Annotated in this window: 41 protein-coding genes (2 of these 41 cut by a window edge); 24 read left to right on the forward strand and 17 right to left on the reverse strand. The window is 61.0% G+C overall.

All coding sequences use genetic code 11. From position 1 onward, the window contains the following. Positions 1–56: the 3' end of an ABC transporter ATP-binding protein gene (locus T424_RS0111240; protein WP_027487820.1), read on the forward strand. 694 nt of this gene lie to the left of the window's left edge; only the last 56 of its 750 coding nucleotides appear in the window; its start codon lies beyond the left edge, outside the window; its stop codon occupies positions 54–56. A gap of 4 nt (positions 57–60) precedes the next feature. On the opposite strand, the gene T424_RS0111245 is transcribed toward T424_RS0111240, so the two are convergent. Next, complete coding sequence (locus T424_RS0111245; RefSeq protein ID WP_027487821.1) at positions 61–1,059, reverse strand: P1 family peptidase; 999 nt, start codon at positions 1,057–1,059, stop codon at positions 61–63. Positions 1,060–1,100: 41 nt separating this feature from the next. On the opposite strand from T424_RS0111245, the gene T424_RS0111250 reads away from it, so the two are divergent. The 3 genes from T424_RS0111250 to T424_RS0111260 are packed head-to-tail and all read left to right on the forward strand — an operon-like array spanning position 1,101 to position 6,045. After that, positions 1,101–2,168, forward strand: a complete 1,068-nt coding sequence (locus T424_RS0111250) for an HlyD family secretion protein (protein WP_245269522.1) — start codon at positions 1,101–1,103, stop codon at positions 2,166–2,168. 7 nt (positions 2,169–2,175) lie between these two features. Then, positions 2,176–4,911 (forward strand): ribosome-associated ATPase/putative transporter RbbA, encoded by a 2,736-nt coding sequence (gene rbbA / locus T424_RS20790; RefSeq protein ID WP_051558936.1) that lies wholly within the window; start codon positions 2,176–2,178, stop codon positions 4,909–4,911. 3 nt (positions 4,912–4,914) lie between these two features. After that, entirely contained in the window at positions 4,915–6,045 is a 1,131-nt protein-coding gene (locus T424_RS0111260; RefSeq protein ID WP_027487823.1) for an ABC transporter permease, read from the forward strand. A gap of 48 nt (positions 6,046–6,093) precedes the next feature. Here the strand turns inward: T424_RS0111260 and T424_RS0111265 are convergent, their stop codons facing one another. The 3 genes from T424_RS0111265 to T424_RS0111275 form a co-directional block, all read right to left on the reverse strand. After that, complete coding sequence (locus tag T424_RS0111265; protein WP_027487824.1) at positions 6,094–7,011, reverse strand: ABC transporter permease; 918 nt, start codon at positions 7,009–7,011, stop codon at positions 6,094–6,096. Further along, a complete protein-coding gene (locus tag T424_RS0111270) occupies positions 7,004–8,014 on the reverse strand; it encodes an ABC transporter permease (RefSeq protein ID WP_027487825.1) in 1,011 nt (336 codons plus the stop codon). The genes T424_RS0111265 and T424_RS0111270 overlap by 8 nt, the downstream gene beginning before the upstream one ends. Positions 8,015–8,150: 136 nt before the next feature. Continuing rightward, the gene (locus tag T424_RS0111275; RefSeq protein WP_027487826.1) at positions 8,151–9,860 is read right to left on the reverse strand and encodes a peptide ABC transporter substrate-binding protein; all 1,710 of its coding nucleotides are present in this window, start codon (positions 9,858–9,860) and stop codon (positions 8,151–8,153) included. A 303-nt stretch (positions 9,861–10,163) separates the two neighbouring features. Between T424_RS0111275 and T424_RS0111280 the strand changes: the two genes are divergently transcribed. From T424_RS0111280 to T424_RS22775, 8 genes are all read left to right on the forward strand, one after another. Continuing rightward, positions 10,164–11,327: a M20 aminoacylase family protein gene (locus T424_RS0111280; protein ID WP_027487827.1), complete on the forward strand. Its 1,164-nt coding sequence runs from the start codon at positions 10,164–10,166 to the stop codon at positions 11,325–11,327. A 78-nt stretch (positions 11,328–11,405) separates the two neighbouring features. Further along, on the forward strand, positions 11,406–13,235 hold the full coding sequence (locus T424_RS0111285; RefSeq protein ID WP_027487828.1) for an ABC transporter ATP-binding protein: 1,830 nt from the start codon (positions 11,406–11,408) through the stop codon (positions 13,233–13,235). Between the two features lie 146 nt (positions 13,236–13,381). Next, positions 13,382–14,035 (forward strand): exopolysaccharide biosynthesis protein, encoded by a 654-nt coding sequence (locus T424_RS0111290; RefSeq protein WP_084268480.1) that lies wholly within the window; start codon positions 13,382–13,384, stop codon positions 14,033–14,035. Between the two features lie 129 nt (positions 14,036–14,164). Beyond that, the gene (locus T424_RS20795; RefSeq protein ID WP_037067456.1) at positions 14,165–15,127 is read left to right on the forward strand and encodes a UDP-glucuronic acid decarboxylase family protein; all 963 of its coding nucleotides are present in this window, start codon (positions 14,165–14,167) and stop codon (positions 15,125–15,127) included. Positions 15,128–15,443: 316 nt separating this feature from the next. After that, positions 15,444–20,054: a beta strand repeat-containing protein gene (locus T424_RS0111300; RefSeq protein WP_154664885.1), complete on the forward strand. Its 4,611-nt coding sequence runs from the start codon at positions 15,444–15,446 to the stop codon at positions 20,052–20,054. A 51-nt stretch (positions 20,055–20,105) separates the two neighbouring features. Then, positions 20,106–20,501: a DUF6165 family protein gene (locus T424_RS0111305; RefSeq protein ID WP_027487831.1), complete on the forward strand. Its 396-nt coding sequence runs from the start codon at positions 20,106–20,108 to the stop codon at positions 20,499–20,501. A gap of 175 nt (positions 20,502–20,676) precedes the next feature. Then, positions 20,677–25,755, forward strand: a complete 5,079-nt coding sequence (locus T424_RS0111310; protein WP_027487832.1) for a tetratricopeptide repeat protein — start codon at positions 20,677–20,679, stop codon at positions 25,753–25,755. Then, complete coding sequence (locus T424_RS22775; protein WP_051558937.1) at positions 25,755–27,239, forward strand: tetratricopeptide repeat protein; 1,485 nt, start codon at positions 25,755–25,757, stop codon at positions 27,237–27,239. The genes T424_RS0111310 and T424_RS22775 overlap by 1 nt, the downstream gene beginning before the upstream one ends. Before the next feature lie 27 nt (positions 27,240–27,266). Here T424_RS22775 and T424_RS0111320 read toward each other — a convergent pair whose 3' ends face one another. Together T424_RS0111320 and T424_RS0111325 are read right to left on the reverse strand one after the other, a co-directional pair. Next, complete coding sequence (locus T424_RS0111320) at positions 27,267–28,148, reverse strand: methylated-DNA--[protein]-cysteine S-methyltransferase (RefSeq protein ID WP_027487833.1); 882 nt, start codon at positions 28,146–28,148, stop codon at positions 27,267–27,269. Positions 28,149–28,286: 138 nt separating this feature from the next. After that, entirely contained in the window at positions 28,287–28,769 is a 483-nt protein-coding gene (locus T424_RS0111325; RefSeq protein WP_027487834.1) for a DUF2244 domain-containing protein, read from the reverse strand. A 108-nt stretch (positions 28,770–28,877) separates the two neighbouring features. On the opposite strand from T424_RS0111325, the gene nth reads away from it, so the two are divergent. After that, positions 28,878–29,630 (forward strand): endonuclease III, encoded by a 753-nt coding sequence (gene nth / locus T424_RS0111330; RefSeq protein WP_407921393.1) that lies wholly within the window; start codon positions 28,878–28,880, stop codon positions 29,628–29,630. Here the strand turns inward: nth and T424_RS0111335 are convergent. From T424_RS0111335 to T424_RS0111350, 4 genes are all read right to left on the reverse strand, one after another. Further along, positions 29,604–30,329 (reverse strand): sulfate transporter family protein, encoded by a 726-nt coding sequence (locus T424_RS0111335; protein ID WP_027487836.1) that lies wholly within the window; start codon positions 30,327–30,329, stop codon positions 29,604–29,606. The genes nth and T424_RS0111335 overlap by 27 nt on opposite strands. 124 nt (positions 30,330–30,453) lie before the next feature. Then, positions 30,454–31,779 (reverse strand): tetratricopeptide repeat protein, encoded by a 1,326-nt coding sequence (locus tag T424_RS0111340; RefSeq protein WP_027487837.1) that lies wholly within the window; start codon positions 31,777–31,779, stop codon positions 30,454–30,456. Continuing rightward, positions 31,776–33,131 carry an HlyD family type I secretion periplasmic adaptor subunit gene (locus T424_RS0111345; protein WP_027487838.1) on the reverse strand — a complete coding sequence of 452 codons (1,356 nt, stop codon included), beginning with the start codon at positions 33,129–33,131 and terminating at the stop codon, positions 31,776–31,778. The genes T424_RS0111340 and T424_RS0111345 overlap by 4 nt, the downstream gene beginning before the upstream one ends. Next, positions 33,103–35,328 (reverse strand): peptidase domain-containing ABC transporter, encoded by a 2,226-nt coding sequence (locus T424_RS0111350; protein WP_027487839.1) that lies wholly within the window; start codon positions 35,326–35,328, stop codon positions 33,103–33,105. The genes T424_RS0111345 and T424_RS0111350 overlap by 29 nt, the downstream gene beginning before the upstream one ends. A gap of 268 nt (positions 35,329–35,596) precedes the next feature. On the opposite strand from T424_RS0111350, the gene T424_RS20805 reads away from it, so the two are divergent. Further along, positions 35,597–36,799, forward strand: coding sequence for a glycosyltransferase family 4 protein (locus T424_RS20805; RefSeq protein ID WP_161712564.1), 1,203 nt, complete (start codon positions 35,597–35,599; stop codon positions 36,797–36,799). Here the strand turns inward: T424_RS20805 and T424_RS20810 are convergent. Next, a complete protein-coding gene (locus T424_RS20810; protein ID WP_051558939.1) occupies positions 36,792–37,808 on the reverse strand; it encodes a sugar-binding transcriptional regulator in 1,017 nt (338 codons plus the stop codon). The genes T424_RS20805 and T424_RS20810 overlap by 8 nt on opposite strands. 207 nt (positions 37,809–38,015) lie before the next feature. Here T424_RS20810 and tal point away from each other — a divergent pair, with 207 nt between their 5' ends. Next, complete coding sequence (tal, locus tag T424_RS0111365; RefSeq protein ID WP_027487840.1) at positions 38,016–38,975, forward strand: transaldolase; 960 nt, start codon at positions 38,016–38,018, stop codon at positions 38,973–38,975. Between the two features lie 52 nt (positions 38,976–39,027). On the opposite strand, the gene T424_RS20815 is transcribed toward tal, so the two are convergent. Then, positions 39,028–39,639 (reverse strand): SH3 domain-containing protein, encoded by a 612-nt coding sequence (locus tag T424_RS20815; RefSeq protein WP_154664886.1) that lies wholly within the window; start codon positions 39,637–39,639, stop codon positions 39,028–39,030. A gap of 223 nt (positions 39,640–39,862) precedes the next feature. Between T424_RS20815 and T424_RS0111375 the strand changes: the two genes are divergently transcribed. Further along, positions 39,863–40,321, forward strand: coding sequence for a MarR family winged helix-turn-helix transcriptional regulator (locus T424_RS0111375; RefSeq protein WP_051558941.1), 459 nt, complete (start codon positions 39,863–39,865; stop codon positions 40,319–40,321). Between the two features lie 538 nt (positions 40,322–40,859). Next, a complete protein-coding gene (locus tag T424_RS20820) occupies positions 40,860–42,020 on the forward strand; it encodes an ICP22 family protein (protein WP_051558942.1) in 1,161 nt (386 codons plus the stop codon). Positions 42,021–42,198: 178 nt separating this feature from the next. Here the strand turns inward: T424_RS20820 and lysS are convergent, their stop codons facing one another. The 5 genes from lysS to T424_RS0111405 form a co-directional block, all read right to left on the reverse strand. After that, positions 42,199–43,695: a lysine--tRNA ligase gene (gene lysS, locus T424_RS0111385; protein WP_027487842.1), complete on the reverse strand. Its 1,497-nt coding sequence runs from the start codon at positions 43,693–43,695 to the stop codon at positions 42,199–42,201. Positions 43,696–43,717: 22 nt separating this feature from the next. Then, the gene (gene gltX / locus T424_RS0111390) at positions 43,718–45,172 is read right to left on the reverse strand and encodes a glutamate--tRNA ligase (protein WP_027487843.1); all 1,455 of its coding nucleotides are present in this window, start codon (positions 45,170–45,172) and stop codon (positions 43,718–43,720) included. Positions 45,173–45,756: 584 nt separating this feature from the next. After that, positions 45,757–47,514, reverse strand: a complete 1,758-nt coding sequence (locus tag T424_RS0111395; protein ID WP_027487844.1) for an SLC13 family permease — start codon at positions 47,512–47,514, stop codon at positions 45,757–45,759. Positions 47,515–47,600: 86 nt separating this feature from the next. Then, entirely contained in the window at positions 47,601–48,365 is a 765-nt protein-coding gene (locus T424_RS0111400) for a TerC family protein (protein ID WP_027487845.1), read from the reverse strand. Positions 48,366–48,490: 125 nt separating this feature from the next. Continuing rightward, on the reverse strand, positions 48,491–49,177 hold the full coding sequence (locus tag T424_RS0111405; protein WP_027487846.1) for a TetR/AcrR family transcriptional regulator: 687 nt from the start codon (positions 49,175–49,177) through the stop codon (positions 48,491–48,493). Positions 49,178–49,313: 136 nt separating this feature from the next. Here T424_RS0111405 and T424_RS0111410 point away from each other — a divergent pair, with 136 nt between their 5' ends. The 7 genes from T424_RS0111410 to T424_RS0111440 form a co-directional block, all read left to right on the forward strand. Continuing rightward, positions 49,314–50,540, forward strand: a complete 1,227-nt coding sequence (locus T424_RS0111410; protein ID WP_027487847.1) for an HlyD family secretion protein — start codon at positions 49,314–49,316, stop codon at positions 50,538–50,540. Between the two features lie 277 nt (positions 50,541–50,817). After that, positions 50,818–52,392 carry a DHA2 family efflux MFS transporter permease subunit gene (locus T424_RS0111415; protein ID WP_027487848.1) on the forward strand — a complete coding sequence of 525 codons (1,575 nt, stop codon included), beginning with the start codon at positions 50,818–50,820 and terminating at the stop codon, positions 52,390–52,392. 177 nt (positions 52,393–52,569) lie between these two features. Next, entirely contained in the window at positions 52,570–53,586 is a 1,017-nt protein-coding gene (locus T424_RS0111420) for a LacI family DNA-binding transcriptional regulator (protein WP_027487849.1), read from the forward strand. A gap of 19 nt (positions 53,587–53,605) precedes the next feature. After that, complete coding sequence (xylB, locus tag T424_RS0111425) at positions 53,606–55,051, forward strand: xylulokinase (RefSeq protein ID WP_027487850.1); 1,446 nt, start codon at positions 53,606–53,608, stop codon at positions 55,049–55,051. A gap of 28 nt (positions 55,052–55,079) precedes the next feature. Continuing rightward, positions 55,080–56,387, forward strand: coding sequence for a xylose isomerase (xylA, locus tag T424_RS0111430; RefSeq protein ID WP_027487851.1), 1,308 nt, complete (start codon positions 55,080–55,082; stop codon positions 56,385–56,387). A gap of 130 nt (positions 56,388–56,517) precedes the next feature. Beyond that, positions 56,518–57,570: a sugar phosphate isomerase/epimerase family protein gene (locus tag T424_RS0111435; RefSeq protein ID WP_027487852.1), complete on the forward strand. Its 1,053-nt coding sequence runs from the start codon at positions 56,518–56,520 to the stop codon at positions 57,568–57,570. A 59-nt stretch (positions 57,571–57,629) separates the two neighbouring features. Further along, a protein-coding gene (locus T424_RS0111440; protein ID WP_027487853.1) for a Gfo/Idh/MocA family protein crosses the window boundary here: on the forward strand, positions 57,630–57,671 show its start. 1,131 nt of this gene lie beyond the right edge of the window; 42 of the gene's 1,173 nt are visible here — the first part of the coding sequence; its start codon is at positions 57,630–57,632; its stop codon lies beyond the right edge, outside the window.

Consider the following 57,671-nt stretch of genomic DNA (forward strand, 5'->3'; position numbering starts at 1 on the left):
GCGCCGATTATACCCGCCAGCTCATGGTGGCAAGCGAAGGGTTCCGCAGGGCTTGATCCCTCACTGTCGCCTGAAAATATCGCGCCAGGCGGCTTGCGCATCCGCATAAGGCAAGCGCGTGGCTTCATAAACGCCGCGTGCCACGGCGCGCGCCATGGTCTGGGTGGCGAGGTGGCAAATTTCCATGAAGTCCGTGGGCTCACGCTGCGGCTTTTCGCCGGTCGCGGCCGCAAAGATCGTATCGCCATCGGCGGCAAGATGGGCCGGAAGCACGGCGCGGGCAAGCCCGTCATGGGCCAGAAGCGATAGCCGGTGCGCCTCGGCCTTGGTGAGGACGGCATCGGTGACGATGGCGCCGATCGTGGTTGCGGTGAGCGTCACGCCCTTGGCGCGCAGGGCCAGATGGCCGGAGGAGAATTTCTGCGGCAGGCCAAGCCCGCCAAATTCCGCCTGCTGCTCGAAGGGGGCCGCCCAGAAATGCGGGGTGTCACCCACCGTGGCAGACCCCATGGCATTGACGGCAACGAGGGCTGCCACGATATGGCCGTTGCGGGTCACGGCGCTGGCAGAGCCAAGCCCGCCTTTCACGGTTGCGGTGGTGGCGCCCGTGCCTGCTCCCACACTGCCCAGCGCAAAGCCGCCCTTTTCAGCGGCCGTGAAAGCCTGATAGCCCAAATCCCGATAGGGCGAATGCAGGCCCCAATCCTTGTTGCCGCCATTGAGAAGATCCATCAGGATCGCCTGTGGCACGATGGGCACGCGCGCCGCTCCCACCGCCAGTCCGCGTCCTTTTTCCCGCAATCCGGCCTGCACGCCGCCCGCGGCATCCAGCCCGAAGGCCGAACCGCCGGAAAGCACCAGCGCATCCACCCGTTGAACCGTCATGGCCGGATCGAGAAGGGCAGTATCGCGCCCGCCCGGCGCGCCGCCCAGAACGGTGCCGGAAGCAATCGCCGGTTCGTCGAAGACGATGACGGTGACGCCTGAGCCCAGCGCAAGATCGGTGGCATGGCCCACGGCAAGTCCGGCAATGTCGGTGAGCAGGTTGAGCCCGCGCATCTTTGATCCCTTTGCGTGTTGCTCGTTTGCAAGTTTGACTCATGTCAAGGCGAGAGGCGGCCTGCTGGCGGAAACTCGCCTCTGCCCATTCCTTCCACTATCTTTCAGGCCTGAATTTCATGCGCAAGATTTTCTTTATTCTTCCTGTCCTTCTTGTCGCGGCGGGTGGGGCCACTGCCTATCTCAAATTCCATAAGCGCGATGTGTTGCCGCCTGGGATTGCCATGGGCAATGGCCGCATCGAGGCAACGGAAGTGGATGTGGCGACGAAATTTGCCGGTCGGGTGCTGTCCGTCGAGGTGGGAGAGGGCGATCTGGTCAAAAAGGGGCAGATTCTGGCGCGTATCGATGCCGCCGACATCGAGAGCCAGTTGCGTGCGGCGCGCGCCAAGGTCAATGAGGCCGAACAGAGCCGGGATGCGGCGGCCTACAAGCTGGCGCAGGCTGAAAGCCAGTATGTGCTGGCCGACAAGGATCTCGAGCGCCAGCTCGTGCTTTTGGGCAAGGGCTTCGTGTCCGAGCAGACTGTCGATAGTCAGCGCATGACGCGCGATAGCGCCAGAGCGGCCATGTCGGCGGCCGAGAGCGGGCTTAACAGCGTGAAGGCAACGGTGGAAAGCGCCAGCGCCGATGCCGAGCGCATCGCCCGGACCTTGGCGGATGCCACGCTGACGGCGCCCAAGGATGGCCGGGTTCTCTATCGTCTGGCCGAACCGGGGGAAGTGTTGGCGGCGGGCGGCAAGGTGCTGACGCTGCTTGATCTTTCCGATGTCTATATGACCGTTTTCCTGCCATCGGCAGAGGCGGGGCGCACCGCGCTTGGCGCTGAGGGACGCATCGTGCTGGATATGGCGCCAGACCATACGGTGCCGGGAACCGTCTCCTTCGTCTCGCCGCAGGCGCAATATACGCCCAAGCAGGTGGAGTTGCGCAGCGAGCGCGACCGGCTGATGTTCCGCGTGAAGATTTCGGTGCCGCAGGATCTCGTGCGCAAATATCTGCCGCTGGTCAAAACCGGCGTGACGGGGGTGGGCTATATCAAGACCGATCCCGCCACGATCTGGCCGGAAAGGCTGGAATCCGATCTGACGCGCCCGGCGCAGCCATAGGTGCGCCATGGCGGTGGAAACGGGTTTCGCAGTCGAGCTGGAGAATGTCGGGCATGTTTTTGGCAAAACGGTTGCGCTGCGGCCGCTGACCCTTTCTCTGGCGGCTGGCAGGCGGCTGGCAATCGTCGGTCCGGACGGGGTGGGGAAATCGACCCTGCTGGCGCTGATTGCCGGGGTGAAAAGGCTTCAGACCGGCAGGCTTTCCGTGCTTTCGGCCAATATGGCCTTGCCGCGAAGCCGCAGTCTGGTGCAGCCGCGCATTGCCTATATGCCGCAGGGGCTGGGCAAAAACCTGTATCCCAACCTGACGGTCGCTGAAAATATCGATTTCTTCGGCAGGCTGTTCGGGCACGGCGCTGCGGAGCGGGCGCGGCGCAGCGCCGTGCTGATGCAGGCAACGGGACTTTCTCCCTTCGCGGACAGGCTGATGGGCAAGCTTTCCGGCGGCATGAAGCAGAAGCTCGGCCTTTGCTGCGCGCTGGTGCATGACCCGGACCTGCTGCTGCTGGATGAGCCGACCACCGGCGTCGATCCGCTCTCGCGGCGGCAGTTCTGGGATCTGGTCGAGACAATCCATTCGGCGCGTCCGGGGTTGACCGTCATCACCGCAACCTCCGACATGCAGGAGGCGGAACGTTTCGAGCGTGTGGTGATGATCGATGACGGCGCCATTCTTGCCGATGGCACGCCGGAAATGCTGAAGGAAAGGACGGCAGCGGCAAGCCTGGAGGCGGCCTTCATCTCACTTCTGCCGGAGGAAAAGCGACAGGGCTATCAGCCGGACAGGCCGCGACCCGCTCTTTCCCCTTCGGCCGAGATTGCCATCGAGGCCCATGGGCTCACCCGGACATTCGGTGCCTTCACCGCTGTCGATCATGTCGATCTTTCCATCGCGAAGGGCGAGATTTTCGGCTTTCTCGGCTCGAATGGCAGCGGCAAATCGACAACGATGAAAATGCTGACCGGGCTTTTGCCGATGAGTGAAGGCCAGGCACGGCTCTTTGGTGCGCCGGTCGATCCCAGGGACATCGAAGCACGGCGGCGGGTGGGCTATATGTCCCAGGGCTTTTCGCTTTATGGCGAATTGACCGTCCGGCAGAATCTCGACCTTCATGCCGCTATTTTCGACCTGACGGGCGAGGTGGCGAAGGCGCGCATTGAGGATCTGGTCGCGCGTTTCGGACTTCGGCCCTATCTCGATCAGGTTTCCGAGGCTCTGCTGCTGGGGGTGCGCCAGCGGCTGCAATTGGCCGTGGCGCTCATACATGCGCCCGATATTCTGATTCTGGACGAACCCACCTCCGGCGTCGATCCCATTGCGCGGGACGTGTTCTGGAACGATCTCGTCCGGCTCTCACGCGAAAGCGGCGTGACGATCTTCATCTCCACGCATTTCATGGCCGAGGCCGAGCGCTGCGATCGCATCGCTTTCATGCATGGCGGCAGGGTAATTGCTACGGGCGCACCCGATATGCTGAAGGCGCAGACGCGAACCGGGAGCCTCGACGATGCCTTCATCACCTTCATGCACCGGGGTGGCCGGGATGTGGGTGACAGCACCGATACCGCGGGCTTTTCGCCGGAATCCGGTCCTGCCAAGACGCCATCGCCCTTGTTTACTGGCTTCTCACCGGGGCGGCTTCTTGCCTATAGCCGCCGGGAGGCCATGGAATTGATGCGGGACCGGATCCGTCTCGGTTTCGCCCTTCTCGGCACGGCCTTTCTGATGCTGATCTTCAGCTATGGGCTGACGCTCGATGTCGATCATCTGAAATTTTCTGTGCTGGACAGGGATCGCAGCACGGAAAGCCGGACCTATATCGATGCCTATGCCGCATCCTCTGCCTTTACGGCGGCAGGCCGGGTTGACGATGAGGCGCAACTCATCGCCGCATTGAGGGGCAACCACGCCATGCTGGCGCTGGACATTCCGCAAAACTTCGGCGCGGATCTTCGTGCCGGGCGAACGCCGACAGTGATGGTGACGCTGGATGGTGCCATGCCCTTTCGCGCGGAAACGGCATTGGGCTATGTTTCCGGGGTGCATCAACGCTACCTTCAGGAACAGGCGTTGCTGGCCGGGCGAGAGGTGAAGGCCGCCGCATCGGTGGAGATGCGTTATCGCTACAATCAGGCCTTTTTGTCCATAGAGGCCATGGTGCCCGCGGTGATCGGGCTGTTGCTGGTTTTCATTCCCTCGATCCTGACCGCACTTGGCGTGGTGTCGGAGAAGGAAATGGGCTCGATCAGCAATCTCTATGTCACGCCGGTGACGAAGCTGGAATTCCTGCTGGGCAAGCAATTGCCCTATGTGGCGGTGGGACTTGTCAACTTCGTCATTCTGGTCGCAATGGCGGTCTGGTTGTTCGGCGTGCCGCTCAAGGGTTCCTTCCTCGGGCTGTCGCTGGTGGCCTTTGTTTATGTTCTGGCAACCACGGCCATTGGCATTTTCAGTTCCACCTTCACGTCAACACAGGTGGCCGCCCTTTTCGTCACGGCCATTGGCGTGATGATGCCGGCCACGCAGTTTTCCGGTCTGTTGCAGCCGGTCTCTACGCTGGAAGGCGCAGGCCGCGCAATCGGCATTGTCTTTCCCACCACCTATTTCATGCGCGCCAGCGTTGGCGGTTTTACCAAGGGGCTGGGCTTTGCCGATCTTGCGGCCTTCATCTGGCCGCTTGCCCTTTGCTGGGTGGTCACGCTTTCGGCGGGCTGGCTCTTTCTTCGCAAGCAGGAGGCCTGAGACATGGCGGGTTTCGATACGCGAACCGTTTTTGCCCTGCTGAAAAAGGAACTGATCGGCCTTTTGCGCGACAGGGTGCTGATGGGCGTGGTGATCTATGCCTTTTCGCTGGCGATCTATGCGCAGGCCACCGGCCTTTCTCACGATCTCAGAAATGCAACGATTGCAGTGGTGGACCGGGACGTTTCCCAGCTTTCGACGGCCATTGTCGCGGGGCTGTTGCCGCCGCGCTTTCAATCCGCCGTGGCGATTGCGCCTCAGGATGTGGACGGCGCCATGGACCGGGGGCAATTTACCTTCGTGATGGACATTCCCGAACATTTCCAGGCGGATGTTCTGGAAGGGCGCAGCCCACGGCTTCAGCTTCTCATCGATGCCACGGCCCTGATGCAGGCGGGCATCGGCTCCGGTTACATCCAGCAGGTCGTGGCGCAGGAGGTTGCCGCCTATGGCAGGCGGGCCGGAATTTCCACCGCCCAGCCCGTCGGTGTCGTCACAAGGCTTGCCTTCAATCAGGGGCTCAATTCCGAATGGTTTACCGGAACCATGGGGCTTATCAATAATGTCACAATGCTGGCCATCCTGCTGGCTGGCGCTGCACTTGTGCGTGAGCGCGAGCATGGCACGCTGGAGCATCTGCTGGTCATGCCGGTGCGGCCGCTGGAAATCATGGTCAGCAAGCTTATTGCCAATGGTCTTGTCATTCTGCTCATGACTCTGCTTGCCATCATGCTGGTGCTGGTGAAGATTTTGGGCATGGAGATTTCCGGCTCCCTCGTTCTTTATGCAGCGGGGGTGGTGCTTTATCTGTTCTTTGCCACCTCGCTTGGCCTGTTTCTCGGCACCATCTCGCGCAGTATGCCGCAAATGGCGCTGCTGTTCATTCTGACCGCCCTGCCAATGAACATTCTCTCGGGCGGCTTCACCCCCATCGAAAGCCAGCCGCAATGGCTGCAAAATGCCATGCAGCTTTCGCCCTCCACCCATTTCGTCGGGTTTTCGCAGGCCATTCTCTATCGCGGCGCGGGCTTTGATGTGGTGTGGCCGCAATTTGCGGCCACCTTCGCCATAGGGCTCGTATTCTTCCTGTTCAGCCTTACCCGCTTCAGACGCTTTATTGCCGCCCAGCAGTAGTTCGAACCAGTTTTTGTCCAAAAATCTGTAAAAAACAGTTGGAGCGATTCATCGTTTGAGCGAGCGCGGATCGAGCGCGTCGCGAATGCCGTCGCCAATATAGTTCACGCTGAGGACGGTAAGGGAAATGGCCAGCCCCGGCCAGATCACCCGTGAAGGGGTAATTTGCAGAAAGCTTACGCCATCATAGAGCAGACGTCCCCAGGTGGGAAAATCGGAAGGAAAGCCGAGCCCGAGAAAGCTCAATGCCGATTCCGTGATGATGGCCGAGGCAATGCCGAGTGTGGCCGAAACCATGATCGAACTCAGCACATTGGGCAGGATATGCTTGAGGACGATGCGATAGTCCCGCATTCCGGAGGATTTTGCGGCGAGAATGAATTCCTGGGATTTGACCGTCAGAACGTCGCCGCGCACGATGCGGGCCGTGTGCATCCAGCTTGTGATGCCGATCACGGTGACGATCAGGATGAAGATGCCGGTTTCCGGCCCGAAGGCGGCGCGCAGCGGATCGCGGAAAAGCATGGTGATGACCAGCAGCAGCGGCAGAATGGGCAGCGCCAGGAAAAGATCCGTCAAGCGCATCAGCGGTCCGTCGATCCGGCGGAAATAGCCCGCCAGCACACCCACCAGCGTGCCGACGAAAAGCGAGATCAACATGGCGGTGATGCCGACGGCAAGCGAGATCTGCCCACCTGCCATAACCTGGGCGAACAGGTCGTGGCCCAGATTGTCGGTGCCGAAGGGATGCGCGAGAGACGGCCCTTGGTTTTTCTCGCGAATATTGATCTTGTTTGGGTCAACCGTGTGGAGCAGCGGCCCGATATAGACGGAAAGCACGATGAAAAGAAAAACGATCAAGCCTATGAGGCCGCCTGTATGGCGTCGAAACTGGCCCCAGAGCTGGCCGCGAAGGGATTGAGGGCGCGGCATTTCGCTTGCGTGGCTGAGGGCGGCGTCAGTCATAGCGGATCCTCGGGTCGAGAATGCCGTAAAGTACATCGGCAATCAGGTTGAACAGCACGATCAGCACGGCGAAAATGAAGGTCAGTGTCTGCACCAGCGGCAGGTCGCCCGCCTGAATGGCGGTGATCAGCAGTTGACCAAGCCCGTTCACCCGGAAGATCTGTTCGGTAATGATGGCACCGGAAAAAATGGTCGGCACGCCAAGCGCAATCACCGTCACCACCGGGATCAGGCTGTTGCGCAGCACATGCACGAGCAGCACGGTCTTTTCCTTCACGCCTTTGGCGCGGGCGGTGCGCACATAATCCTGATGCAGGTTGTCCAGCATCGAGGCGCGCACGAAGCGGCTGATCTGCGAGGTGTTATAAAGCGTCAGCACCAGCACCGGCAGGAACATCTGCTTCACTTGAAGCACGAAGCTGTCCCAGTCGCGCACCACGAGATTGGTATCATAGACGGACGGGAACCAGTGGAGGGTGGAGGAAAAGATAACGATCAGCACCACGCCGGTGAAGAAGGTGGGCACGGAATAACCGACCATGGAGATGAAGGTGCCGATCTGGTCGAAAATCGAATATTGCCGGTAAGCGGATATGACGCCGATGGGGATGGAGAGCAGCACGCCGAACAGATAGGCGAGCCCTACCACCCAGAGCGTCTGCGGCAGGCGCTGCACGATGAGGTCCACGACCGGGCTGCGGGTTGTCCAGGAGAGAATGCGCAGCCGGTTGGGATCGCCTATGGTGATGCCGGTCGTCTGTTGCAGGATGTTCAGCGGCTCGTTGATGCAAAACTGGTAGAGCCATTTGGAGAACTGGATCAGCAGCGGTTGGTCAAGGCCAAGGGCGGCGCGCATTTCCGCCCGCACGTCCGGCGGGATGGTCAAGGGTAACTCACCGAGCGGATTGCTGGGTGCCATGGCCAGCAGCGCGAAGATAATGAAACTGATGGCAAGCAGGGTCGGGATCGCAAACAGCAATCGCCGGAGCGTGTAGGTAAACATTGAAAACCTTTTCCGGCTTTACACCGCCTCACGTTTTTGACGCAAACAATGAGGCGGTCTGACTATCTGTTTCAAGAAGCTTTCAGGAAAAGCGGAAACCGGGTTTCCGCTTGTAAATACTGAGGCGCCGGGAGCATTATTTTTTGCGCGCCCAGTCCTGGATGTTCCACGTTTCGGCGTCCCAGCCCGTTGCCTTGATGTTGTCGAGGCTTGTGGCATAGGCGGATGGCTGGCCGCGATAGACCAGTGGAATGTGAACGAAATCCTCGGTGAGCATGTCGTTCAGCTTTTTGACCAATGCGGCGCGCTCTTCCAGCTTCACCGTTCGCGTCAGCTCCGTGGCCAGCTTGTCATAGTCGGGATTGCAGTAGCGCGGCATGTTCTCTCCCTGCCAGCCATTAGCCGGGGCAGGGATCTTGTCGCACATCCATTGCACCAGATAAGGTTCGGGATCGGTGCCGTCGAAATTGTTGGTATACATTTCCAGGTCGGCATAGAATTTCTGGAAGGTGTCGGGGCTGGCAGGGTCGCCGCCGAAGAAGACGGAAGCCGCGATATTGCGCAGTTCGACATTCACGCCGATTTGCGCCCACATGTCCTTGATCAGTGCCTGAGTGGCCTGGCGCACCGAATTTGTCGAAGTCTGGTAGAGGAAGGAAAGCTTGACGCCGCCCTTGGCGCGAATGCCATCCGCACCTTTCTTCCAGCCTGCGTCGTCCAGCAGCTTGTTGGCGCCTTCAATGTCCTGCTTCAGGCACCAGCTATCGTTTTTCGTGGAGACATAGGCATCGGGACCAGGAATGATATTACAGGTGGGCTTGCCTGCCGCGCCATAGCCGGCCTCCACGATAATGTCACGGTCGATGGCCAGCGCCAGCGCCTTGCGCACGGCAGGATCGGCAAAGGCCGGATGCGCACCGCCTTCGCGAGTGGAACGCTTTGCGCCCAGTGCCGGATCCGGGTTGGTAAAGTTGATATTGATGCGCTCCACCTGGCTGCCGAAGGCGGTGTGGATCGTGCCCTTGCCCGCTGCCAGCAGGGTTTGCAGCACTTCAGGTTCCACCTGCATGTTCCAGGCATAGTCATATTCGCCGGTTTCCAGCACGGCGCGGGCCGCAGAAAGGGCGTCGCCGCCGCCTTTGAGTGTTGCGCTGGCGAAATGCGGTTTGGACGGATCGCGGTAGTTTTCGTTGGCCACAAAGGTGATCACGTCATTCGGCTTGAACTCCTTGACCTTGAAGGGGCCGGTGCCGATGGGGGCAAAATTGGCGCTGGTGCATTCCGGCGCCTTGGGGCCGAGGCAGTCCTTGAACTGCGCCTGCTGCAATATCGGCGAAAGTACGCCGACAAAAGCCGTGTAAGGATAGGGCTTGGGTGCGGTGAAGCTGATCTTGACGGTGAGCGGGTCGGGGGCTTCGACGGTTTTTATGCCTTCGAACTTGGATTTCTGGGCGCAGCCACCGCCTTCGGCCGTGCAATATTTCCATGTGAAGACCGCGTCCTCTGCCGAAAAGGCCGTGCCGTCCGACCATTTCAGGCCCGGTTTGATCTTCCAGGTGATCGTCGTGAGGTCGGGTGAAATGCCGCCGTTTTCTACAGTGGGAATGGTCTCCGCCAGTCTTGGATAGATAGTGCCCTTTTCATCGAATCCCGCCAGCGGCTCGACGACCATCGCGGTGGCATATTGCTCCTTGGTGCCGCCGGAAAGATAGACGTTCATGGTGGAAACGGCCTGCCAGAACAGGATCTTCAAATTTCCATCCGATCCCCGTTCAGCGCTGGCTGGCGCACTGGCTGCCATGAAGGCGGCCACGGACCCTGCCAGTAATATCCCGATCTTACGCATGTCCTGCTGTTCCCCTTTTGGTGTTTTTTCAAGAACGTGACCGTGGCTGCGGCAATGCGAGCCTATCGCGCCAATACGCCACATGGTTGTATTTATTGCACGGGTGAGGAGCGGCCGACCGCAGCCGGTCGGCGAAAAATACAACCCTGAATTCCTTCTTGACTTGGTCTGTGCATAAAATTTGAGCTATGAAAGCATACGATTATTTTTCGTTCAAGATGAAAAATAACGTCTTGCAAAACTTGTCCGGAAGAGATCAGTATTGCGCAAAACCGGTATGGGGACCAGCAAAAGAGGTGTGAAATGCCCATTTTGAACCGCGCGGAAGAACTCCAGCCAGAGGTGGCGGCGTGGCGGCGCCATTTGCATGAACGGCCGGAACTCCTCTTCGACGTGCATGAAACGGCTGATTTCGTGGCGCAGAAGTTGCGGGAATTCGGTTGTGACGTTGTTACAACCGGAATTGGCCGAACGGGTGTAGTCGGCCTCATACGCGGGGCAAAGGGCGCGGGGCCTGTTCTGGGAATGCGGGCCGATATGGATGCACTGCCCATTGCCGAAATCAGCGGCCTGCCCTGGGCCTCGAAGGTTGCGGGAAAAATGCACGCCTGCGGACATGATGGCCATACCGCCATGTTGCTGGGAGCGGCCAAATACCTGTGCGAGACACGCAATTTCGCCGGTTCCGTCGCGGTGATCTTCCAGCCCGCCGAAGAGGGCGGCGGTGGAGGTCTTGCCATGGTGGAGGATGGCATGATGGAGACCTTCGGCATTGGCGAGGTCTATGGAATGCACAACGCGCCCGGCGTGCCGCTTGGCAATTTCGCCATTCGCAAGGGCTCGCTGATGGCGGCCTCCGATACGTTTGAGATCGTGGTGTCCGGCAAGGGCAGCCATGCCGCCCAGCCGCATCTTTCGGTCGATCCGGTACTGGCCGCCGCCCATGTGGTTATTGCCCTGCAATCCATCGTCTCGCGGGAAATCGACCCGTTAAAGTCGCTGGTGATCAGTGTGACCACGGCGCATGGCGGCGATGCCTACAATGTCATCCCCATGGACGTGAAGCTGACGGGAACCGTAAGGACGCTCCTGCCGGAGATCCGCGATTTCGCCGAGCGGCGGCTTGGCGAGGTGGCGCGGGCCACCGCCATGGCACATGGCGCGGTGGCCGAGGTTTCCTATCATCGCGGCTATCCCGTCACCTTCAATCACGCAGATGAAACGGATTTCGCCGCCTCCATTGCCGCAGGCGTATCGGGGCAGGGGCGGGTGGAAACCGATATGGCGCCCAAGATGGGGGCGGAGGATTTTTCCTATATGCTGGAAGCGCGGCCCGGTGCCTTTATCTTTCTGGGCGTGGGCGATACAGCCAATCTTCACCACCCCGCCTATGATTTCAATGACGAGGCCATTCCCTACGGAATCAGCTACTGGATTTCGCTGGCGGAATCGCGACTGGCCGCGTGAGCCTTTCCTCTTCGTCCGGGCAGCGCATAAGCCGCGCTGCCGATGCAGGCAATAGTGCAAAAGGGGAAATCAGGCATGATGTTCACGGGTGATGACAGCGCAGGCAAGCCGGTGCTTTCGGTCAGGAACCTGACCACGTCCTTCAAGGTCGCAAACGGATGGAAGCCGGTCGTGCGCGACCTCAATTTCGATGTCGGTGCGCGAGAAACCGTTGCGATCGTCGGGGAATCCGGCTCTGGCAAAAGCGTCACATCGCTTTCGATCATGCAATTGCTGCCAAGGGGACAAAGCCGCGTCGAGGGCTCGATTCGCCTTGAGGGGCGCGAATTGCTGGGGCTTGGGGCCGAAGACATGCGGCGGGTGCGCGGCAACGAGATCGCCATGATCTTTCAGGAGCCGATGACCAGCCTCAATCCGATCTTTCCCATTGGTCGTCAGATTGCCGAGGCCATTCTGTGCCATCGTGACATGTCGCGGTCCGAGGCGAAGGAGGAAGTGCTGCGCCTGCTCGACAAGGTCCGCATTCCCAATGCCAGGAGCCGTTTCGATGAATATCCGCATCAGTTTTCGGGTGGGATGCGCCAGCGGGTGATGATTGCCATGGCGCTTGCCTCGCGGCCCAAACTGCTGATCGCCGATGAACCGACCACCGCGCTTGACGTGACCATCCAGGGGCAGATCCTCGATCTCATCAAAACGCTTCAGGAAGAGGACGGCATGTCGGTGCTGTTCATCACCCATGACATGGGGGTGGTGGCGGAAGTATCGGATCGGACCATCGTGATGTTTCGTGGCGATATGGTGGAAGACGGCAGCACGGACGATGTGTTCAATCGCGGGCGCCATCCCTATACGCGCTCGCTGCTCTCGGCGGTTCCCCGGCTTGGTTCCATGGATGGCAGACAAAATCCCGTGCGCTTTCCCGTGATCGACATCAAGACCGGCACCGAGGTCGTGCAGGAGCGGGAAATGGATACCCCACCCGCCCGGCGGCCTATTCTGGAGGTGCGCAACCTCACCACGCGCTTCGATATTCGGTCCGGTCTGTTCGCTCGCCGGTCCGGCGCGGTCCATGCGGTGGAAAATGTGAGTTTCAGCCTCCTGCCGGGTGAAACGCTTTCGCTGGTGGGCGAATCGGGCTGCGGCAAGTCCACCACGGGCCGCTCCATCACCCGTCTCGTGCAGCCCACTTCCGGCAATATTGAAATGGATGGCTATAATGTCATGGCGCTGGATGATGCGAGCCTCAGAAAGATGCGCCTTGGCATCCAGATGGTGTTTCAGGATCCCTTTGCCAGCCTCGACCCGCGCATGACGGTGGGATCGGCGGTGATGGAGCCCTTTCTGGAACACGGCCTCGGCACGCGCGCCGCCGCCCGTGAAAAAGCTGCCGCGCTTCTCGAGCGGGTGGGCCTTGGCGCGGATATGATGGGGCGTTACCCGCATGAATTTTCCGGCGGCCAGAGGCAGCGTGTCGCGATTGCGCGTGCCTTGATGCTCGATCCCAAGGTGATCGTGGCCGACGAGGCGGTCTCGGCGCTGGACGTGTCGATAAAGGCGCAGGTCTGCAATCTTCTGCTGGATTTGCAGCAAAGCTTCAATCTTGCCTATCTGTTCATTTCCCACGATATGGCGGTGGTGGAGCGGGTCAGCCATCGTGTAGCGGTGATGTATCTGGGCGAAATCGTTGAAATCGGGCCGCGTCACGCCGTGTTCGGCAATCCGCAGCATTCCTATACGAAAAGACTTTTGTCGGCTGTTCCGGTGCCGGACCCTTCGCGGCGCAATCTCACCAGACGCATTGGCGAAGACGAGCTGAAAAGCCCCATCCGCCCCCTCGGCTACGAGCCGCCGCCCCGCCGCTATGTCGAGGTAGCGGAAGGCCATCTGGTGCAGGTCGCGGCCTGATCGTTGCCGTCACTACGGACATATGCGCACGGTCTTCTTGCGCAAGCCGATCGCGCTTCCCACTTTCGCATCGGCGCAGGACTTGGCTGCAAGGGTGCAATGGCGATCTGCGGCGTGGAATGCCGTTGGCGGGGTGTGGGGTGAGCATGGAAGAACGGGTGAGGGGGGAACGAGACGCGCCGATACGCGAACAAGGGGAAGACTCTCGTCTCTCCGGCATTTTGCGGAGGCTTGCCGGCGATGAGAGCCGCGAGCGTATTTCCATAGGCGACCTGTTCGACGCAATGGGTGACAGGGCCTTCGGGGCGCTGATCCTGATTTTTGCACTTCCCAACATTATTCCAACACCGCCGGGAACCTCTGCCGTGACCGGCGCGCCGCTGGTGTTCCTGCTGGCGCAGCTTATGCTGGGGCTGAAGCCGTGGCTGCCGCGTATCATTGCGGCGCGCTCGCTGGCGCGGGCCGATTTCGCCGCCCTCGTTCAACGCATGGTGCCTTGGCTGGAGCGCGGCGAGAGGCTTCTCAGGCCACGGCTTTCCTTTCTGGTGGAACGTCCGGCCGAACATCTGCTCGGCGCCATCGGCCTCGTCCTTGCCGTCATTCTTGCCCTGCCCATTCCGCTTGGCAATATTTTGCCCGCCATCGCGCTCACCTTGTTTGCCTTTGCCCTTCTGGAAAAGGACGGCGTCTATGCGCTTGCCGGGATGATCGTGGCAATTCTGTCGCTTGCCGTGGTCGCTGGCGTGATTTTCGCCCTGGCCAAGGCCGCCCTGCTGGTCTTTGCCGCGGCCTTTTCCTGATCCGCAAGCTTCGCGAAAGCTTGTCATCGCAATCTATGGCTGGATCGCGGTGATGAATGTGTCTGATTGCTTGTTTCATGGCAGGAAGGCACTGCGACCCGCCAGATGATTTGCCATGAGGGGCGAGCAATGGTCGATAAAAAGCGGATTTTGGTCACTGGCGGCGCTGGTTTCCTCGGATCGTTCCTGTGCGGCCGCCTTCTTGGCGAAGGCCACCACGTGCTGTGCCTGGATAATCTTTATACCGGCTCGATCGACAATGTGCGCGGCTTTCTCGATAATCCCCGCTTTCAATTGATGCAGGCTGACGTGGCGGAGCCCGTTTCGGCATCGGTCGATCAGATCTACAATCTGGCCTGTGCCGCCTCTCCCGTTCACTATCAGTCCGATCCCATCGCAACCATGCGGACAAATGTGCTGGGCGCGCTGAACCTGCTGGATCTGGCCGTCAAGTGCAATGCAAGGATCCTTCAGGCTTCGACTTCCGAGGTTTATGGCGATCCGCTCGTGCACCCGCAGCGGGAAGACTATCGCGGCAATGTGTCGATCACCGGCATCCGCGCCTGCTATGACGAAGGCAAGCGCGCGGCCGAAACCCTGTTTTACGATTATAACCGCATGTATGGCACGCAGGTGCGCATTGCCCGCATTTTCAACACCTATGGTCCCGGTATGCGGGCCGATGACGGCCGTGTCGTTTCGAATTTCGTCGTTCAGGCCCTGCGCGGTGAAGACCTTACCGTTTATGGCGATGGTCTTCAGACCCGCTCCTTCTGCTATCGCGACGATCTTGTCCGCGGCCTGATGGCGCTGATGAATTGCGAAGAGGCCAATGCCTTGCCGGTCAATCTCGGCAATCCGGGCGAGTTCACCATGCTGGAGCTGGCAAGCCTCGTGCTGGACATGACGGGTTCAACCTCGGGCCTGTGCTTCCAGCCGCTGCCGCAGGACGATCCCGTCCAGCGCCGTCCCGATATTGGCCGGGCAACCTCTCTGCTTGGCTGGCGCCCGGAAATCGGCCTGCGCGACGGCCTTTCTCCCACGATCCGCTATTTCACCGAAAAGCTTGGCCGTCTCGCGGTTGCCGCCTGACATAAAGCATTGTCCCGAGAAAAGTGTCGTCACGTTTTTCCGTTCGGAAATGCCCATAAGGCCGGGCTGAAGGTTTCATTGCCATTTCCCGCCACGCGGTTGTGCTTTGGCGCAATTTTTCCGGAATGCTTTGTTTTTCAAGGATTGTCAGAGGTTTCTTTCTAATCCTGTGGCTGCAATCACGTGTGGAAAATTGCAATCACGCAAGCCTCACAACAGCTTCATTGCCTAGTTTTGCGATGATTATGTCGCAAAAGTATTCGGCCTTTTAGCGTCGCCGGCCTTTTTATTGACGCCTTACAAACGGGGATTTGCCGTGGCTACCAGCGCAAAGACAACGACAGCATCATCGATTGCCAGCGTAAGCGGAACCTCTTCCGCCGATACCGTCATCCTGACGGCTGCCGTGAGCGGTCAATCGCTGAACCTGGGCGCGGGCTATGACCGGTTGACCCTGGGCAATTACTACAATGAATTGACCCTGCTGAACGTCGAATCGGTGCTTGGCGGCAGCAGTACGGACATCATAACCTATGATAGCGCGCTCACGTCCGGTACAATCAATCTTGGCGCGGGCAGCGACAGCGTCACCTTCTCCGATTATGGCGCGACGGCCACCATTGCCAATGTCGAAACGATCACCGGCGGCGCCACGAACGATTACATCACCTTTTCCGCACAGGCGCTTGGCACCTATATCGATATGGGTGACGGCAGTGACCGCGTTCTCCTGGGCAAATACGATAACCGGGTGACGGTTCTCAATGCCGAAACGGTGGTCGGCGCGACGAAAATCGACATTGTCTACATGGAAAACGAGGACAGTGAGACAACGCGCCGCGTCGATCTGGGAACGGGCAATGACTATGTCAATCTCGGCGACAGTGGTGGCACGGTTTACGTGTCCAATACGGAGACGATCGTGTCGGGCGATGGCGATGACAAGATCGTCATCAGCACCTCCACCTCCAATGTTTCCGTCAATGTAGGCGATGGCGATGATATCGTCTCGCTTTCCTCCTATACGAACAAATTGACGATCAGCAATGCCGAGACGATCATTGGCGGCAAAAGCGCCGATTACGTTACGCTGGGCAGTGCGTTTACGGGTGGCTATATCTCGCTCGGTACAGGCAATGATACGCTGGTGCTCGGCAATTACGCCAATACCGTAAGCCTCTATGGTACCGAAACCATCTATGGTGGCACGGGTAGCGATACGATCTATCTTCAGGAAGCGCAGTCAGGCGGCTTGATCGATCTGGGTTCGGGCGCCGATACCCTTGTGTTCAGCAACAAGGGCGGCACGGCCACGATCAAGAATATCGAAACGGTGATCGGCGGATCGTCCAAGGAATATCTCGTCTATTCGACACAGATCACTGGCGGCCTTATCGATCTCGGCGACGAGGGCGACCGGGTAACGCTGGCGAAATACAACAACACCGTCACCTTTGCCGATGTCGAAACCATCACCGGCAATGTCTCGAATGACATTGTCACCCTTTCGACGGAACTGACCAAGGGCTCCATCAACCTTTCCACGGGGCTCGACAAGCTGACATTGGCCGATGGCGACAATTCGCTGGTTCTGAGCGGTGTCGAAACGCTGATCGGCGGCGATGGCGATGAGATCATCAGCTTCACTGCGTCAAGTTCCGGCACCTATATCGATATGGGCGATGGTGACGACAAGCTTACCATCACCGGCACTGGCAAGACGATGACCATTCTCAACACGGAGACGATCCTGGGAACGTCTTCGAGCGAGATCATTCTTTACAAGTCGCAATTGACCGGGGGCCTGATTTCGCTCGGCTCCGGCAATGACAAGCTGATGCTGTCGGCCTATAGCAACACGCTCTCTTACGCTTCAATCGAGACGGTGATCGGCAATACGGGCTCGGATGAGGTCTATATCACCAGCGCCCTTGCGGGCGGTTTCGTCGATCTCGATTCCGGCAACGACACGCTCACCATCCTGAAGGGTGGAACGCTGACCGTGCGCAATACCGAGACGATCCTGGGCGACGATGCAACCGATGTCATCAAGTTCGACCGGGCGGCCCAGGGCGTCTATATCGATCTTGGCGAAGGGTCCGATAGCGTTACCTTTACCGATTACGTCAATACGGCCACCATTCTAAACGCGGAAACGATCACGGCAGGCTCGTCCAGTGACGTCATCACGCTTGGCACCGCCATTACGGCCGGAACCATCGATCTCGGCAAGGGTCTGGACAAGCTGACCATCGGGGATGACGGAGGCACGCTGACGGCCGTCAATATCGAAACCGTGATCGGCGGCTCCTCTGACGATTCCGTCACACTGTCCGGCACGGTCACGATCGGCACCGTGGATCTCAAGGATGGCGACGATATTCTGACCATGAGCGGTACGGGCACGATTTCGGTTGCCAATGTCGAGACGCTTGTGGGTGGAACTGGCACGCAGAAGATCATTCTGACGAGCGCCTTTGCTGGAGACATCGATCTTCTCGACGGCACCGACGCCATTACCATGGCCAATGTCGCCAGTGGCAGCCAGAACCTGATTACCGTGTCGAATGTCGAAACGATCACCGGCGGTACCGGCAGCGATGTCGTGGTTGTCAACTCGCTCAGCGCCGCCGCGCAGATCGACCTCGGCTCTGGCAGCGACAAGTTGCAGTTCCTGGATACGGGCGGAACCGTAACGGCGGTGAATATCGAAACCATCATCGGCGGCATCAGTTCGGAAACGATCATTTTCAACGCATCCGTAACCGGTGTCACCATCGATCTGGGTGACGGCACCGATGTCGTCACCTTCGCCAACTATGCCAATACCGCGACCATTTCGGATGTGGAAACCATCACCGGCGGCACCAATATAGACGTTGTCACGCTGGGATCCGGCACGACGGGCATGACCATCAACCTCGGCAATGGTCTGGATTCGCTGACATTGTCTTCGGAGGGCGGCACGGTCACGATTGCCAATATCGAAACGCTGACGGGTTCGGCGGTTGACGATATCGTCACGCTGTCCTCCTACATGACCGGCGGCACCATTTCGCTGGGCGACGGCAATGACCAGCTCATCATCGGCGATGTCGGCGGTACGGCGACGATTTCCGGCGTGGAGACCGTTACGGGCGGCACGTCGAAGGATCTCATTACCCTTGCCGCGGGGGCTTCCGCCTATATCGCGCTTGGCGATGGCGCCGATGGCGTGATCCTGTCCAGTTCCGGCAACTCGGTGACAGTCTCTGGTGTCGAAACCATCACCGGCGGCGCGGGCAATGATTATGTGGAATTTGCCGATGCCGTCACCGGCGGCATTCTCAACATGGGCGCGGGCACCGACAAGCTGAAGCTTGCCGCTGCCGGCGGAACGCTGACGGTCTACTCGACCGAATCCATTCTGGGCGATGTCGGCTCCGACGTCATTACGCTCGGTGAACAGATTACCGGCGGCTTCATCGACCTGAATTCGGGCAACGACGCGCTGGTCCTGTCCTCGTCGAACAATACGGTGACGGTGCAGAACCTGGAGACGGTGACGGGCGGCTCGCTGCAAGACAGCATCTATCTCTCCGGCACCTATACGGGCGGCGTCCTCGATCTTGGCAGCGGCACCGATATTCTGACCTTCGGCTCCAGCGCGGCAACCGTGACGGTTGCCAATACCGAAAGCATTACCGGCTCTACGGGCGATGACCGGCTGACCATCAGCGGCTCGCTGGGCGGTGCGAATATCGATCTGGGCAGCGGACAGGATACGCTGATCTGGAGTTCGGGTCTGACGGCAACCATTTCCAATATCGAGACCGTTTCGGGCGGTTCGAATGCCGACATGATCACGCTGGCGACCCAATGGGTCAGCGGCTACATCGATCTTGGTGACGGAACCGACAAGCTGACGCTTGCCGATGCGGCCAATACCGTGACGGTGGCCGGAGCCGAGACCATTATCGGCCAGTCCTATGCCGATTACATCGCCATAAACAGCGATACCTATTCCGGTTATCTTTCGCTTGGTTCCGGCACCGATGAGGTCAAGCTCGCCAGCTCGTCCAGCACGGTGACGATCCTGGGGGTCGAGACGATCACCGGCGGTTCGGGTGCCGACCGCGTGACGATCGGCGAGGCCGCGACGGGCATGGAACTCAACCTTGGCGACGGGACGGATGTGGTGGTGCTGGGCAACTACACCAATACGATCAGCATCTACAACACCGAGTCCGTGACCGGCGGCACCAATTCCGATACGGTCTATGTCAAGGATACCGAGATCTCCAACGGCCAGTTCTTCATGGGCACCGGTTCGGATTATCTGAGTTTCGAAAAGGCCGCGACCGCAACCGTGTCCAGCGTGGAAACGCTGGTGGGATCGTCTTATGACGACGCCATCACCATTTCGGGCCAGTATACCGGCGTCGCCATCGACCTTGGCAGCGGCGAAGACCACCTGACGCTGGGATCGGCCTCCACCCTGACCACGGTGAATATCGAATATGTGACGGGCAGCACCGGCGCCGATTATATCGTGCTTTCCGGCAGCACCAACACAACCGTCGATCTGGGGACTGGCAACGATACGCTGTTCATGTCCACCGGCTCGGATACGGTGACGGGCGGATCGGGTTCGGACCTCTTCACCTTCACCTCCACCAGCCAGTCCAGCACGTCGAGCCCGGACAAGATCACCGATTTCGTGAACGGCGAGGACAAGCTTGTCTTCTCCGGTCTGCTGAGCGGCACCTTCACCTATCTGGGCACGTCCACGACGCTTTCGGCCACCGGCAATTCGCAGGCCTATTTCGTCAACGATACCGCAACCCTCTATGTGGACACCAATGGCGACGGCACGGTGGACATGCAGATGACATTGTCGGGGAAAACCGCCGACAACATGTCCGCAAGTGACTTCCGCTGGAGTTGATGGCGCGCTTGCGGCCATCTACTTTCAGTCCAGACGAATCGGAGAACTGCAATGATTGAGGTTCCGGTCTCTTGGGGTGAGTTGATCGACAAGATCACCATCCTTCAGATCAAGGCGGATCGTATTGCCGATGCGGGCAAGCGCGCCAATGTTGAGCGCGAGCTTGCGCTGCTTACCGAGAAACTTCAGCCTGTGGCCACCCACGAAGCGGTGGGCGCGGTGATGAAGGACCTGCGGGAGGTGAATACGGCCCTGTGGGTTATCGAGGATGACATCCGCGATTGCGAACGCGAGGGCGATTTCGGCAGCCGCTTCATCGAGCTTGCGCGCTCGGTCTACATCACCAACGACCGGCGCGCCGAGCTGAAGCGGGACATCAACGTGGCGCTCGGCTCTGGCATCATCGAGGAAAAGTCCTACAAGCCCTATGCCGCGACGGGCACTTGAGGGCTGACGCGAGAGGCTCTCGACCTTTTTGCGGCGGTTGCAAGCATTGGCACCGCCGCGCATAAAGATCAGGGGTGCCTGGGAACAGGCGCCGGGAAAGCAAACCAAGGCTTTGCCGGTGAACATGCGGCGGCAGGATGATCCGGTGCCGCCATGGGTTTGGGGGTAAGGCGTTATGACGACGCAAATGGTTTCGCACTGCCGCTCGCTGATGGCCGAGGGGCGGGTGGACGAGGCCCTGAAGGCGCTTTTGCAGCTTCACGCGGCAGCCTCCGGCGACCCGGAGATCAGCCATCTCACGGGGCTTGCCCTGCATTTGGCCGGACGCTCGGGCGAGGCGCTGGCATTTTTCGAACAATCGCTGGAAGCCGATCCCGCGCGGGCGGGCGTGCATCAGAATTTCGCTCTGGCGCTTCTGGCGGCAGGCGAGGCGCAAAGGGCCGAGGCCCATGCCCGCAAAGCCATCGATCTCGATCCGGACAGCCTTGGCGGGCGCTCCAATCTCGTGCTGGCGCTTGTCGCGCTTGGCCGTTGGGCGGAGGCGGAAGCGGTTTGCGCGGAAATTCTTTCGGCACGGGCTGACGATCCGGTTGCACTCGCCCAGATGGGGGTAATCCGTCTGGAACTTGGCGATGCCGCCGCCGCCGAGATGCTGCTGGAGCGTTCGCTTGCCCTGCGGCCGGATGCCGAGGCCTTCTACAATCTCGGCGTCGTCCACCATCAGAGCGCCCGTCTGGAGGCGGCCATTGCCGCCTACCGGCAGGCCTTGCAGCTTGACCCGCAGCATGAGCGCGCCGCCAATAACCTTGCCGCCTGCTATCGGCTGGAAGGCGACCTGATGCGGGCCGCCAAGGTTCAGGATGCGCTCGTCAGCCTCAATCCTTCGCCCTTGCACCGCTTCAACCGAGCCTGCCTGAAATTGCTTGCCGGAGATTGGGCGGCAAGCTGGGAGGATTATGAGTTGCGCAGTCTTGCCGCGCCCGATACCTTTCCCGCCTCGCTGGCTGAAAAGCCCCGCTGGCAGGGTGAGGAGCTGGGCGAGGCGGATTTGCTGGTCGTGTGCGAGCAGGGGCTTGGCGACAGTCTGCAATTCATCCGGTTTCTGCCGCGTCTGGCCGGGCGGGCGGGCCGCATCGTTCTGGCCTGCCAGCCGCAGCTTTTCCGGTTGCTTTCCAGCTTTGCGCCGTTTCGGGAGGAGGGTGGCCGCTTCCGGCTGCATCCGCCGCAGGAGCCCTTTCCCGAATGCGCCGCCTGGGTGCCGCTCCTGTCCCTGCCGCTTATCCTTGGCCTTCAGCCGGATCAGGTGGGTGTTCGCGTTCCCTATCTGGCAGCCGAGCCGGAAAAATCTGCGCAATGGCGTGACTGGCTTGCAGGACGTGAAGCGTCGGATGGCCGCAAGGCACTGACGATCGGCCTCAACTGGCAGGGCAATCCGAAAGCCTATGGCGAGCCGGGCCGCTCGCTGCCGCTTGCCGCCTTCGCGCCCTTGGCGCAAACGGCCGGGCCGCTGCGTTTCGTGGCCTTGCAAAAGGGCGAAGCGCTTCAGGAAAATCCGCCCGAAGGGTTGGAGCTTCTCGTGCCGGAAGGGCTGGATAGCAGTGACGACGCTTTCCTTGATACGGCTGCGTTGATTATATCACTCGATCTCGTCATCACCTCCGATACGGCGGTGGCGCATCTGGCGGGCGCGCTTGGCAAGCCGGTCTGGCTGCTGCTGAAAAAGGGGCCGGACTGGCGCTGGGGCATGGAGGGGATGCTGACCGACTGGTATCCCACCATGCGGCTGTTCCGGCAGCGGCAGGCGGGCGACTGGGATGGCGTGATGCGCGAGGTGCAGCAGGAGTTGAAGCTGCTGCTGACTGCGCCGCGCGCGCTGGATGAGGGCCGCCCGGAGCCCGTGACGCTCGATCAGGCCATTCAGTGCCATCAGCAACGGGATTTTGCCCGCGCCGTCCGCCTTTACCGGCATCTTTTGGCGCAGGGCGTGGAACCGGCACGGGTGCTGAACCTTCTCGGCATGGCGTTGATGGAAGCGGGTCAGCGGGGTGCAGCTGCGGCACGTCAGGGCCTGCCTTACTCGGCCCGCTCCGTTGCCCTGCAACCGAATATTCCCGATTTCTGGAGCAATTTTGCCATTGCGCTCGATGCCTGCGGCCAGCCTGCCGATGGCTTGCGGGCCTTGCGCCATGCCCTGACCTTCAATCCCGATCACGTCACCTCGCATCTGGCGCTGGCGCGGCGGGAAACCGCGCAAGGGCGTCCGGAGGCGGCGCTTGCCAGGGCGGGGCGTGTCGTCAAGGCTTACCCCAATCTCACCCACGGCCTTGCCGCCTATGCTGCCGCCGCCCTTGCGGCCGGCCATCTCGACGAGGCGGAAGAGGCCATGCGCCGCGCCTGCCGGCTTGAGCCGAAGGTGGCTTCGCATCTGGTGCAGCTTGGCGCGATCCTCCTGAAGAAGAACCAGCCGAGGGATGCTGCCCGTGCCTGGGAGCGGGCGCTGGCGGCCCAACCGGACAATGCCGATGCCTGGAGCAATCTCGGCGTGGCCGAGCGCAACCATGGCTCAGCCGAAATTGCCGCATGGTTCCAGAGCCGCGGCACGCAAATGCAGCCGCAACACGCCGAAGCCTGGAGCAATTGCGGCATCAGCCTTCTGGATGCAGGCCGTGAAGAGCCCGCGCGCGCCGCTTTCCTGAAGGCCATCGAATGCCGCCCCGGCTATGCCGATGCCGAGATGGCGCTGGGCATGATGCTGCTGAACGAGGGCGAGTATGGTCAGGGGCTCGACCTTTACGAGCGGCGCTTTCAGGTCGAGGTGCTGGGCATTGATCGCAGCCGCGTGCGCCTGCCGGAATGGCAGGGCGAGGATCTGGCGGGCAAATCCATTCTGGTTCTGGCCGAGCAGGGGTTCGGCGATGCCTTTCAGTTCGTGCGCTATGTCGCGCTGCTGAAGGCGCGGGGGGCTGAACGGGTTCTGGTGGGCTGCCGCCAGAAGATTGCCGCTTTGCTGGGAACCATGCCCGGCGTGGATGGCGTGATCTGCGAAAACGATACGATCCCCCGGCTCGACTATCATATTTTCATGATGAGCCTGCCGCATCGCTTTTCCACCACGGTGGACACCATTCCGGCTTTTCCCGCCTATCTCTTTGCCGAGCCGCAGCGTGTCACGCAGTTCGCGGAATGGCTGGGCGAGCGTCCGGGGTTTCGCGTCGGGCTTGTCTGGCAGGGCAATCCCGATCCGCAGGTGGACAAGGGCCGCTCCTTTCCCCTGCGGGTGCTGGAGCCGCTGGCAGGCCTTGATGGCGTGCGGTTGATCGCCCTGCAAAAAGGCGCGGGCGAGGAGCAGATCGACAGCGTCGATTTTGCCGTGGAAAGGCCACCTCAGGGTTTCGACGAGGGGCCGGATGCCTTTCTCGATACGGCGGCGCTGATCATGAACCTCGATCTCGTCATTACCTCCGATACGGCGGTGGCGCATCTGGCGGGCGCGCTTGGAAAGCCTGCCTGGGTCATCCTGAAATCGCGGGCGGAATGGCGCTGGCTGCGCGGGCGAAGCGATAGTCCGTGGTATCCGCGCACCCGGCTTTTCCGCCGGGTTGAGGGCGAGGTGGAGGCGGAAGCCTTTGCGGGTGTGGCGGGCCGCGTGGCCGAGGCGCTGGCGCTTCTGGTTGCCGGGGATCGCGGGCAATTGTTCGAAAGCCGCGAGCCGGAGATTGCGGTACCTGCCCCGCTTGCGCCAAAGCTGCGGCTGGCGCAGGCGATAGAGGCCCATATTGCCGGGCGCAAGGACGAGGCGGAAGCCGCCTATGGCGCGTTGATCCACGAGCCGGAGGTCAGCGCCGAGGCGCTGCATATGCTGGGCGGGCTTGCCATCGAAGCGCAGAATTATCCGCGTGCCCTGCTGTTTCTGGAAGGGGCGCTGGCGCTTGGTCTCGAGACGCCTGCCTTCCGGACCAATTATTCCATTGCGCTGCGCCACATGGGCCGCGTGGACGAGGCCGAAGCCCTGCTGCGGCAGGGGGTGAAGGAAGAGGCCAGCGCCGAAGCGCTGATGACGCTCGGCAATTTGCTGCGCGATACGGACCGCCATCCAGAGGCGCTGGAGGCCTATGATGCCTCGCTGGCGCTGAGGCCGGATCTTGCCAAGACCCATCGCGGCAAGGGCAATGCGCTGCGCGAAATGGGCAGGCCGGAAGAAGCGGTTTCAGCCTTCGACGACGCTTTGCAACTGGAGCCGGAGGATGCGGAAACCCTGATCGACCGGGCTCATGCCCATCTGATGGCCGGAAACCTGGAACAGGGATTTGCCGATTACGAGGCCCGCTGGCGTGGTGCCGAAATGGTGGCCCGCAGCCTGCCCATGCCACGATGGACCGGGGATTTTCGTCCCGATGCAACGCTCCTTGTGCATGGGGAGCAGGGACTTGGCGACCAGATCCAGTTTGCCCGCTTCCTGCGGCCTGCAAGCGCCCGGGTCGGGCGGCTCGTGCTGGAAGTGCGCGAGCCGCTGATCGGCCTGTTTTCGCTGCTGGTGAAGGGTTGGCCAAATGTGGAAATCCGCCGCCAGGGCGTGGATGCGGTGGAGGATGCCGATCTTCACATTCCCATGATGAGCCTGCCGCTGGTGCTTGGCGCCACGCTGGAAAGCCTGCCGGAACCGGCCTTTTTCCGGGCCGATCCACGGCGCGTGGCCGGTTGGGAGGCAAGGTTCGGGCACAGGGAGAGCTTGCGCGTCGGGCTGGTCTGGCAGGGCAATCCCAATGCGCGTGCCGACAAGGGCCGCTCGCCGCCGCTCAAGGCGCTGAAGCCGCTTTTCGACGTGGCGGATGTGCATTTCGTCAGCCTGCAATTCAAGGACGGGCTGGAGCAGATGAAATCCCTCGACTTTGCCGGGGATATGGCGGTTCCCGCCAGCGACCTTGGCGATTTTGCCGAAACGGCGGCGGCGATCTCCGCGCTCGATCTGGTGATTTCCTCCTGCACGTCCACGCTGCATCTGGCGGCCTCGCTGCGTGTGCCGTGTTTTGCGCTGCTGAAATATGCAGCCGACTGGCGCTGGATGGCGCATCGGTCGGACAGCCCCTGGTATCCCGGCCTGAAGCTGTTCCGGCAGCCGCAGGCGGGCGATTGGGACAGTGTTGCCCGCGCCGTCGCGTCGGAGCTTGCGTATTTACGGGACGAACGGATTGCGGCCACCGGTCTTGCGACCGGACAGGCAAAGCCCGCGCAGGCGAAGACGGAGGCACGATAATGGCCGATACCATGCTGCTGGAGGCTTTCGAAAAACACCGCGCCGGAGATCTTGCCGCCGCCGTGGCGCTTTATCTTGCCCTGCTCGAAACCCATCCCGACGATGTGGATGCCTTGCGGCTGCTGGCCTCCGCACGGCGTTCGCAGGGCAACCTTGCCGAAGCGCTTTCGCTTTATGCGCGGGCGCTGCGGCTGGCGCCCGATCATGCCGATATCTGGTTCAATCTTGGCAATGCGCTTTCCGAAGCGGGGCGAAATGGCGAGGCGCTCGATTCCTACCGCCGTGCCGCCGAGCTTCAACCCGCCAATGCCCCGGTTCATGCCAGCATCGGCGTCTGTCTTGCCCATCTAGGCGAGATCGACGCGGCGGGCGAGGCCTATCGTCAGGCGCTGGCGCTCGATCCGTCCAACCGTATCGCCCTGCATAATCTCGGCAATATTCTGGCCGAGCAGGGGGACACGGCGGCAGCCATCGCGCAATTGCGGGCCGCCTTGAAGATCTATCCCGATCTTGCCGAGGCCCATTACAATCTCGGTCTCAACCTGCTGCGCAGCGGCGATTTCGCAGGCGGTTTCGCGGAATATGAATGGCGCTGGCTGGCGGAGGATTTTCCAGCCCGGCCCCGCCATGGCGCGATCGCCGACTGGAAGGGGCTGCCCTTCAAAGGCAAGCGCCTGCTGATCCATGCCGAACAGGGGCTGGGTGATACGATCCAGTTCGTCAAGCTGTTGCCGCTGGTCAAATCACTGGGTGGTGAGGTGATCTTGCAGGTGCCGGACAAGCTGCTGCGGCTGCTTGGCAATGTGCAGGGTGCCGATCAGGTGATTTCAGCCGATCCCGATCCGTCAGGCATCGATTACCAGTCGCCGCTACTTGGCCTGCCGCATCGCCTGCAATTGACGGGGGGCAGTATTCCGGGCGCAAGGCATTATCTTGCGCCTGATGCTGAAAATGCAGCCCGGTGGCGCGCGCGATTGAAGCTCGACGAGGGCAGGCAGGTCGTTGGTTTCGTCTGGCATGGCAATCCGCTGTCGCCCTCCGACAGGGGAAGAAGCCTTCCCGGCCCGCAGGCCTTGAAGCCCTTCGGCGCGCTTGCCGAAACCCGGCTGCTGGCCTTGCAGAAGCTGGAAGCGCAGCAACTGGAGCCCGCCGATACGCCGTCCGGCTTCCGGGTTGCCGGTCTCGATTTCACGCTGGAACATCCCGGTCCCGATTTCGATGCCGGGCCGGATGCTTTTCTCGACACGGCCGCCGTTCTGCCCGCCCTTTCCGGCTTCGTGTCGGTCTGCACGGCACCTTTGCATCTGGCGGGTGCGCTGGGTGTCGGCTGCATCGGCATTCTCAAGGCCGTGCCCGACTGGCGCTGGGGATTGAAGGGGCCGGTGACGCCCTGGTATCCCTCCATGCGCCTGTGCCGTCAGCCCGTTCCCGGCGATTTTGCCTCAGCACTGGACGAGGCTATCGGGATGCTGCGCGGCGACTGATCGCCGCGCTTTATTTCTACAAATGCTTTATATCCGGCCAGCCTCCCAGCCCAGCATGGCGCGTTTGCGCGTCAGGCCCCAGTGATAGCCGGTGAGTGCGCCGTTCTTGCCCAATGCCCGGTGGCAGGGCACGACGAAGGAAATGGGGTTTCGCCCGACCGCCGCGCCCACGGCGCGGCTTGCCTGCGGCTGGCCAATCCGGTTGGCAATCTCGGAATAGGTCACGGCGCGGCCCATGGGAATGGTCAGCAATTGCTGCCAGACGCGGATCTGGAAATCCGAGCCGATCAAAACGACATTGAGCTTTTGTTCGGCCTGCCATTGCGAGGGGTCGAAAATCCGCTGCATGAAGGGGGTGCTTGCCTGCGGGTCTTCGATCAGGCTGGCCCTTGGCCAGCGCTTTGCCATATCCTCGAAACAGGCCTGTTCTTCGCCCGCATCGCAAAAGGCAAGGCCCGCAAGGCCGCGCTCCGTCACCATCGCCAGCGCCTGTCCGAAGGGCGAGGGATGGTAGCCATAGCGCAGGATCAGGCCCTCGCCGCGTGCCTTCCATTCCCCCGGTGACATGGCCTCGTGGCTGACGAAAAGATCATGCAGGCGGCCGGGGCCTGAAAGCCCCAGTTCCATGGCGGTTTCCAGCAGCGGCAGGCCTTCCCGGCCAAGCAGCCGCTTGGCGTGGTCCAGCGTTACCGCCTGAAGAAAGGCCTTTGGGCTCAAGCCTGCCCAGCGGGTGAAGACCTTCTGCAATTGCGTGGGCGACTGGTTCAATTGCCGGGCAAGATCCTCCAGCGAGGGTTGCTGGCGGTAGTCCAGCGTCATGCATTCAATGACGCGGCACACCGTTTCATAGTCCTGCCCTTCCGGCGTGATGTCGCAGGCGGGGCGGTCAAGAGTGCAGGCAAGCGACATGGAAAACTCTCCTGTGGTCATGGACATGCCGCCGGTCGTCGGGTCGAGATCAGCAAGCCCCCGCAGCGCGGGCGGCGTCATCCGGCACGTATTCAGCAAAGCACCTTCCGGTCAGTGTTGCCACCCGATTCTTGCCGCTCAAAGCCTTTGGGTTGCCGTGGCCAGCGCCTGGCGAAAGGCCTTGGCAAAGCTTTCGCGGTCTTCCGGGTTGAGGAAGGAGCCGATCTCGGTCTGGCGTCCCTGACCGTGGACGGTCATCGATAGAATGCCGAATTCCTCGTGGCGGCGCACGAAAAACCGCGCCCAGAAGGGGTTCCACAGAAACTCCGTCATCCTGCCCGAGGGGGTATATTTGCGCACGCTCAATTGCTGGCGCGACAGGGTGACTTCCTCCCGCGCTTTTGCGGCCCGGTAATTCAGCCGAAAGGCGCCATAAAGCAGCAGGAAATCCAGACCGAAGAAAAAGCCTATGGGCCATGCGCCGGTGGTCAGGAAGAATAGGCCGTAAAGCAGGCAGACGAGGCCGCAAAGCGTCAGCAGGATGCGGAACCCCTTTCGCCCGAGCGAGCGATAGGGTACCAGTTCGGCAGCAAAGATCGGCTGATCGGCGGTCTCATTCATGGCGTTATGCCTCAAGAACTGCGTGAACCAGAAATTATTTGATGCATTTCCGGCGGGGAAAACAGGTTTCCACCTGTCCGGCTTATGCTTAGTTTGACAAGTATCAAGATGAAATCCACCACCTCAACCGTCAAGACGTCAAATGGCGCGGCAAGGAAAAAGCCGCCCTTTCGCAGCCTCTATTCCAAACCGGAACTGGAGGAGATGTTTCGCCGCTTTTCCATCCAGCGGCCCGAACCCAAGGGGGAACTGGAACATGTGAACCCCTTTACGCTGGTGGTAGCGGTGGCGCTTTCGGCGCAGGCCACCGATGCAGGGGTGAACAAGGCCACGCGGGCGCTGTTCAAGGTGGCCGATACGCCGGAGAAAATGCTGGCGCTGGGCGAGGAAAAGGTCCGCGATTACATCAAGACCATCGGGCTTTACCGCAACAAGGCGAAAAACGTGATCGCGCTCAGCCAGATGCTGGTGGACAGGTTTGGCGGCGAAGTGCCCAGGACCCGCGAGGAGCTGGTGCTGTTGCCGGGTGTCGGGCGCAAGACGGCCAATGTCGTCATGTCCATGGCCTTCGGCATTCCCACCATGGCCGTCGATACGCATATTTTTCGCATCGGCAACCGCATTCGCCTTGCACCCGGCAAGACGCCGGACGAGGTGGAGGACAAGCTGATGCGCATCATCCCGGCGCATTATCTGTTCCACGCTCATCACTGGCTCATTCTGCATGGCCGCTATTGCTGCAAGGCCCGCAAGCCGGAATGCGAGCGCTGCGTGATTGCCGATCTCTGTCGCTCGCCGGAAAAGACCTGCGACATACCCGCTCCACTGGTGGAGTTACCCCCGCAGCAGATCGGAGAATGACGGATCGCGCCGCGTGAGCGCCTTGTGCAGATGCACCATCAACCCGGCGGCAAACAGCGGTGTCAGCAGGTTGACGATGGGAATGGCCAGAAAGCCCGCAATCACCAGTCCGCCGAGAAACACCGTGCCGGAATGCTTGCGGCGGAAATCCAGCGCCTCGGCGCGGGGCCGCAGGCGCATGGCGGCAAATTCGAAGAATTCCCGGCCCAGCAGATAGCCATTGACCAGAAAGAAGGCCATGAGATTGATGCCGGGCAGCGCCAGCAGCATCAGCGCCACGAGATTGCCGAGAATGACCACCCCGAAGAATTTGACGGAGGAGACAATCGCGGCAAGCATGGGCATGGCCTCGCCCGCGGGATCGGCCGGATAGTCGCGCTTTTCGATCAGTTCGGCGACGTCATCCAGGAAAAGACCGGCAATGATGGCAGTGATCGGCGCGATCAGAAGGGCGAGCGCCAACGCAAGACCAATGCTGGCAAGAATGCCGAAGATCAGCGTCAACCAGCCCGCCCATTCCGGCGTGGCGGGAAAGAAGGCGGCAAACCACGGCCAGACATACAGAATGAACCCTTCCCGCAGCGCGAGCCAAAGTCCGATCAGCGCCAGAATGGAAAGACCGAGCGTCTTCCAGAACACACCCCTCGTTTCCGGAGCGAGGAGATTGCGAAGGGAAAGTGCGGCGGCATCGAGGATCAACTCACACCTCTTTCGGGGCGAAATCTGGAAGGAGGGCGATTTTCGACCTCCTTCCAGAAGGAATGGCTTGCCCGCTATATGGGGTGTCGGCGTGGCGGGCGCAATATCTGCCGTCTGTTCAGGCTCAGGCCACGTCTGCAACGTCGGTTCTGTCCAGCCTGCGCAGAATGTCGATGCAGACGGCATCGCCAGCCTCGACGCCCTTGGCCAGCACCGCACGGGCGGCCTGCGGATCGGGGGGATCGGCATGGAAGGCGATATATTCGCCCAGAACCGGCGAGGCTGCAAGCTCTCCGGCATCGAGGGCGCTTTCCAGTATCTCGCGGGCGCCGTTCAGATCGACCGGGCCGCCCATGCCTTTCATGCGGAAGCGCCCGAGATTGACCATGGCGATGGCGTGTCCGTTGCCTGCGGCCATATCGAACCACATGCGGGCCTGGGCAAGATCGGGCTCGCTGTTTCCGCCTCCCGTGGCCGTGACCACCGCCATCTGAAACTGGGCCGCGACGTCGCCCTTGAGGGCGGCCTTTTCCAGCCATAGCAGGGCTTGCGTCACATCCTGTTCTACATCCACGCCGTGGCGGTAGCGCTGCTCCAGCTCGCGGCAGGCGCGTCTTTCGCCCATGCGGGCAAGGGCTGTCAGCCATCGGATGCCCTTGGCACGGTCACGGTCGGCATGGGCGGGATCGAGGTAATATCGGGCCAGTTCTTCGGTGGAGGCGCGGTAGCCCTTGGCGGCAGCCGCCGTCAGAAGCTTGATCGCCTTTTCCTCGTTTTTCTCGATGCCGAGCCCCTTGAGATATTGCAGGGCGAGATAATGGCGCGCTGTGCGGTTGCCAGCGGCGGCGGCGAATTTGAAATAGTGAAAAGCAGCGGCATGGTCGCTTTCACCCAGATGCCCGCCTGCCAGAAGGGTGCCAATGCCCAGATGCGCCCGCACGCTGCCGGAAGCGACGGCCGTTTCATATGCGGCACGGGCGGCAAGGGCATCGGGCTTGCCGCCAATGCCGGAGGCCAGCATATAGCCCGCAAGCGCTGCGCCTTCGGCATGGCCATGCTCGCTTGCCATCAGGGCAAAGCTTCGCGCCAGTTCCGGCTCGCTTTCCACGGCAAGGGCTGCGCCGTAAAGCCGCCGCGTGGCGGGCGTTGGGGAAAAATCCGGGCGCCCGGAGGACAGATAGAGACGAGCCAAAAGCGCCATGGCATCCACATGGCCAATGTCGGCGGCCTGACGCGCATAGCGGCGGGCTTCGGCAAGGTCGGCGATCACGCCCTTTCCCGCCTCGAACAGAAGCGCCATCTCGAAGGCGGCGTCCGGATGCCCCCGGTCGGCGGCCTTTTTCAGAAGGGCGGCGGCACGGGGCAGCCGGTTCAGGGCCAGTTGCCTTTTGCCCTGCCGGTAGAGCTGATGGCGGAAGGCCTCGCGCGCAAGGCCGGTGATGGAAATCATGGTTCGCGCAGCCCTTCGCGGACAGAGGGAAGGGCGCGGTCGAAGAGATAGGCCGCGACGGTCTGGTCGCCCACGACAATATCCGTGGTAAGCGTCATGCCGGGCACCAGCCGGAAATCGGGAGGTGAGGTCTTCAGGCGCGGATCGGCGATGCGCACCTTGGCGATATAGACATTGCGCCCTTCGCCCTCGCTGTCGCGCGAGACGGTGAGACTGTCGGCGCTGATGGCGCGCACCTCGCCCTTCAGTCCGCCATAGCGGCCGAAGGGCCATGCGTCCAGCTTGACCTCGACCGGCTGGCCGACCTTGATGAAGCCTTGATCCTGGGTGGAAATCTGCGCTTCCACCTCCAGCCGGGCCGATTGCGGCACGAGAACGAACATTTTCTGCGCGGTTTGCGCCACGGAGCCAATGGAGATTTCACCGACCTGCAACACCACGGCATCTTCCGGGGCTTTCAGTTCGATCAGGTCGTGCCGCTTGTCGGCCTTGTTCAATTGCTCGACGGCGCCGTTCAGTTCTCCCTGCTGCTTGACCAGCTGCGCCATGGCATCGGAACGCCATTGCTGGCGCTGGTTTTCAAGCTGCGAGTTCAGGGACTGAATGTCGTGATTGTTGGTTTCCAGCCGTCCTTCCAGCTCGCGCAGCGTGCCGGTGACTTCCAGTGTCCAGTCCCGCGCCTTGAGCGCATCGGCGCGGCTGGCGAATTTCTGCTGAACGAGCGCGCCCTTCATCGCTTCGCTTTCCTGGCTGAGTTTCAGCCGTTCGCGATTGACGTCGATTTCCGATTGCAGCTGGGTGCGGGTTGTTTCCAGCGAGGAGATCTTGGCCTGATAGGCGCTGATGGAGGCCTGATATTGCGCCCGCCGGGCCTCGAAGAAGCGCCGTTGCAGCAGGCCGAAACTGTCGCCGGATGCCGGCTGGTAATCGCGGCTGTCGATTTCGGCCTTCAGCCGTTCGACCTCGGCGGCAAGGCTGGCCACCTGACGGCTTACCGATGTCTGGTCGGCCTGCGAAAAGGTGGGATCGAGCGTGGCCAGCAATTGACCGGCCTTCACCTCCTGGCCCTCTCGCACCAGAATTTCACGCACGATCGAGGTTTCGATGGGCTGCACGACGATATGCGGGGTTTCCGAAGCAATGCGCCCCTTGGCCGTCACCACCCGTTCCACCGGCATGACGACGGCAATGGCGATGGCGCTGGCAATCAACCCGGCCACGGCGGCAATGGTGAGGCGCGCGGAGCGCGGCGGGCGCCGGTTGAGGATCGCGGCGCTTTCGGAGAGAAATTCCGCCGTCGTGCGAACCGCATAGCGGTGTTCGTCAGGCGACAGCGTCAAGGTTTTCGTCATGGCTCTTTCCGGGATTCGATGGGCCAGAATGAAGGTGGCGGTTTTGCTGGTTCCACAGATGGCGATAATCGGCAGAGCGTTGCATCAGCTCATGGTGGGTGCCGCTATCCTTCAACTGGCCGCGATCCATCACGAGGATCTGGTCGCAATCCACCAGTGAGGACAGCCGGTGCGAGATCATCAGCACGGTGCGGCCTTTGGCGATGCGCTTGAGGTTGCGCATGATGATCGCCTCGCTGTCGGGATCGAGCGCGCTGGTGGCCTCGTCGAAGATCAGCACGGGGGGATCGACGATCAGCGCCCGCGCAATGGCAAGCCGCTGGCGCTGACCGCCCGAAAGATTGGCGGCATGTTCTTCCAGCATGGTGTCGTAGCCGCGCGGCAGGCGTTCGATGAATTCGTCGGCACCGGCAAGCTGCGCGGCCTCGATCATTTCCTCCGCCGTGGCGTCGGGCCGGGCGATGGTGATGTTTTCACGGATCGTGCCGCGAAACAGGAAGCTGTCCTGAAGCACCACGCCGATCTGCGTGCGCAGGTGATAAAGATCTATTTCCTTCATTTCGACGCCATCGAGGCGGATCAGGCCGGAATAGTTTTGATGCAGGCCCTGCAAAAGCCGCGTCACGGTGGTCTTGCCCGATCCGCTGCGGCCCATGATGCCGACAAGACTTCCCGGGCGGATGCTGAAATTCACGGCGTTGAGCGCAGGTATCGGTGAACCGGGATAGGCAAAGCGCACCTCCTCGAAGTCGATGCGCCCCGACAATTGCGGGCGTACGCCGTTTTCGCGGCGCGGTTCCGGCTCGGCGTTGATGACGGATGCAACCTGTTTCAGCGCCCCTCGGGCCTCTTCCATCTGCTGCATCATGCCGGCCATCTGCACCAGCGGCTGGGTGGCGCGCATGGCGATCATGGTAAAGGCGACCAGCGTTCCCGTCATGACGGTATGCTCGTCAACGATGACCAGATAGGCGCCGATCAGCAGCGAGCCCGCATAGATCAGCTTTTCAAGCGGCGCCAGCAGGGTTTGCGGCTGGTTGGCCAGCAGCATCAGGTCCGTCTGCCGGTTCACGGCCTCGGCGACCTTCTGGTCCCATTCGCGCCGCTTGCGCCCTTCCAGCGCCAGCGACTTGACGGTGCGCATCCCGTTGATCGTTTCGATCAGCATGGAGGTGCGGCGGTGTTCGCTGCCCATCACCTCGGCATAGGCGCGGCGCACCGGCCCCATATAGGCGAAAAGAACCAGTGCCATCAGGCCAGCCAGTCCGAGAACCCAGAAGGTAAGACCCGGGCTGAGGATGAACATGGCGGGGATCAGCACCAGAAGGGAAAGCATGTCCAGCACCGAGCCGAACAACTGGCCGGTGATGAAACCGCGCAGCCTGCGCGCCTCGCCCAGCCGGTGGACGATACCGCCCGTGGCATTCTGCTCGAAGAACTCGATGGGAAGACGCGAGAGGCGATCGAAAATCAGCAGATTGAGGCGCACATCCATACGCGCCGAAACGACGGCCGTGACCGATCGGCGCAGATAGGCAAGCGTCATGTCGAACACCAGCACCACGGCAATGGCAAGCGCCATGACGGTGAGGGTGGAGAGCCGGTGATGCACCATGACCCGGTCGATCACAACCATGTAGAAAAAGGAGGGCACGAGAGCCAGCACGCCGAGCGAAAGGGCGGCGATCACGATGTCGCGCACCAGCCGGCCATCCTGGCGCACCTGCTGGAACAGCCAGGGAAAGCCGAATTCGTCGCCCTGCCTCTGCTCTGCCGTCTGCCTTTTGAGCAGGAGAACATGACCGTTCCAGTTTTCGCCGAGACGCAATTCGTCCAGCACGAGACGGGCAGCTTTGGGATCGGCCGGATCGCGGAACACCATGCGTGGCGTGGAAGGGTCGTCGATGAATTTTTCAAAGACAAGATAGGAGCCGTCGGCAAGCTCGATCAGCGCCGAGACGCCGTCCTCCATCCGGGAAAGGATTTTCCAGTTCAACCGGATGGGCTTGGCCTTCATGCCCTGCTGGTGGGAAATTTCGGCAAGCTGGTGCAGAGAGAGCGATGCTTCATCGCCATAATCGCGACGCAGCTCATCAAGGGAGAGGGAAAGCCCGAGGCGCCGGGCGGCAAGGGTCAGGGCAGCCAGCGCGGCTCCGGCATGGCTTTCCTCGCCCAGATCACCGTCGTCCATACGCATCCACGCACCTCATCATTTCCGCCAATGCCCCGGCGTTTTCACGGCAGGCCTTCTCGTCTGTCATGGACAGCCTGATCACCCATTCCAGCCGACCGTAAGGCGCGAAGCTTTCGCGATGCTGGACAAATGGTTGTTCCCGCAGGTCGTGCCGCTTGCGGGAAAGGTGAAGCCAGACACGCGGTTTCCACAGATGAAAGGTGAAGCGGCGCTGAAAGCGGCGTTGAGGCGCAGTAAATTCACAACCACCGAATCAGCGGAAGGAATGCGCGTGAGTACTGTACAAAGGCGGCCTGTCATCATTCACTGGGGCATTTCCAGCTTTTTCGGCTGGGGCATTTATGGCCTCAACCTTGCGCTCAACTGGGCGCAGGACCGGGATCTCGAACCCTTGACGTCATTTCCGCTCCAGCCTGAGCAGATTGTCGTCGATCCGCTCAGGCGGCGCGCGCTTGCCGGGTTTTTCAAGGCGTCCGGCGATCTTGTCGGCCGGATGGAGCAGCAGGAGGCGCGCAATCTGGTGGTCAACACCCCGCTTCTGGCGGGCTTGGGCAATGACTTTTCCATGTCGCCCGGCCCGAAGGGGATAGCGCTTTCCGGAACGCCGACGCTCGGGGTGGTGTTTTTCGAATTGCCGCAGCTTTCAGAGGAGGCCAAGGCCCGCGCCCGCGCCCTGCCGCTGGTGATTGCTGGATCGAGCTGGAATGAAAAGATCATGCGTGCGCATGGCCTGACGAATGTCACCACGGTCATTCAGGGCGTGGACCAGACGCTGTTTCATCCCGCTCCAAGGCAGGGTGTGCTGACGGATCGCTTCCTGGTGTTTTCAGGGGGCAAGCTGGAACTGCGCAAGGGGCAGGATCTTGTGGTTGCAGCCTTTTCGCGCTTTGCCAGACGCCATCCCGATGCCGTGCTGGTTTCGGCCTGGCACAGTCCCTGGCCGCAATTTGCGCTGACGCTGAACCGCTCCGGCAAGGCTGCCGAGATCGGCACCAATGACAAGGGCACCATCGATCAGGTGGCGTGGATTGCCGCCAATGGTATTGCCGCCCATCAGTTCATCGATCTGGGCAGCGTGCCGAATGCGCTGATGCCGCCTATCCTCAGGGAAATGGATGTGGCCGTTTTTCCCAATCGCAGCGAAGGCGGCACCAATCTCGTGGCCATGGAATGCATGGCCTGCGGCGTGCCGACCATCCTTTCGGCCAATACCGGCCATCTCGATCTCATCGACGGGCGCAATTGCTATGCGCTGGAGGCTCAGGCCCCGGTGGCCGGCGAGGGCGAGGGTGTTGGCGATGTGGCCGGCTGGGGCGAAAGCAGCGTCGAGGAAATCGAGGATGCGCTGGAACGCGCCTATCGCGACCGCAACGAGGCAAGACGGCGCGGCGAGCGCGGCGCGGCAAAGCTTGCGGGCTTCACATGGTCGCGCACGGCCGACCAGATGAAGGCAATCGTCCGTTCCTTCACGTAACGTCGAAGCGAGCAGGCACAGACCCCGGTGCGGCAGGCGCCATGGCCAGCAACTGGCGCGCCGCCGCCTCGTCTGTGATCAGCGTGTTGCAGCCGATACGCTTGAGGGTGGCGGCAATGGCCACCGCCCGGTGCGCCCCGCCGGAGGCGATCACGATGTGGCGCGCCTTTTTCAGCGTGTCGAGATCGACAGACATCACGCGCTGATTGATGGGGTGGTCCACCGAGCGGCCCTCGGCATCGAGAAAGTTGAACATGGTGTCGCAGACGCAGCCTGCCGCCACCAGCTCCTCCAGCGTCTGGCGGCTGATGAAACCTTCCGAAAGCGAGGTGGAGTGAAGCCCGATGTCGCCGCAGGACACAACGGCCAGATCGAGATTTTCGGCCAGATCGTAGATTGTCTTCAGGCCGCATTGTTCGATCAGCGCCCGCTTCGTCTCAACGGAATCGACCAGCAGCGGCGCAAGGAACATATAGCATTCCGCGCCAAGCTGGCTGGCCAGCCGCCAGCTGTAATCGATGGGATTGGTCTGGTGGACGGCGACGACACCGCCGAGAAGCGAAACGACCTTGCAGTTTTCCCGCCGTGGCGAACGGAAACCGGAGAGCGACGCCGTCATGGTGCGGCCCCAGCCGACGCCGATCGTGGCATTGTCGCTGACCACTTCGGTGAGAAACTGGCCAAGCGCCTGCCCGACGCCCCTGGCAATGGCGCCTGCGTCCTGCCCGCTGGCTGAGGGAACGACCACGGCCTCGTCCAGCGCGAAGGCCTTTTCCAGCCGCACGGCCAGCTCCACGCAATCATCCATGCCATCGGCAATCCAGATTTGCACCTCGGAACGTTTCAAGGCCTCGTCCAGCATCCGGATCACCGTGGAGCGGCTGATTCCGAGCCGCTCGGCCACGTCTTTCTGGGTCAGTCCCTGATTGTAATAGAGCCACGCCGCCTTGAGCCGCAGCGAGGCGGCTTCGGAATAGGCCATATGGGTTTCCCGTCGCAGTCTGACCACTGTGGCTTGCTCCTCTTTCTCGTGAAACTATCGCGCAGCGTGAAACATATGTCAAATGAACTAGGCAAATGTCTTGACTTTGTCCGTGTGCGTCGTGATATTTGAACCACAAGGGCCGATAGCCGTTAGGGGAAGAGCACGTGCGAGCTTTCTTTCTCTTTCTGGACAAGCCGCAGAATTGAACCGTAGGATCAAAGGAATTTACGGATGACCTCGAAACTCGAACAGCTTCGCGCCATGACCACCGTGGTTGCCGATACCGGCGACATTGAAGCTGTGGCGCGCCTCAAGCCGGTAGATTGCACCACCAATCCCACCATCGTTCTGAAAGCCCTTGGCACGGAGATGTTTGCCGATGCCTTCGAAGAGGCTATCCAGTGGGGCAAGGCAAAGGGGGGGGCGTCCTCCGACGCCACCGTTGCGGCCGTGGCTGACCGGCTGGCCATTTCGGTGGGTGCGGCACTGGCAAAGCTCGTTCCGGGCCGGGTCTCCACCGAGGTCGATGCCGATCTTTCCTTCGATACGCAGGGATCGCTCAACAAGGCGCGCGAGATCATCGCCTCTTACAAGGAGCGCGGTATCGAGCGGGATCGCATCCTCATCAAGCTCGCCTCGACCTGGGAAGGTATCCGTGCCGCCGAAGTTTTGCAGAAGGAGGGCATCGACTGCAATCTGACGCTGCTCTTCTCCAAGGCACAGGCTGTTGCCTGCGCTGAAGCGAAGGTGTTCCTCATCTCGCCCTTCGTTGGACGCATTCTTGACTGGTACAAGAAGTCCACCGGCGAGGACTATACGTCCGAGACCGATCCGGGCGTCGTTTCCGTGCGTTCGATCTACAATTATTACAAGGTCAACGGCATCGAAACCATCGTCATGGGCGCATCCTTCCGCAATGCCGGGGAAATCGAGGCGCTGGCCGGTTGCGACCGCCTGACCATCAGCCCGGCCCTGCTGGATGAACTGGACAAGGCCGAGGGCGATCTGCCCCGCAAGCTTTCGGCGGAAAAGACCACGCCGGATCCGTGGGTGTCCATGGATGAAAAGGCCTTCCGCTGGGCGCTGAACGAAGACCCGATGGCAACCGAAAAGCTGTCGGAAGGCATCCGTTCTTTCTCCAAGGATCTTGCCACGCTGCGCGGAATGGTCGCCAGGAAACTTTCTGCCTGAGCATCCAATCGAATAGTGGGGGCGGCCATGCGATGGCCGCCCCTTTTTTGTTTTACTCGCCGGTATCGCCAGCGCTATCGTCCGGGGTCATGCCGTTTTGCTGTCTGGCCGTTCCCTGCCGTTGACCGCTTTGCTTCTTGCCGAACGGATCAATGATGATTTCCGCCGGAACCCCGCCTATCGTGCCAGCCTGCGGCGGTGGACCGCCATGTTTTTCGACAAAACGCCCATCCACCCAGCCGCTGATGCGCGGTCGCTCAAAGGTGGCAATCCGGCACCAGTAACCGCCCCGGCTTTCCATGCAGTTCTGCATATCCACCGCCATTCCCTCCGGCAGCGTGGCTATGATGCGGAAAGCCGGTCCGGCACCGGAGCGGACATCCAGCGTTGTACCTTCCGGCAGTCCTGCCACATGCCAGAGATAGGGGTCTGGCGCGTGGTGACGCGGTGGCGGACTGGCCGGCTGGCCGGTGACAGGATCGATTGGCGCAGGCGCGGTGATGACGGTCTGCCCATACGAGGGCGTGGCTGCTGCCATGGCAAGCACAAGGCCGATCAGTGCGAATGCAGATCCGGCCCTTTGATGCCCGGTTTTGCGGGCCCTCAAAAACAAGGCCGCCAATCCCCGCTGTTCACGGGGTGGATGATACTGTGTGCTGGCCATGCCTTGTCTCTCCGGAGGATTTGCGGGTTGCCCGATCAAAAGTAGAATCCAGATTTGCCGCCCTGACAAGCGCAAAGCGTGGCGGAAGTCGGAATGCGACCCTCCTTGCTGAGACCCAAGGCCGGCGAATTTGCATTATATTAGACAAACTGTTGAATTGCCATGGTTTTCAGATAAGCTGACAGTGACTTCCCGGTGCAACTCGAAAAATAGCAGAAGCCATATGTGGGACGGAGTTTTGAAAAGCGGCGATACCGGACCTTTCGGGTTCCGGTTGTCCAGTCTGGCGCGGCTTTGGCGCAGACGGGTGGAGGAACACCTCGCCGCTGCGGGCTTTACCGATGCAAGCTGGCGGCCGCTGGTTTACCTTTATCATCACGGCGACGGCGTGACGCAAAAGGAGCTGGCGGGGATTGTCGGGTTGGATGGTTCGACGCTGGTCCGCCTTCTGGATATTCTGGAAAAGCAGAGCCTTATCGAGCGGCGCAATGATGTGCAGGACCGGCGGGTAAACCGTATTTTCCTGACGGAGCAAGGCTTTGCCGCCATAAACGACATCCGCGCTCGTGTGGAGCCACTGGAGACGGCGCTGCTCGCAGACGTGCCCCCCGATGAGTTGAAGGCGGTTTTGCGGATGTTCGATGACCTGGAGAAGAAGCTTTCGCCGGACGCATCCGGCTGATGGCATTTTGAGAAGGCGGCTTTCGCACAGCCTGCCTCCCACCGTCCTTTATGCGTTTTATAAAACCCATGGCGCTGTATTGGGGCGCTTGCGGTCTTCGCCATCCTGCTTGGAAGCGCCACGCCGCGCGGGCGGATGAGGGCCAATAACTCTCATGACGGGAAGCTGTAAGGATTTCGGACTTCCTCAGGTTGAATTTCTTTCCATGACGTTAACTGTGCTGAACAATGGCCGGATTTGTGACGCCTCTTGCCGAATGCATTAAATAATCGGCAATAACGCCACCCTAAAGTAGCAGTATATAAAGTTAACGACAGTCTTTTCGGCTGAAATGACGGTCGAAAATTCTTATTGTCGTAATATCGCAAGGGCTGGAGGCAGGGGCTTCCGGTGATTGCGAAGGGCGGCTAACAGGTTGAACGGGCAGGTCGCGCAGGGCCGCAGCGCGCTGCGGCAACGATCTGGGCTCGAAAAGAAAATGGAGCGTCGCGCCGCCTTCCTTTGCGGTTCGATGCTGCGGACATGAGGGACGTGCGCGATGAAGGGTCTTTTGGGAAAGGTCCGGTTTTCCCGCAAGATGGTCATCATCTTGGGCGGCGTCCTTGTGGCGTGCGGCGCCTCCGGTTCCGTGGCTGTCTATATTGGCCGGGACCAGTTGCTGGGGGCCTCCAAGACCACGCTGAACGGACTGGAATGCACGCAGGTGCAGGCCGTGAAACTTCACCGCAAGGAGCGGGTCTGGGTGCGCAAATATGTCACGACAGAACCCGGCGACGGCCTGTCGCGGATCAGAACGGCGCTGCGTGTGGCAAAAGCGACTGCCGAGGCCGAAAAGGCCGATCTCGTTCAGGTCGTTGTTCTCGATAAGAACGGCCCCAAGGACCGGGCCGAAATTCGCGGCCGCGCCGTGGGTGCCGAGGTTGTGTATGTGCCGGTTCCCGCGCATATCGACGATGAGCAGGATGTGGTGCCGCTGACGGCGCGTTATGTGGACCGGCCCGCCAATGGCGATGGCGATTTCTATGGCGAACGCATCGACATGGCATCGGACGAGGCGGCGGCCCTGATGGCCAGCCTTACCGAAAAAAATGATTGCGTCATTCCCGCGCCCCCTGCCGACAAGGAAGGCGATGGTCACGGCAAGGCCAGCGGCCATGGCAAGACCGAGAAGGCGACGGGCGAGCATGGTCAGCCCGAGCATGGAAAAACCGAGCCCGACAAGAAAGAACATGGTGCCGATGGGCATGGGGCCGATGGGCATGGGGCGGAGGCAAAGAAGGACGGCGAAGCCGCCGGTTCAGGCGATGCGGCCCATGGGGGTGAACCGCCAGCGGCAGACGCAAAGCCCGGCCTGATTTCCTCCATCAAGGGCATGATTTTTGGAAGCGAAAAGCCCGCCGGAACGGAAACGGCCTTGCACACCGTATCCGGCGAGGCGGCACCCACCGCCCCCGCCCATGATACCGCCCCCGCTCATGATGCGGCAAGCGCGGAGAAGGTTGGGGGGGACGCAGAAAAGCCTGCCGACGGGCCTGCCCCGGCTGGCTGGTTTGCTTCGCTGAAATCACGCATTCTGGGAAGCGACAGGCCCGCCGATCCCGGCAAGCCTGCCGAGCAGGCCGATGCCTCGAAACCTGCTACTGAGCCTGAAAAAGAAGAACCGGCCAGCGTGCTGCCAAAAGGCATTTCGCTTCGGTGAGGCCGCAGGACATGCCGTCGCGGGAAACGCGCTATCCCGGCTTTGCCTGCGCAAAGCCGGGACATGGACCCTGCTGACGTCTCCCTGCCTTGAAGGCGTCTCGAATATCTCAACTGTGTCAGAGGCTTGAGATATTCGAAAAGGAAAATGCCAAGTTCATTTTCAATGGTGCTTGGTATCAATCCGCCTTGGCGCGGCGCGCCGGGAAGAGGATGATGTCGCGGATCGACGGGGCGTTGGTCAACAGCATGATCAGACGATCGACCCCGATGCCGAGACCACCAGCCGGCGGCATACCCTGATCCATGGCGTCGAGGAATTCGTCGTCGAGCTGCTTGTCTTTTTCGCCGCGGGCATGGGCCTGTTCAAGCTGTTCCACCATGCGGCGGCGCTGTTCTTCCGGATCGTTGAGTTCCGAGAAGGCGTTGCCGATTTCCCAGGCATTGCAATAGGTTTCGAAACGCTCCACCAGACGCGGCTCGCCCGGCACTTCCTTGGCGAAGGGCGAAATATCCTTCGGAAAATGCGTGACATGGGCGGGCTGGATCAGCGTGCCTTCCACTTTTTCTTCAAAGATGAAGGCCAGGCATTCGCCCCAGGTCCAGTCTTTTTCCACGGCAAAACCGGCAGCCTTGGCGGCGCTACGGGCTTCTTCGTCGGTCTTGATGCTCATGAAGTCGATGCCGGTGGCTTCCTTGACGGCTTCGGGCATCGGCACGCGGCGGAACGGGCCCTTGAAGGAGAGCTCCTTGTCGCCGAAGGCAAATTCCGTCGAGCCATGAATGCGGACCGCGAGATCGGCAAACAGCCGCTCCACGAGATCCATCATGTCCTCGTAATCGGCATAGGCCCAATAGCACTCCATCATGGTGAATTCGGGATTGTGCCGGGTGGAAACGCCTTCATTGCGGAAGTTGCGGTTCACTTCGAAGATCTTGTCGGCAAGGCCGGAAACCAGCGTGCGCTTCAGGAAGAGTTCCGGCGCGATACGCAGATACATGTCCTGCTTCAGCGTGTTGTGGTGCGTCTTGAAAGGGTCTGCCGATGCGCCGCCATAGATGGATTGCAGCATGGGCGTTTCCACTTCCATGAAGCCATCGGCCTCCATGAAACGGCGCACGCCGGAAATGATCTTCGAGCGTTGCAGGAAGCGCAGCTTGGATTCTTCATTGGTCATGATGTCGAGATGGCGCTTGCGATAGCGCACTTCGATATCGGTCACGCCATGCCATTTTTCCGGCATGGGCAGCAGCGTCTTGGTGAGCATGGTGATTTCATGCGCATTGATGGTCAGCTCACCGCGCTTGGTGCGGCGAATCTGCCCCTTCACGCCGATAATGTCGCCCAGGTCGATCATCGGCAGAAGGTTGCGGGCCTCTTCCGGGGTCGTATCCTTGTGGGAGAAAATCTGGATCTTGCCGGTTGCGTCATGCAGGTCCATGAACATGCCGGAATTGCGCGAGGAATAGACGCGGCCAGCCACCGTCACCACATCGGCGGATTCGGTGTCGGGCTCCAGCTTCGCATATTTTTCCGAAAGCTCGGCATTGGTGATCGAGCGGTGGAAATGCGCCGGGTAAACGTCGCCGATTTTCTCGCGCAGCATAGCCAGTTTCTGGCGGCGCACTTCGGAAGCGTCGGAGGAGAGGGCAGTTTCGGTCTTGGTGTCGGTCATGTCTTTATCCTGTCTCTCGGCCTTACTTTGCGCCAACCATGGAGGTCAGAACCTGGCTTGCCACCTTCAGACGCTGGCGCACCACCGAACGTCCCAGCAGCGCCATGGAATCGAACAAGGGCAGCGAGCGCTGGTTGCCTGAAACGGCAACGAAGAGCGGCGGTGTCACCACGCGCAGCTTCTTGCCCATGCGATCGGAAATGGCGCGCAACTCTGCTTCGATCGTCTCGACATTCCATTCCAGGATCTTTTCGAGATCGGCCTGCACGGTGGACACGATCTCCAGCGTCTCTTCCGGGCTGGTTTTCAACCCGGCAAAGGAGGCGGGCGTCAGGCCGACATCGGAGGCCAGCATGAAGCCTGCCAGTTGCGGCAATTCGCCAAGCTTGGAAATACGGCTCTGGGCAAGTTTCAGCCCCTCCGTCAGGCGGCCGTTTTCAGAAGCCCAGGTGAGGATACGGTCGAGGAAGTCTTCCGAGGTCAGCTTTTCGCGCAGCCAGCGGCCATTCAGCCAGTCCAGCTTCTGCACGTCGAAAATGGCGCCTGCCTTGGACAGGTTTTCCGGGTCGAACTTCTCGGCCAGCTCTTCCATGGTCAAAAGCTCTTCGCCTTCGGCGATCTGGATGAAGAACAGGCCAAGGAAGTTCATCAGCGCTTCCGGCAGATAGCCGAGCGCGGAGTAATAGGAGATCGAAGTGGGGTTCTTGCGCTTGGAAAGCTTGGACTTGTCGTGATTGCGCATCAGCGACAGGTGCATGAATTTCGGCGGCTCGAGGCCCAGATATTTGTAAATGAGGATGTGCTTCGGCACCGAGGCCAGCCATTCCTCGCCGCGCGCCACATGGGTAATCTTCATCAGATGGTCGTCCACCACATTGGCCATATGGTAGGTGGGCATACCGTCGGCCTTGAGCAGAACCTGCATATCGACGCTTTCCCACGGGATCGAGACATCGCCATAAACGCCATCGTGGAATTCGCAGGCCCCCTCGGTCGGGATCTTCATGCGCACGACATGCGGCTCACCGGCGGCAACGCGGGCGGTGACTTCCTCGGCCTTGAGATGCAGGCAAAGCCCGTCGTAACCCGGCGGCTTGCCCGCGGCGCGCTGCGCCTCGCGCATCTGCTCCAGCCGTTCCGGCGTGCAGAAACAGCGGAAGGCATTGCCTTCATTGACCATTTTCTCCACGAAGGGACGATAGGTATCCTTACGCTCCGACTGGCGATAGGGGCCGTAAGGACCGCCGACATCGGGACCTTCGGACCATTCCAGGCCGCACCATTTCAGCGCGTCCAGCACCTTCTGCTCAAATTCCGCCGTGGAGCGGGTGGCATCGGTGTCTTCGATGCGCAGGATGAACTCGCCGCCATGTTTTTTGGCGAAGAGATAGTTGAACAGCGCGATATAGGCGGTGCCGACATGCGGCTCGCCGGTGGGAGATGGTGCAATGCGGACGCGAACGCCGGAAGTGGTCATGATCGTGCTCGTGGGTGCGACAGAACCGTAAAGAGCCGGTTCCACAGTTAACGGATCGATCTTGTCCCAAGGCGCGGGTTTGCGCGGCCATCGGGTCAACTCGTTGCTGGCCTTAGGCCATATTCAGGGGCAAGCGTCAAGAACCACCCCGGCACAGGCCATTTTCCGGCTTGCGAAAAAATCTGAAAAAAATCTGCATTCGGCTGGAACCCGAACGGGACTTGCCCGTTATGACAGCAGAATAAAGGTCGTGCCAACCGGACGCGACGGGAAAGGGGAATACGGAGATTTTTCCGGTTTCTCTCCGTAGCCAACGAAACGGCAGACGAGCCCCTTACCCGTCCGGCCTTTGTTCTGAGCAACCCCGTCCCCCGCCCGAAAGCCTGCGTCTGCCCGACGCAGGCTTTCACCGTTTCAGGCTAGAGCATAATTCCTTAAATCGGAATCGATTTAAGGAATTATGCAGCAGATTTAACGTGTTACAGCGTCCTTCGTGGGTTTGATAAAACGCACGGCGCTGTAGGCCGCCCGATTGGGCCAGACCATGCCCTTCCGGTTGATGGCGATGCATCACGGATAAAGGTTTACTTTACCGGCCAGACAAGCAGCAGCATCGGCACGGAAACCAGCACGATGAGAATAGACAGCGGCAGGCCAAGGCGGGGATAATCGCTGAAACGATAGCCGCCTGGACCCATGACGAGTGTATTGCACTGATGGCCGATGGGGGTGAGAAAGTCCGAGCCTGCGCCGATGGCGACCGCCATCAGGAAGGCATCCGGACGAAAGCCGAGATTGTGGGCAAAGCTTGCGGCGATCGGCGCCATGACCAGAACCGTGGCCGCATTATTGAGGAAGGGCGTGACCGCCATGGCGGTGAGAAGAATGAGTCCAAGGGCGCCATAGGCGGGAAGGCCATGGGCGATATTGCCCAGCCACGCGGCGATCACATCGCTGCCGCCTGTGGTTCTCAGACTGTCGCTGACGGGAATGAGGGCGGCCAGCATGACGAGGATCGGTCCGTCCACGGCGCGGTAGACATCATTGAGCGGAACGACCTTGAAGACCACCATGGCCAGTGCCGCGGCAAAAAAAGCCACCGGAACCGGCGCCAGGCCAAGCGCCGTGGAGCCCATGGCCAGAATAAGGATGATGACGGGAATGAGCGCGCTGCGGTTCGTTCCAAGCAGAATTTCCCGTTCGGCCAGCGGCAGGCAGCCCAGTTCCCTCAGCGCTGAGGGCAGGGCGGTACGCTTGCCTTGCAGCACCACGACGTCGCCATCCGCCAATACCAGTTCCGAAAGGCGCTCGCGAATGCGCTTTCCCTGACGGCTGACGGCGAGAAGATTGATGCCATAGGTGTTGAACAGCGAGATATTGCGGGCCGAAAGGCCGATCAGCGGTGAATTCGGCGCGATCACCGCCTCTGCCGCGGTGATTTCCCCGCTCTGGATCTCGCCGCCCGACAGTTTCAGGTCGTTTTGCGAGATGATCCTGTCGAGCGCGTCGGATGGCCCTTCCAAAAGCACGGTGTCGCCAGCCTTGATCTGCATGTCGGGAAAGGGGGAAATGCGCCGGTGCCCGCGCAGGATGGCGGTGGCGATCACTTCGCCGGAGCCCGCCTTGAGCAGGGTGCTGAGCGATTGTCCGGCAAGGCTCGATTCCGGCGTAATCATTGCTTCGGTCGAAAAATGCGAGGTGCCGAGCGCTTCCTGCAAGCTGGTATTCTGGTTCTCGCGTTTGGGAACCAGCCAGTAGAAAAACATGAGAAAGATCACGCCGACGGCGGCAAGCGTTGCGCCGACCGGGGTGAAATCGAACATGGTGAAGGGCGTGCCCGTCAGTTCGCCGCGCAGGCGCGATACGACGATATTCGGCGAGGTGCCGATCTGCGTCATCAGGCCGCCCAGAAGGGCGCCGAAGGCCATGGGCATCAAAAAAACGGAAGGGGAGGCGCCGGAGCGGCGGGCAAATTGAAAGGCCACCGGCATCATGATGGCCAGTGCCCCGATATTCTTGATGAAGGCCGACATGACGGTGACGGACACCACCAGCAGCAGCATCTGGCCACGCAGCGAGGAGAGGTTCGGGAAAAAGCGCTTGATGGCGGCATCCACAAGCCCGGAGCGCGCAACCCCGGCGCTGACCACCAGCGCACTCCCGACGATTATGACAATGTCGTCGCTGAAGCCGGAAAAGGCCTTGTCCGGCGGTACGATGCCGATGGCAACGGCCACCATGAGTGTTAGCCCCGCCACCACGTCATAGCGGATGCGATCGACGATGAAGAGAAGCATCATGCCGGCAATGACGGCGAAAGACAGGATTTGAGCGCTGGTCATGCTGATCCGGAGGCTGGGGCGGGGTCAGGCTATAATTCCTGACGCCGCCGCTTGTTCCGGATCGTGCCTGTTTCGCTACATTCCTGTCAGTGCAGGGTAGTTTGCGCCTTGCGCTCACGCTCCAGCCGCTTTTTACGGCGCGCCAGCATGTTGAGCCCTTCCACCAGCGCGGAAAAGGCCATGGCCGCATAGATATAACCCTTCGGGACATGGAACCCCATGCCGTCGGCAATCAGCGTCATGCCGATCATCAGCAGGAAGCCGAGCGCCAGCATGACGACGGTGGGATTTTTCTCGATGAAGCGCCCGAGCGGATTGGCAGCCAGCAGCATGACGGCCACGGCAAAGAGAACGGCGATGACCATGATGATGACATGTTCGGTCATGCCGACCGCCGTGATGATGCTGTCCACCGAGAAAACAAGATCAAGAAGCAGGATCTGGCCAATGGCGGCGCCCATCGTCGTCGTGGCGGCTGAGGAAATGATGTCCTCCTGCCTGTCTTCCGGATCGACGCTGTGATGGATTTCCTTCGTGGCCTTCCAGACAAGGAAAAGACCGCCGGCAACGAGGATCATGTCCTTCCAGGAAAATCCGTGGCCGAAAAGGGTGAAGACGGGATTGGTCAGCTTGACGATCCAGGCAACCGTGCCGAGAAGGCCGAGCCGCATGACCAGCGCCAGGCCGATGCCGATGCGGCGGGCCTTTTCGCGCTGGTTTTCCGGCAGTTTGTTGGAAAGGATCGAAATGAACACGAGGTTGTCGATGCCCAGCACGACTTCCATGGCGACGAGGGTGACAAGGGCTATCCAGGCTGCGGGGTCCTGGATAAGAAGCGCGATGTCTTGCATTGGCTAGCCTTTTTCTGACGGTGTGGTGTTCTCACTGCCTGAAAATGCTGGAAAGTCAAGGCGCTGCGGCCATCATGCGGCCCGGCGCCGTCCATGGAAGCGCCTTTCGGCTTCCCGCGCAAGGCTCATGGACGCCCGGCCTTTGCGCCATAGGCGGCCAGGAAGACGGCAATGCCGCTGTCAACGCAGGCGATAATCTCTTCCTCAGGGGGGCGGGTCGCCATTTCCCCGAAAAGTTTCAGCTTGAAATAGGCTCCCGTTGACAATTCGATGAACTGCCGCGAGGCAATTTCGAGATCGTCGATGACGAGCAGGCCGAGCGCGCATTGACGCGCCAGAAATTCGATGAGGACGGTGCGGGCATTGGCGGGACTGCTGGCGAAAAAGCTCTGACAGAGTCCGGGCATCCGGTCCACCACCCCCAGCACCGTGCGAAGGGCCAGGATGAAATCGGTATCGACGATCTGGTGCACGAAAGCGACGCCATAGTCGTGCAGGGCGGCCGCCGTGTCGGTGCGACCGGCCATAATATCGCGCAGCGAACTGGCAAACAGACCTTTCTCCCGCTCGATCAATGCGCTGAACAGGTCTTCCTTATTTTGAAAGTAGACATAGATAGTCCCTTTGGAAACGCCGGCCTCGCGCGTGATGTCGTTCATGCTCGCGGCGTCGAAGCCGAATTTCATGAAAGCGCGTTTGGCGCCGTCGATGATCTGCTCGCGCTTGGCCGGATCCTCGCCTGCGGCAAAGCGACCGGCGGTGCTGCGGAAGGTGTCGTCGGTGCAGTGTGGTTTTTGGGTATCGCTTTTCATGCGTGATCCGAAAATTAACCGTCGCGGGTGCAATGCATCATTTGAGGCTTGATATGCGACATGAAAGGGCCTATGTCAAATCGAACCGAACGGTTCCGTTCGATAAGCTCCAATTTCAAGGTCATGGGAAGGCAAAATGTCTGTCTCGCCACGCAAGGGCGCGATCCGCGCCGTAGATACAACGGAAGAGCCCTCCATGGCTGAGGATGCAGTCTCGAACCTGCGCACCGGCGACGCCGCCGAGGGGCGCACGCAGCAGGCTGAAGCCAAGGCCGAGGGCAAGACGGGTGCGGTTGGCCGCCCCGCATCCGGCGCAAAGAAGCGTCGTGGTCTGGTGCTGCCCATCATCGGCCTCCTCGTTCTGGCCGGTGGCGGCTATTACGGCTATAACTGGTGGACGGAAGGTCGCTTCCTCGTTTCCACCGACGATGCCTATATCGGTGGCGATATTGCCGTGATCTCGCCGAAGGTCACAGGCTATGTCAGCGCGGTGCCGGTCAAGGAAAACCAGGAGGTCAAGGCTGGCGACGTGCTGGTGACGCTGGATGACGGCGATTATCGCATTGCGCTGGATCAGGCCCGCAGCGAGCTTGCCACGCAAAAGCTGACGGTCAGCCGCATCGATGCCCAGATCAAGGGCGGCGAAGCCTCGCTGGAGCAGGCACGCGCCCAGAAGCTGGCCTATGACGCCACGCTGCAACAGGCAGAGCTGAACTTCAAGCGTATCACCGATCTTCAGGCGCAATCGGTTGTGTCGCGCGCTGAACTGGATACAGCAACCTCGACGCTTGCCACCTCCAAGGCCAATGTCGCGGCCTCCATTGCCTCCATTGCCTCCGCGCAGGCTGCGGTGGATGTCTTGCGTGCCCAGCGCGACGAGGCAGAATCCGGCATCCGCACCTCCGAAATTGCCGTGCAGAAGGCAGAGCGCGACCTGAGCTTCACCGTGCTGCGGGCGCCCTATGATGGCGTTGTCGGCAATCTTGGCGTTCAGGTGGGCGATCTCGTTTCCAGCGGCAAGCGTCTGGCAGCGCTTGTGCCGGTGCACGATCTTTATATCGATGCCAATTTCAAGGAAACGCAGATCGCCGATATCAAACCCGGCGCCAAGGCCCGGCTGCATGTCGATGCCTATGGCGATAAACCGCTGGAAGGCACGGTGGTGTCTCTGGCTCCGGGTTCGGGTGCGGTCTTCTCCGTGCTGCCGCCGGAAAATGCCACGGGCAATTTCACCAAGGTCATCCAGCGCCTGCCGGTGCGTATCGCCATTCCGGCAGACGCGCTGAAGGAAGGGCATCTGCGCGCCGGCCTGAGCGTGGTCGTCGATGTGGATACCCGCTCCGGTAACGACGCGGCCCGATAATGCGCGGGCCGGAGCTTCCGCTCCGGCTTTGCGCTCTGCATCGGTCCACGCGCAGGCATTTGCCGCCACTGGGTCCGATGCGCCCCTTTTCAGGTGGCGACCCCTTTTACGGCGCCACGAATGGATGCTGCATCCTCCCGCCGAGGCCTCCGATTGCCCGGCGGGCTGCGCGTCCGGTTTGCGAAAATCATGGTTTCGCCTCGCAGGAGCGCGAATTTCAACAGACCCAAAGGCCCGATGCCGTTATGGCAGGCGGGGAAGGACGAGAGGCACCGTCATGGCCGCCACCGCAACAGACGCCGCAGATGCGGCACCCGACAGCATCAGCCCCCGCCGGATGATTGCCTTCATGGCAATGGTCTTCGGCATGTTCATGGCCATTCTCGACATTCAGATCGTTTCCGCCTCGCTTTCTGAAATTCAGGCGGGTCTTGGGGCCGGGTCGGAAGAGGTTGCCTGGGTGCAGACGGCCTATCTCATCGCCGAGGTTATCATGATCCCGCTTTCCGGGATCCTGGCGCGCATTCTCTCGACGCGGGTGCTGTTTGCCTGTGCGGCGGCGGGCTTCACCATGTCCAGCGCGCTTGCCGCGACCGCCGCCAATATCGAGCAGATGATCGTTTACCGCGCCATTCAGGGCTTCATTGGCGGCGGCATGATCCCTTCGGTCTTTGCCGCGGCGTTCACGATCTTTCCGCCCTCCAAGCGGTCCATGGTGTCGCCGCTGATCGGGCTGGTGGCCACCCTTGCGCCCACCATCGGCCCGACCATCGGTGGCTATCTCAGTCATGCCATGTCCTGGCACTGGCTGTTTCTGGTCAATGTCGGGCCGGGCATCGTGGTAACGATCCTGACCTGGACCTATATCGATTTCGACAAGCCGGACCGCTCGCTGATCGATACCTTCGACTGGACCGGGCTGATCTCCATGGCCGTTTTTCTCGGCTCGATGGAATATGTGCTGGAAGAAGGCAACAACAAGGACTGGTTCAGCGACGAGCGGATCGTCTACGGCGCCATTGCCATGGTGATCGGCGGGGTGATCTTTTTCTGGCGGGCCTTTAGCGCCAAGGTGCCGGTGGTGGATCTCAGGGCCTTTGCCAACCGCAACTTTGCCTTCGGCTCGCTGTTTTCCTTCGTCATGGGCATTGGCCTTTATGGTCTCACCTATCTCTACCCGCTCTATCTTTCGCGGGTGCGCGGCTATGACAGCCTGATGATCGGCGAAACCATGTTCGTGTCGGGCCTTGCCATGTTTCTGACCGCGCCCGTGGCCGGGCGGCTTTCGGCAAAGGTCGATCCGCGCATGATGATGGCCGCAGGCTTCATTGGTTTCGGGGTTGGCACCTACATGATCTCCGGCCTCAATCAGGATTGGGATTTCTGGGAACTGCTGGTGCCGCAGATCCTGCGCGGCTGCTCGCTGATGATCTGCATGGTGCCGATCAACAACATCGCGCTTGGCACCCTGCCGCCGGAGCGTATCAAGAATGCCTCCGGCCTTTACAACCTGACGCGAAATCTGGGCGGTGCCGTGGGTCTGGCGATCATCAACACGCTTCTGACGCAGCGCACCGACAATCACTACGCCCGCATTGTCGAACATGTCACCTGGAGCAATCCCAAGGCGCTGGATTGGCTGGACACGGTCGGCTCCGCCTATACTGCCGCCGGGTTTGATGGCGAAGCGGTCGCCCTGAAAAAGATGGCGGGCATTGTTTCGCAACAGGCCTGGATCATGTCCTTCATCGATGTGTTCATGGGCTTGACCGTGCTGTTCGGCATTCTGGCGCTGATGACGGTGATGATCAAAAAGCCGCAGGCCGTGGCACCCGCCGATGCGGGCCACTGATTAGCGCCACTGTTTCCGTCGGGTGGCTTCCGCCACCCTCTCGATAAACCTTCCGGGCCGTCACGTTCCTCCAGGCGTGGCGGCTTTTTCGTATTGCGCAAAAATTTGAGGTACGTACATCAAATTTCGGTTTACCCGGTGCGGGTCTCGGGCTAAAAGCAGGGCGCAGGAGGATGCATGAAGCCCACCGTTCACGATATTGCCGCGCAGGCAGGCGTTAGCCTTGCAACGGTTGATCGCGTTTTGAACGCCCGCCCAGGCGTGCGCGCCGCCACCCGAGAAAAGGTGGAGAAGGCTATTGCGGCGCTGGGGTATGTTCGGGATGTGTCCGCCGCCAATCTCGCAAAGGGCAGGGTCTATCGTTTCGTGTTTCTCCTGCCCGACAATGACAACAGCTTCATGCGGCTTTTGCGGGCGGAAGTTTCGGAGGCTGCGGCGCGTGCCGCCCGCGAGCGTATCCAGATCGAATGCCGGACCCTGCCGCCCTTCGACGCGCAGGCGCTGGTTGCGGCGCTGACGCGGCTTGGCGCAGAAAAGCCGGATGGTGTGGCGCTGGTGGCCGTGGACGATCCATGCGTCGGGCTGGCTGTGGCGGAGCTGGCCGAGGCGGGGATTGCCGTCGTGACGCTGGTCTCGGACCTGCCGGGGTCACGCCGCAACCATTTTGCGGGGATCGACAATCATGCCGCCGGGCGAACGGCGGCGAGCCTGCTGGGGCGCTTTCTGGAAACAGGACCTGGCGAGATCGCCATCATCGCGGGTTCGCTGCTGGTGCGGGACCATCGCGAGCGGGCCGAAGGCTTTCAGGCGGTAATGCGGGCTGACTTTCCGCATCTTTCCCTGCGGCCCGTGCTGGAAGGCCGCGACGAGCCCGAACGGGTGGCGGCGCTGGTGACGGCGCTGCTTGCCGAGCGGCCAGCGCTTGCCGGAATTTACAGTCTGGGCGCGGGCAATCGCGGTCTGTTGCGCGCCCTTGGCAGCGGCGTGCGGCCGGCAATCATCGTTCACGAGCTGACGCCGACGAGCCGCGAAGCCCTGCAAGCCGGGCTGATCGACGCGGTTCTCAACCAGGATGCCGGGCATGAGGTGCGCAGCGCCATCCGGGTTTTGAAGGCGCTGGCCGATGGCGCTGCCGTGGTGGCGGGGCAGGAGCGCATCCGTATTGAAATTTTCCTGAAGGACAACCTGCCCTGAAGCGGCATGGAGGAGCTTTATGTATCTAGGGATTGATCTTGGCACATCCGGGGTAAAGGCCATGCTGATCGATGACGATCAACAGGTGATCGGCTCCGGCCACGGCGCGCTCACCGTCGAGCGCCCGTATTCCGGCTGGTCGGAGCAGAAGCCGGATGACTGGATTGCCGCGACCGGCAAGGCCATCGCCGCGCTCAAGGCGAATTTCCCGCGCGAGCTTGCCGCCGTCAAGGGCATTGGCCTTTCCGGCCACATGCATGGCGCAACGCTGATCGATGCCGGCGACAAGGTGCTGCGGCCCTGCATTTTATGGAACGATACCCGCGCGCATCGCGAGGCCGCCCAACTCGATGCCGATCCGCGCTTTCGCAGCCTCACTGGCAATATCGTCTTTCCGGGCTTTACCGCGCCCAAGCTTCTGTGGGTCAGGAACAACGAGCCGGAGATTTTTGCGAAGATCGGCAAGGTTCTGTTGCCCAAGGATTATCTCAGGCTCTGGCTGACGGGTGACTATCTCTCCGACATGTCGGATGCGGCCGGCACATCGTGGCTGGATACAGGCAAGCGGGCATGGTCTGCGGACCTTCTGGCCGCAACCGATCTCGGCGAAAACCAGATGCCGGGGCTGGTGGAAGGCACGCAGCAGGCCGGAAAACTGCGCCCCGCCCTTGCCGCCGAATGGGGCATGGGTGATGTGGTTGTGGCCGGTGGGGCGGGCGACAACGCGGCATCGGCCTGCGGCATGGGCACGGTGCGGCAAGGTTCGGCCTTCGTTTCGCTCGGCACGTCGGGTGTTCTGTTTGCCGCCAATGACGCCTATCTGCCAAAGCCGGAAAGTGCCGTTCACGCCTTCTGCCATGCGCTGCCCGCCACCTGGCACCAGATGGGCGTCATTCTCTCGGCCACCGACGCGCTGAACTGGCTTTGCGGCGTGACCGGCAAGACGGCGGGAGAGTTGACCGGCGAATTGGGCGATGATCTCAAATCCCCGAGCGGCGTCACCTTCCTGCCCTATCTCTCCGGCGAGCGCACGCCGCATAACGATGCCGCCATTCGCGGCGCCTTCATCGGCCTTGGCCACGATTCGAACCGGGCGGTGCTGACGCAGGCCGTGCTGGAGGGCGTGGCTTTCGCCATTCGCGACAGTCTTGAAGCGCTGAAGGCGGCGGGCACCACGCTGTCACGGGTCACGGCAATCGGCGGCGGCTCGCGGTCGCGCTACTGGCTGTCTTCCATTGCCACGGCGCTTGGCATTGCGGTGGATATTCCAGCCGACGGCGATTTCGGCGCAGCCTTCGGGGCGGCCCGACTTGGCCTGATTGCCGCAACGGGAGCCGATCCGCATTCCGTTTTGACCGCCCCGCAGACCGAAGCCGTGGTGGAGCCGCAGGCCGCCCATGCCGAGGCCTATGAAGCGGCCTATCAGCGCTACCGGGCGCTCTATCCAGCCATCCGATCCCTTTGAACGAGTATTTTACGGAGGAACCATTCCCATGACGACAGGCTTTTTCGGCAATCTTTCCAAAATCCGCTATGAAGGCGCCGATAGCGACAATCCGCTTGCCTTCCGCCACTACAATCCCGACGAAGTGGTTCTGGGCAAACGCATGGAAGATCACCTGCGTTTTGCCGTGGCCTATTGGCACAGCTTCGTATGGCCCGGCACAGACCCCTTCGGCGGCAATACCTTCGAGCGCCCATGGTTCCGGGACGACATGGCCGCGGCCCGGCTGAAGGCCGATGTGGCCTTCGAATTCTTCCAGCTTCTCGGCGTGCCCTATTATTGCTTCCACGATGCCGATGTGCGGCCGGAAGGAGCAAGCTTTGCCGAAAACACGAAGAACCTGAACGAGATCGTCGATTACTTCGCCGACAAGCAGGCGCAGACCGGCGTCAAGCTGCTGTGGGGCACGGCCAATCTCTTCTCGCATCGCCGCTATATGTCGGGCGCAGCCACCAATCCGGACCCGGATGTCTTTGCCTTTGCCGCAGCCACGGTCAAAACCTGCATGGACGCCACCCACCGGCTGGGCGGTGAAAACTACGTGCTGTGGGGCGGGCGCGAAGGCTATGAAACCCTGCTCAACACCGATCTGAAAAAGGAAATGGACCAGATGGGCCGCTTCCTGAACATGGTGGTGGAATACAAGCACAAGATCGGCTTCAAGGGCACGATCCTCATCGAACCGAAGCCGCAGGAACCTTCCAAGCACCAGTATGATTACGATGTCGCCACCGTCTACGGCTTCCTCAAATCCTATGGGCTGGAAAAGGAAGTGAAGGTGAATATCGAGCAGGGCCACGCCATTCTTGCCGGGCATACCTTCGAGCATGAGCTGGCGCTGGCCAATGCGCTGGGCATTTTCGGCTCCATCGACATGAACCGCAACGATTACCAGTCCGGCTGGGATACCGACCAGTTCCCCAACAATGTGCCGGAAATGGCGCTGGCCTACTATCAGGTGCTTTCGGGCGGCGGCTTCACCACCGGCGGCACCAATTTCGATGCCAAGCTGCGCCGTCAGTCGCTGGATGCGGAAGATCTGCTGATCGGCCATATCGGCGGCATGGATTGCTGCGCCCGTGGCCTGAAGGCCGCCGCCCGAATGATCGAGGACAAGGCGCTTTCCGCCCCGCTGGATGCCCGCTATGCCGGCTGGCAGAGCGACACGGCCAAGGCCATGCTGACGGGCGAGACCCTGGAAAGCATTGCCGCGCGCGTGGAGAAGGAAAACATCAATCCGCAGCCGAAATCCGGCAAGCAGGAGTTGCTGGAAAACATCGTCAACAAATACGTCTGATCGGATTTTTGTCAGAAAAAATTCGTGGACCCCAACTCTCTCAAGAGTTCGGGCGGCGGGGTGCTTTTCCTCGCCGCCTGTTCTTGCTACACCACCTGTAACGTTTCAGTATCTTTGGGAGGAGATAACCATGAAGACGATCAAGGGGCCGGGCATTTTCCTCGGACAGTTCGCAGGCGATGCCGCGCCTTTCAATTCCTGGGATGGCATTACGAAATGGGCGGCGGAAAAGGGCTATCTGGGCGTGCAGGTGCCAAGCTGGGCCAGCCAGTTGATCGATCTTGAGCGGGCGGCAGGCTCGAAGGATTATTGCGATGAGTTGGCGGGCATTGCCCGGCAGAATGGCGTGGAGATCACCGAGCTTTCCACCCATCTTCAAGGCCAGCTCGTGGCGGTGCATCCCGCCTATGACGAAGCCTTTGACGGTTTTGCGGCACCGCATGTGCGCGGCAATCCGAGGGCGCGGCAGGAATGGGCGGTCGATCAGGTGAAATACGCGCTCAAGGCCTCGCGTCATCTGGGCCTTGCCGCCCATGCCACCTTTTCGGGCGCGCTGGCTTGGCCCTTCATCTATCCCTGGCCGCAGCGTCCGGCGGGTCTTGTGGAAACGGCCTTCGACGAGCTGGCGCGGCGCTGGCAGCCCATTCTCGATTGCGCCGAGGAGCAGGGCGTGGACATCGCCTATGAAATCCATCCCGGCGAGGACCTGCATGACGGCGTGACTTTCGAGATGTTTCTGGAGCGCGTCCGGAACCATCCCCGCGCCAACATGCTCTACGATCCGTCCCATTACGTGCTGCAATGCCTGGATTATCTCGATCATCTGGATATTTACAAGGATCGTATCCGCATGTTCCACGTTAAGGATGCGGAGTTCAACCCCACGGGACGGCAGGGCGTTTATGGCGGCTATCAGGGCTGGGTAAACCGGGCGGGCCGTTTTCGCTCGCCGGGTGATGGACAGGTGGATTTCGGTGCGATCTTCTCGAAGCTCGCTGCCAATGACTTCGACGGCTGGGCCGTGGTGGAATGGGAATGTGCGCTGAAACATCCGGAGGATGGCGCAAGGGAAGGGGCGGAGTTCGTGAAGGCGCATATCATTCGGGTGACGGATCATGCCTTCGATGATTTCGCCGCAAGCGGCACGGACGAGGCGGCCAACCGCCGGATGCTGGGTCTTTGAGGACGTGGCCCGCCATTGGCGGGCCGCAATGCGCATGACGAATTCAGGGAGAGCTTTTCATGACGAATGAAACCAGCAGACAGGATGGACGCCCGGCCAAA

The sequence above is a fragment of the Allorhizobium undicola ORS 992 = ATCC 700741 genome (genome assembly GCF_000621665.1).
In the GTDB taxonomy this organism is placed as follows: domain Bacteria; phylum Pseudomonadota; class Alphaproteobacteria; order Rhizobiales; family Rhizobiaceae; genus Allorhizobium; species Allorhizobium undicola.

What these genes read in the sequence shown, in the direction of transcription:
- T424_RS0111245 (WP_027487821.1), bottom strand. Translation starts at nt 1,059, where the DNA reads ATGCGCGGGCTCAACCTGCTCACCGACATTGCCGGACTTGCCGTGGGC.
- T424_RS0111250 (WP_245269522.1), top strand. Translation starts at nt 1,101, where the DNA reads ATGTCAAGGCGAGAGGCGGCCTGCTGGCGGAAACTCGCCTCTGCCCAT.
- rbbA (WP_051558936.1), top strand. Translation starts at nt 2,176, where the DNA reads ATGGCGGTGGAAACGGGTTTCGCAGTCGAGCTGGAGAATGTCGGGCAT.
- T424_RS0111260 (WP_027487823.1), top strand. Translation starts at nt 4,915, where the DNA reads ATGGCGGGTTTCGATACGCGAACCGTTTTTGCCCTGCTGAAAAAGGAA.
- T424_RS0111265 (WP_027487824.1), bottom strand. Translation starts at nt 7,011, where the DNA reads ATGACTGACGCCGCCCTCAGCCACGCAAGCGAAATGCCGCGCCCTCAA.
- T424_RS0111270 (WP_027487825.1), bottom strand. Translation starts at nt 8,014, where the DNA reads ATGTTTACCTACACGCTCCGGCGATTGCTGTTTGCGATCCCGACCCTG.
- T424_RS0111275 (WP_027487826.1), bottom strand. Translation starts at nt 9,860, where the DNA reads ATGCGTAAGATCGGGATATTACTGGCAGGGTCCGTGGCCGCCTTCATG.
- T424_RS0111280 (WP_027487827.1), top strand. Translation starts at nt 10,164, where the DNA reads ATGCCCATTTTGAACCGCGCGGAAGAACTCCAGCCAGAGGTGGCGGCG.
- T424_RS0111285 (WP_027487828.1), top strand. Translation starts at nt 11,406, where the DNA reads ATGTTCACGGGTGATGACAGCGCAGGCAAGCCGGTGCTTTCGGTCAGG.
- T424_RS0111290 (WP_084268480.1), top strand. Translation starts at nt 13,382, where the DNA reads ATGGAAGAACGGGTGAGGGGGGAACGAGACGCGCCGATACGCGAACAA.
- T424_RS20795 (WP_037067456.1), top strand. Translation starts at nt 14,165, where the DNA reads ATGGTCGATAAAAAGCGGATTTTGGTCACTGGCGGCGCTGGTTTCCTC.
- T424_RS0111305 (WP_027487831.1), top strand. Translation starts at nt 20,106, where the DNA reads ATGATTGAGGTTCCGGTCTCTTGGGGTGAGTTGATCGACAAGATCACC.
- T424_RS0111310 (WP_027487832.1), top strand. Translation starts at nt 20,677, where the DNA reads ATGACGACGCAAATGGTTTCGCACTGCCGCTCGCTGATGGCCGAGGGG.
- T424_RS22775 (WP_051558937.1), top strand. Translation starts at nt 25,755, where the DNA reads ATGGCCGATACCATGCTGCTGGAGGCTTTCGAAAAACACCGCGCCGGA.
- T424_RS0111320 (WP_027487833.1), bottom strand. Translation starts at nt 28,148, where the DNA reads ATGTCGCTTGCCTGCACTCTTGACCGCCCCGCCTGCGACATCACGCCG.
- T424_RS0111325 (WP_027487834.1), bottom strand. Translation starts at nt 28,769, where the DNA reads ATGAATGAGACCGCCGATCAGCCGATCTTTGCTGCCGAACTGGTACCC.
- nth (WP_407921393.1), top strand. Translation starts at nt 28,878, where the DNA reads ATGAAATCCACCACCTCAACCGTCAAGACGTCAAATGGCGCGGCAAGG.
- T424_RS0111340 (WP_027487837.1), bottom strand. Translation starts at nt 31,779, where the DNA reads ATGATTTCCATCACCGGCCTTGCGCGCGAGGCCTTCCGCCATCAGCTC.
- T424_RS0111345 (WP_027487838.1), bottom strand. Translation starts at nt 33,131, where the DNA reads ATGACGAAAACCTTGACGCTGTCGCCTGACGAACACCGCTATGCGGTT.
- T424_RS0111350 (WP_027487839.1), bottom strand. Translation starts at nt 35,328, where the DNA reads ATGCGTATGGACGACGGTGATCTGGGCGAGGAAAGCCATGCCGGAGCC.
- tal (WP_027487840.1), top strand. Translation starts at nt 38,016, where the DNA reads ATGACCTCGAAACTCGAACAGCTTCGCGCCATGACCACCGTGGTTGCC.
- T424_RS20815 (WP_154664886.1), bottom strand. Translation starts at nt 39,639, where the DNA reads ATGGCCAGCACACAGTATCATCCACCCCGTGAACAGCGGGGATTGGCG.
- T424_RS0111375 (WP_051558941.1), top strand. Translation starts at nt 39,863, where the DNA reads ATGTGGGACGGAGTTTTGAAAAGCGGCGATACCGGACCTTTCGGGTTC.
- T424_RS20820 (WP_051558942.1), top strand. Translation starts at nt 40,860, where the DNA reads ATGAAGGGTCTTTTGGGAAAGGTCCGGTTTTCCCGCAAGATGGTCATC.
- lysS (WP_027487842.1), bottom strand. Translation starts at nt 43,695, where the DNA reads ATGACCGACACCAAGACCGAAACTGCCCTCTCCTCCGACGCTTCCGAA.
- gltX (WP_027487843.1), bottom strand. Translation starts at nt 45,172, where the DNA reads ATGACCACTTCCGGCGTTCGCGTCCGCATTGCACCATCTCCCACCGGC.
- T424_RS0111395 (WP_027487844.1), bottom strand. Translation starts at nt 47,514, where the DNA reads ATGACCAGCGCTCAAATCCTGTCTTTCGCCGTCATTGCCGGCATGATG.
- T424_RS0111400 (WP_027487845.1), bottom strand. Translation starts at nt 48,365, where the DNA reads ATGCAAGACATCGCGCTTCTTATCCAGGACCCCGCAGCCTGGATAGCC.
- T424_RS0111405 (WP_027487846.1), bottom strand. Translation starts at nt 49,177, where the DNA reads ATGAAAAGCGATACCCAAAAACCACACTGCACCGACGACACCTTCCGC.
- T424_RS0111410 (WP_027487847.1), top strand. Translation starts at nt 49,314, where the DNA reads ATGTCTGTCTCGCCACGCAAGGGCGCGATCCGCGCCGTAGATACAACG.
- T424_RS0111415 (WP_027487848.1), top strand. Translation starts at nt 50,818, where the DNA reads ATGGCCGCCACCGCAACAGACGCCGCAGATGCGGCACCCGACAGCATC.
- T424_RS0111420 (WP_027487849.1), top strand. Translation starts at nt 52,570, where the DNA reads ATGAAGCCCACCGTTCACGATATTGCCGCGCAGGCAGGCGTTAGCCTT.
- xylB (WP_027487850.1), top strand. Translation starts at nt 53,606, where the DNA reads ATGTATCTAGGGATTGATCTTGGCACATCCGGGGTAAAGGCCATGCTG.
- xylA (WP_027487851.1), top strand. Translation starts at nt 55,080, where the DNA reads ATGACGACAGGCTTTTTCGGCAATCTTTCCAAAATCCGCTATGAAGGC.
- T424_RS0111435 (WP_027487852.1), top strand. Translation starts at nt 56,518, where the DNA reads ATGAAGACGATCAAGGGGCCGGGCATTTTCCTCGGACAGTTCGCAGGC.